The 57,671-nt window shown below is 33.4% G+C and carries 55 protein-coding genes (1 of these 55 running past the window's edge); 24 read left to right on the top strand and 31 right to left on the bottom strand.

Features of this window, described 5'->3' with window-relative positions:
* From sppA to LNP81_RS09435, 3 genes are all read left to right on the top strand, one after another.
* Positions 1-135, top strand: the 3' end of a protein-coding gene (gene sppA / locus LNP81_RS09445) for a signal peptide peptidase SppA (RefSeq protein ID WP_230035307.1). It extends 1,623 nt beyond the left edge of the window; 135 of the gene's 1,758 nt are visible here — the last part of the coding sequence; its start codon lies beyond the left edge, outside the window; the stop codon is at positions 133-135.
* A gap of 14 nt (positions 136-149) precedes the next feature.
* Positions 150-1,097 carry an alpha/beta hydrolase gene (locus LNP81_RS09440; protein WP_230035305.1) on the top strand — a complete coding sequence of 316 codons (948 nt, stop codon included), beginning with the start codon at positions 150-152 and terminating at the stop codon, positions 1,095-1,097.
* Between the two features lie 175 nt (positions 1,098-1,272).
* On the top strand, positions 1,273-3,897 hold the full coding sequence (locus LNP81_RS09435) for an AsmA family protein (protein WP_230035302.1): 2,625 nt from the start codon (positions 1,273-1,275) through the stop codon (positions 3,895-3,897).
* A 68-nt stretch (positions 3,898-3,965) separates the two neighbouring features.
* Here LNP81_RS09435 and LNP81_RS09430 read toward each other — a convergent pair whose 3' ends face one another.
* Positions 3,966-5,045 (bottom strand): glycosyltransferase family 9 protein, encoded by a 1,080-nt coding sequence (locus LNP81_RS09430; RefSeq protein WP_230035300.1) that lies wholly within the window; start codon positions 5,043-5,045, stop codon positions 3,966-3,968.
* A 258-nt stretch (positions 5,046-5,303) separates the two neighbouring features.
* On the bottom strand, positions 5,304-6,098 hold the full coding sequence (locus tag LNP81_RS09425; RefSeq protein ID WP_230035298.1) for a DUF2797 domain-containing protein: 795 nt from the start codon (positions 6,096-6,098) through the stop codon (positions 5,304-5,306).
* A 241-nt stretch (positions 6,099-6,339) separates the two neighbouring features.
* On the opposite strand from LNP81_RS09425, the gene LNP81_RS09420 reads away from it, so the two are divergent.
* Positions 6,340-7,863 (top strand): GH3 auxin-responsive promoter family protein, encoded by a 1,524-nt coding sequence (locus LNP81_RS09420; protein WP_230035296.1) that lies wholly within the window; start codon positions 6,340-6,342, stop codon positions 7,861-7,863.
* Between the two features lie 905 nt (positions 7,864-8,768).
* Here the strand turns inward: LNP81_RS09420 and serB are convergent.
* The 5 genes from serB to LNP81_RS09395 all read right to left on the bottom strand — a co-directional run bounded on the left by serB (position 8,769) and on the right by LNP81_RS09395 (position 12,139).
* On the bottom strand, positions 8,769-9,998 hold the full coding sequence (gene serB, locus LNP81_RS09415) for a phosphoserine phosphatase SerB (protein ID WP_194618086.1): 1,230 nt from the start codon (positions 9,996-9,998) through the stop codon (positions 8,769-8,771).
* Between the two features lie 217 nt (positions 9,999-10,215).
* Complete coding sequence (locus LNP81_RS09410; RefSeq protein ID WP_230035294.1) at positions 10,216-10,656, bottom strand: VOC family protein; 441 nt, start codon at positions 10,654-10,656, stop codon at positions 10,216-10,218.
* Between the two features lie 91 nt (positions 10,657-10,747).
* Positions 10,748-11,191: an SRPBCC family protein gene (locus LNP81_RS09405; protein WP_230035292.1), complete on the bottom strand. Its 444-nt coding sequence runs from the start codon at positions 11,189-11,191 to the stop codon at positions 10,748-10,750.
* A gap of 2 nt (positions 11,192-11,193) precedes the next feature.
* Positions 11,194-11,601 (bottom strand): VOC family protein, encoded by a 408-nt coding sequence (locus tag LNP81_RS09400; protein WP_230035290.1) that lies wholly within the window; start codon positions 11,599-11,601, stop codon positions 11,194-11,196.
* Positions 11,602-11,734: 133 nt separating this feature from the next.
* Complete coding sequence (locus tag LNP81_RS09395; RefSeq protein WP_230035288.1) at positions 11,735-12,139, bottom strand: SRPBCC family protein; 405 nt, start codon at positions 12,137-12,139, stop codon at positions 11,735-11,737.
* A gap of 168 nt (positions 12,140-12,307) precedes the next feature.
* Between LNP81_RS09395 and LNP81_RS09390 the strand changes: the two genes are divergently transcribed.
* Positions 12,308-13,270 carry a GlxA family transcriptional regulator gene (locus tag LNP81_RS09390; RefSeq protein ID WP_230035286.1) on the top strand — a complete coding sequence of 321 codons (963 nt, stop codon included), beginning with the start codon at positions 12,308-12,310 and terminating at the stop codon, positions 13,268-13,270.
* Positions 13,271-13,430: 160 nt separating this feature from the next.
* On the opposite strand, the gene LNP81_RS09385 is transcribed toward LNP81_RS09390, so the two are convergent.
* The 6 genes from LNP81_RS09385 to LNP81_RS09360 form a co-directional block, all read right to left on the bottom strand.
* Complete coding sequence (locus tag LNP81_RS09385; RefSeq protein WP_230035284.1) at positions 13,431-14,096, bottom strand: murein L,D-transpeptidase catalytic domain-containing protein; 666 nt, start codon at positions 14,094-14,096, stop codon at positions 13,431-13,433.
* A gap of 526 nt (positions 14,097-14,622) precedes the next feature.
* Positions 14,623-15,855 (bottom strand): ATP-dependent Clp protease ATP-binding subunit ClpX, encoded by a 1,233-nt coding sequence (clpX, locus tag LNP81_RS09380; RefSeq protein WP_056245443.1) that lies wholly within the window; start codon positions 15,853-15,855, stop codon positions 14,623-14,625.
* A 207-nt stretch (positions 15,856-16,062) separates the two neighbouring features.
* The gene (gene clpP, locus LNP81_RS09375; protein ID WP_055095106.1) at positions 16,063-16,737 is read right to left on the bottom strand and encodes an ATP-dependent Clp endopeptidase proteolytic subunit ClpP; all 675 of its coding nucleotides are present in this window, start codon (positions 16,735-16,737) and stop codon (positions 16,063-16,065) included.
* Between the two features lie 376 nt (positions 16,738-17,113).
* On the bottom strand, positions 17,114-18,436 hold the full coding sequence (locus LNP81_RS09370) for a trigger factor (protein WP_230035282.1): 1,323 nt from the start codon (positions 18,434-18,436) through the stop codon (positions 17,114-17,116).
* Positions 18,437-18,554: 118 nt separating this feature from the next.
* Positions 18,555-18,899: a phage holin family protein gene (locus LNP81_RS09365; RefSeq protein WP_230035280.1), complete on the bottom strand. Its 345-nt coding sequence runs from the start codon at positions 18,897-18,899 to the stop codon at positions 18,555-18,557.
* Between the two features lie 160 nt (positions 18,900-19,059).
* Positions 19,060-19,824 carry an alpha/beta fold hydrolase gene (locus LNP81_RS09360; RefSeq protein ID WP_230035278.1) on the bottom strand — a complete coding sequence of 255 codons (765 nt, stop codon included), beginning with the start codon at positions 19,822-19,824 and terminating at the stop codon, positions 19,060-19,062.
* A gap of 219 nt (positions 19,825-20,043) precedes the next feature.
* On the opposite strand from LNP81_RS09360, the gene LNP81_RS09355 reads away from it, so the two are divergent.
* Positions 20,044-21,438 carry a hypothetical protein gene (locus LNP81_RS09355; RefSeq protein WP_230035276.1) on the top strand — a complete coding sequence of 465 codons (1,395 nt, stop codon included), beginning with the start codon at positions 20,044-20,046 and terminating at the stop codon, positions 21,436-21,438.
* Between the two features lie 51 nt (positions 21,439-21,489).
* On the opposite strand, the gene LNP81_RS09350 is transcribed toward LNP81_RS09355, so the two are convergent.
* The 3 genes from LNP81_RS09350 to LNP81_RS09340 form a co-directional block, all read right to left on the bottom strand.
* Complete coding sequence (locus LNP81_RS09350) at positions 21,490-22,341, bottom strand: DUF4249 domain-containing protein (RefSeq protein ID WP_230035274.1); 852 nt, start codon at positions 22,339-22,341, stop codon at positions 21,490-21,492.
* A 5-nt stretch (positions 22,342-22,346) separates the two neighbouring features.
* The gene (locus tag LNP81_RS09345; RefSeq protein WP_230035272.1) at positions 22,347-24,623 is read right to left on the bottom strand and encodes a TonB-dependent receptor; all 2,277 of its coding nucleotides are present in this window, start codon (positions 24,621-24,623) and stop codon (positions 22,347-22,349) included.
* 229 nt (positions 24,624-24,852) lie between these two features.
* Positions 24,853-25,566, bottom strand: a complete 714-nt coding sequence (locus LNP81_RS09340) for a pyridoxine 5'-phosphate synthase (protein ID WP_230035270.1) — start codon at positions 25,564-25,566, stop codon at positions 24,853-24,855.
* Positions 25,567-25,682: 116 nt separating this feature from the next.
* Here LNP81_RS09340 and LNP81_RS09335 point away from each other — a divergent pair, with 116 nt between their 5' ends.
* From LNP81_RS09335 to murI, 8 genes are all read left to right on the top strand, one after another.
* Complete coding sequence (locus LNP81_RS09335) at positions 25,683-26,342, top strand: CBS domain-containing protein (RefSeq protein ID WP_230035268.1); 660 nt, start codon at positions 25,683-25,685, stop codon at positions 26,340-26,342.
* A gap of 89 nt (positions 26,343-26,431) precedes the next feature.
* The gene (locus LNP81_RS09330; RefSeq protein ID WP_230035266.1) at positions 26,432-27,319 is read left to right on the top strand and encodes an NAD kinase; all 888 of its coding nucleotides are present in this window, start codon (positions 26,432-26,434) and stop codon (positions 27,317-27,319) included.
* 173 nt (positions 27,320-27,492) lie between these two features.
* Complete coding sequence (gene porG / locus LNP81_RS09325; protein WP_230035265.1) at positions 27,493-28,182, top strand: type IX secretion system protein PorG; 690 nt, start codon at positions 27,493-27,495, stop codon at positions 28,180-28,182.
* 4 nt (positions 28,183-28,186) lie between these two features.
* Positions 28,187-28,927 (top strand): undecaprenyl pyrophosphate synthase, encoded by a 741-nt coding sequence (uppS, locus tag LNP81_RS09320; protein ID WP_230035263.1) that lies wholly within the window; start codon positions 28,187-28,189, stop codon positions 28,925-28,927.
* Complete coding sequence (locus LNP81_RS09315; protein WP_230035261.1) at positions 28,860-31,607, top strand: BamA/OMP85 family outer membrane protein; 2,748 nt, start codon at positions 28,860-28,862, stop codon at positions 31,605-31,607. Before uppS ends, LNP81_RS09315 begins: the two co-directional genes overlap by 68 nt.
* Before the next feature lie 47 nt (positions 31,608-31,654).
* The gene (locus LNP81_RS09310; RefSeq protein WP_230035259.1) at positions 31,655-32,665 is read left to right on the top strand and encodes an OmpH/Skp family outer membrane protein; all 1,011 of its coding nucleotides are present in this window, start codon (positions 31,655-31,657) and stop codon (positions 32,663-32,665) included.
* A 15-nt stretch (positions 32,666-32,680) separates the two neighbouring features.
* Positions 32,681-33,184, top strand: a complete 504-nt coding sequence (locus LNP81_RS09305; RefSeq protein WP_230035257.1) for an OmpH/Skp family outer membrane protein — start codon at positions 32,681-32,683, stop codon at positions 33,182-33,184.
* 155 nt (positions 33,185-33,339) lie between these two features.
* Entirely contained in the window at positions 33,340-34,116 is a 777-nt protein-coding gene (gene murI, locus LNP81_RS09300; protein WP_230035254.1) for a glutamate racemase, read from the top strand.
* Here murI and bamG read toward each other — a convergent pair.
* A complete protein-coding gene (gene bamG / locus LNP81_RS09295; RefSeq protein ID WP_230035252.1) occupies positions 34,113-35,348 on the bottom strand; it encodes a BamG family beta-barrel-assembly machinery protein in 1,236 nt (411 codons plus the stop codon). The genes murI and bamG overlap by 4 nt on opposite strands.
* Complete coding sequence (locus LNP81_RS09290) at positions 35,348-36,676, bottom strand: DUF4270 family protein (protein WP_230035251.1); 1,329 nt, start codon at positions 36,674-36,676, stop codon at positions 35,348-35,350. Before LNP81_RS09290 ends, bamG begins: the two co-directional genes overlap by 1 nt.
* Before the next feature lie 230 nt (positions 36,677-36,906).
* Between LNP81_RS09290 and LNP81_RS09285 the strand changes: the two genes are divergently transcribed.
* The 6 genes from LNP81_RS09285 (at position 36,907) to LNP81_RS09260 (ending at position 41,746) form a co-directional block, all read left to right on the top strand.
* Positions 36,907-37,749 (top strand): DUF6268 family outer membrane beta-barrel protein, encoded by an 843-nt coding sequence (locus LNP81_RS09285; protein WP_230035250.1) that lies wholly within the window; start codon positions 36,907-36,909, stop codon positions 37,747-37,749.
* 16 nt (positions 37,750-37,765) lie between these two features.
* The gene (locus tag LNP81_RS09280) at positions 37,766-38,773 is read left to right on the top strand and encodes a Kelch repeat-containing protein (RefSeq protein WP_230035249.1); all 1,008 of its coding nucleotides are present in this window, start codon (positions 37,766-37,768) and stop codon (positions 38,771-38,773) included.
* The gene (locus LNP81_RS09275) at positions 38,757-39,095 is read left to right on the top strand and encodes a DUF4907 domain-containing protein (protein WP_230035248.1); all 339 of its coding nucleotides are present in this window, start codon (positions 38,757-38,759) and stop codon (positions 39,093-39,095) included. The genes LNP81_RS09280 and LNP81_RS09275 overlap by 17 nt, the downstream gene beginning before the upstream one ends.
* The gene (locus LNP81_RS09270) at positions 39,096-40,220 is read left to right on the top strand and encodes a sensor histidine kinase (protein ID WP_230035231.1); all 1,125 of its coding nucleotides are present in this window, start codon (positions 39,096-39,098) and stop codon (positions 40,218-40,220) included.
* Between the two features lie 12 nt (positions 40,221-40,232).
* Positions 40,233-40,928, top strand: coding sequence for a dioxygenase family protein (locus tag LNP81_RS09265; protein WP_230035229.1), 696 nt, complete (start codon positions 40,233-40,235; stop codon positions 40,926-40,928).
* Positions 40,929-41,029: 101 nt separating this feature from the next.
* Complete coding sequence (locus tag LNP81_RS09260; protein WP_230035227.1) at positions 41,030-41,746, top strand: LytR/AlgR family response regulator transcription factor; 717 nt, start codon at positions 41,030-41,032, stop codon at positions 41,744-41,746.
* 133 nt (positions 41,747-41,879) lie between these two features.
* Here LNP81_RS09260 and LNP81_RS09255 read toward each other — a convergent pair whose 3' ends face one another.
* A complete protein-coding gene (locus LNP81_RS09255; protein WP_230035225.1) occupies positions 41,880-42,398 on the bottom strand; it encodes a gamma carbonic anhydrase family protein in 519 nt (172 codons plus the stop codon).
* Between the two features lie 11 nt (positions 42,399-42,409).
* Positions 42,410-43,399, bottom strand: a complete 990-nt coding sequence (locus LNP81_RS09250; RefSeq protein ID WP_230035223.1) for a PorP/SprF family type IX secretion system membrane protein — start codon at positions 43,397-43,399, stop codon at positions 42,410-42,412.
* 143 nt (positions 43,400-43,542) lie between these two features.
* On the opposite strand from LNP81_RS09250, the gene LNP81_RS09245 reads away from it, so the two are divergent.
* The 3 genes from LNP81_RS09245 to LNP81_RS09235 all read left to right on the top strand — a co-directional run bounded on the left by LNP81_RS09245 (position 43,543) and on the right by LNP81_RS09235 (position 45,898).
* Positions 43,543-44,442 (top strand): NifU family protein, encoded by a 900-nt coding sequence (locus tag LNP81_RS09245; protein ID WP_230035221.1) that lies wholly within the window; start codon positions 43,543-43,545, stop codon positions 44,440-44,442.
* A gap of 144 nt (positions 44,443-44,586) precedes the next feature.
* Entirely contained in the window at positions 44,587-44,994 is a 408-nt protein-coding gene (locus LNP81_RS09240) for a YtxH domain-containing protein (RefSeq protein WP_230035219.1), read from the top strand.
* A gap of 91 nt (positions 44,995-45,085) precedes the next feature.
* Positions 45,086-45,898, top strand: coding sequence for a mechanosensitive ion channel family protein (locus LNP81_RS09235; RefSeq protein WP_230035217.1), 813 nt, complete (start codon positions 45,086-45,088; stop codon positions 45,896-45,898).
* A gap of 6 nt (positions 45,899-45,904) precedes the next feature.
* On the opposite strand, the gene tsaB is transcribed toward LNP81_RS09235, so the two are convergent.
* The 7 genes from tsaB to LNP81_RS09200 all read right to left on the bottom strand — a co-directional run bounded on the left by tsaB (position 45,905) and on the right by LNP81_RS09200 (position 53,827).
* Positions 45,905-46,579: a tRNA (adenosine(37)-N6)-threonylcarbamoyltransferase complex dimerization subunit type 1 TsaB gene (tsaB, locus tag LNP81_RS09230; RefSeq protein WP_230035215.1), complete on the bottom strand. Its 675-nt coding sequence runs from the start codon at positions 46,577-46,579 to the stop codon at positions 45,905-45,907.
* A gap of 116 nt (positions 46,580-46,695) precedes the next feature.
* Positions 46,696-47,988, bottom strand: a complete 1,293-nt coding sequence (locus LNP81_RS09225) for an efflux RND transporter periplasmic adaptor subunit (RefSeq protein WP_230035213.1) — start codon at positions 47,986-47,988, stop codon at positions 46,696-46,698.
* Between the two features lie 6 nt (positions 47,989-47,994).
* On the bottom strand, positions 47,995-49,380 hold the full coding sequence (locus LNP81_RS09220; protein WP_230035205.1) for a TolC family protein: 1,386 nt from the start codon (positions 49,378-49,380) through the stop codon (positions 47,995-47,997).
* An 82-nt stretch (positions 49,381-49,462) separates the two neighbouring features.
* Positions 49,463-50,578, bottom strand: a complete 1,116-nt coding sequence (locus LNP81_RS09215; RefSeq protein WP_230035204.1) for an efflux RND transporter periplasmic adaptor subunit — start codon at positions 50,576-50,578, stop codon at positions 49,463-49,465.
* A gap of 39 nt (positions 50,579-50,617) precedes the next feature.
* Complete coding sequence (locus tag LNP81_RS09210) at positions 50,618-51,886, bottom strand: ABC transporter permease (protein ID WP_230035203.1); 1,269 nt, start codon at positions 51,884-51,886, stop codon at positions 50,618-50,620.
* A gap of 2 nt (positions 51,887-51,888) precedes the next feature.
* Positions 51,889-53,133: an ABC transporter permease gene (locus tag LNP81_RS09205; protein WP_230035202.1), complete on the bottom strand. Its 1,245-nt coding sequence runs from the start codon at positions 53,131-53,133 to the stop codon at positions 51,889-51,891.
* Positions 53,126-53,827 (bottom strand): ABC transporter ATP-binding protein, encoded by a 702-nt coding sequence (locus tag LNP81_RS09200; protein WP_194618052.1) that lies wholly within the window; start codon positions 53,825-53,827, stop codon positions 53,126-53,128. The genes LNP81_RS09205 and LNP81_RS09200 overlap by 8 nt, the downstream gene beginning before the upstream one ends.
* Before the next feature lie 176 nt (positions 53,828-54,003).
* On the opposite strand from LNP81_RS09200, the gene LNP81_RS09195 reads away from it, so the two are divergent.
* The gene (locus LNP81_RS09195; RefSeq protein WP_230035201.1) at positions 54,004-55,410 is read left to right on the top strand and encodes a DUF4403 family protein; all 1,407 of its coding nucleotides are present in this window, start codon (positions 54,004-54,006) and stop codon (positions 55,408-55,410) included.
* A gap of 30 nt (positions 55,411-55,440) precedes the next feature.
* Here LNP81_RS09195 and LNP81_RS09190 read toward each other — a convergent pair whose 3' ends face one another.
* From LNP81_RS09190 to LNP81_RS09175, 4 genes are read right to left on the bottom strand one after another with little or no spacing between them, the layout of a single operon-like run.
* A complete protein-coding gene (locus LNP81_RS09190; RefSeq protein WP_230035200.1) occupies positions 55,441-55,734 on the bottom strand; it encodes a hypothetical protein in 294 nt (97 codons plus the stop codon).
* The gene (locus LNP81_RS09185; RefSeq protein ID WP_230035199.1) at positions 55,727-56,266 is read right to left on the bottom strand and encodes a DUF420 domain-containing protein; all 540 of its coding nucleotides are present in this window, start codon (positions 56,264-56,266) and stop codon (positions 55,727-55,729) included. Before LNP81_RS09185 ends, LNP81_RS09190 begins: the two co-directional genes overlap by 8 nt.
* A gap of 2 nt (positions 56,267-56,268) precedes the next feature.
* Complete coding sequence (locus LNP81_RS09180) at positions 56,269-56,958, bottom strand: SCO family protein (protein ID WP_230035198.1); 690 nt, start codon at positions 56,956-56,958, stop codon at positions 56,269-56,271.
* Positions 56,959-56,968: 10 nt separating this feature from the next.
* The gene (locus LNP81_RS09175; protein WP_230035197.1) at positions 56,969-57,610 is read right to left on the bottom strand and encodes a hypothetical protein; all 642 of its coding nucleotides are present in this window, start codon (positions 57,608-57,610) and stop codon (positions 56,969-56,971) included.
* Positions 57,611-57,671 lie beyond the last annotated feature (61 nt).

The following is a 57,671-nucleotide window of genomic DNA, read 5'->3' as shown; positions in this document are numbered from 1 at the left end:
TTTGCACAATCGAAAGAAGCATTTATAAAAGAAGAAATTGGCGAAGAGAATTACATGCTTATCGAGCAGGTAAAAAGACTTCAGAAACAAAAAGGAGTTCAGGCAATGCTTCCTTTTGGATTAAATATTAAATAATTACATTTTATAAAATGAAAAAATTATTTGCTCTTGCTGCTTTTTTATTCCTGGGTTTTGTAAATGCTCAGGATAAAAAAGAACTTACGTTTAAAGAATCTCCTTTAATATTAAAAATTAATATCGATCAGATTTTTGGTACGCTGACTACTCCGGATCTCACAACGAAATATCCGGTAGCGTTAATCATTTCGGGTTCAGGACCTACAGATCGAAACGGAAATAATCCGATGATGAAAAACAATTCGCTAAAAATGTTGGCAGAAGCTTTGGCAAAAAAAGGGATTGCATCAGTACGATACGATAAAAGAGGAATTGGAGAAAGCAAAGCTTCAGCTGTTACAGAACAGACTTTGGTATTCGAAAATTATACTGAGGATGCCAAAAGCTGGATAAATCTATTAAAACAAGACAGACGTTTTTCTGAAATAATTGTTATTGGACACAGCGAAGGTTCTTTGATAGGAATGATTGCCGGAGCCAAAGCCAATAAATTTATTTCTATTGCCGGTCCGGGAGAATCTGCTGATAAATTGATTAAAGCACAAATTGCTTCTAAAGCAAACAAACAATTAGAGGAAATGACTTTTCCTATTATTGATAGTCTGAAAAGCGGACACTATGCACAGAAAATTGACCCAATGCTGAATTCACTTTTTAGACCAAGTATTCAGCCTTATTTAATTTCCTGGTTTAAATATAATCCACAGGCAGAGATTAAAGCTTTAAAAATTCCTGTTTTAATTCTGCAAGGAAACAAGGATTTACAAGTTACAGTAAAAGACGCTGAACTTTTATCGCAAGCCAATACAAATGCCGAACTTTTGATTGTAGACAAAATGAATCATATCATGAAAACTATCGAAGGTGACACTCAGGCGAATATGGAAAGTTATAATAATGAAAGCTTACCAATCTCAGAAATCATGACCGCCAAGATTATTTCTTTCATTAAAAAATAATCGAAATCATAAAATCATTAAAAATCCGTTTGAACTTATATTCAAACGGATTTTTTATTTTTCAATAAAATAAATATATTCCTACTTTTTATAAAAACTTTATCTTTGATCTCAATCAAAAAAAACTATTTTTGTACGAGCTCATTTATGAATTTAAACTCTCAAATCTATTAATATGTTAAAGAAAATTTTAAAAATTACAGCCATAGTTCTCGTGGTGATTGTAGCCGCATTATTTGCCATTCCGTATTTCTTTAAAGATCAGATAAAAGCTAAAATTGCCGATGCGATTAACGAAAGTGTTGATGCGAAAGTAAGTTTTGCAAATGCAGATTTAAGTTTGTTTAAAAACTTCCCAAATGCAACTGTTGGGATCGAGAAACTAGTCATCATCAACAAAGCTCCTTTTGAAGGTGATACATTGGTTTCACTAGGCGAACTGAACTTAAAAATGAGTATCAAAGAACTTTTTAAAGGAAAAGATGAACCTTTGAGCATTCAGGGAATAAGCTCTACAAATGGTTTAATCAATATTATTTTTAATAAAGATGGTGTTGGTAACTTTGATATCGCCTTAAAAGATAAAAAGGAAACAAAAACAGGTGAAGCAAGCAAACCGCTTTCTTTAAAAATCCAGAATTACAAGATCGAGAATTTCACTTTTAGATATATCGATCAGGGTTCTAAAATAAAAATGGTCATTGATAGTCTGAACCATGAAGGAACAGGAGATTTTACTAATTCTAAATTAGATTTGACAACAAAATCTACTGCCAAAGTTTCTTTGGATATGGACAAAATGAATTACATGAAAAATGTAAAATTGACTCTTGATGCTGTTCTAGGAATTGATTTAGAACAAAGTAAATATACTTTTAAAGAAAATAAAGCTTTAATCAACCAACTCCCATTAGAATTTGACGGATTTATCCAAATGGTAGAGAAAGGTCAGGTTTATGATATAAAGTTTAAAACGCCAACCTCATCGTTTACCAATTTCTTAGGATTAATTCCTTCTGCGTATGCTTCAAGCCTTGATGGCGTAAAAACTACCGGAGATTTTACTGTTGTTGGTTTTGCAAAAGGAGAACTTACGGATACAACTGTTCCTAAATTCAACATTGCAATTGCATCTAATAATTCTTCTTTTCAATATCCTAACTTACCAAAATCTGTTCAGAATATTGTAATCGACACAAAAATCATCAATGAAACCGGAATTCTAAATGACACTTATGTGAATTTAGATAAACTATCTTTTAGAATCGATCAGGATGTTTTTAATGCTAAAGCAAATATCAAAAACATAACCGTAAATCCTTTTGTAGATGCGGCATTAAAAGGAACTATCAATTTGGCCAATCTTTCGAAAGCGTATCCAATTAAAATGGATAAACCTCTTGCTGGTATTCTAAAAGCCGATGTAACGACACAATTTGATATGGCATCTGTAGAAAAAAGCCAATATCAAAACATAAAAAACGCAGGAACGATGAGTTTATCAGGATTTAAATATACTGACGAAAACAACAAATCGATGAACATTAGTACAGCTTTGGTTGAGTTTAACCCAAGTACAATTAACCTGAAAAAATTTGATGCTACAACCGGAAAAAGTGATTTGAGCATTAATGGAGTTCTGGAAAATTTCTATGGTTTTATGTTTAAGAAACAAGAACTTAGAGGAAACTTCAATATGAGTTCGAACCAGTTAGCTGTTGACGATTTTATGACTGCCGGCGAACCTGCTAAAACGGGAACTGCAACTGGAAAAGAAGGAGAAACAAAAGCAACACCGGCAAAACCTGCTGATGCAATGAAGATCCCTGCTTTCCTGAATTGTACTATAAATGCAAAAGCAAACACGGTTTTGTATGACAATTTAAAACTAACTGCTGTTTCAGGAAAATTGATTGTGAAGGATGAAAAAGCAACTTTAGAAAACTTTAAAACTTCTATTTTTGGAGGAACAATTGGTCTTACAGGAACGGTTTCTACAAAAGCAAAAGTACCTACTTTTGATATGAATTTAGGTTTTAATCAGGTTGATATTGCGCAGACTTTTACACAGTTGGACATGATGAAAAAGATTGCTCCAATTGCAGGAATCATTAACGGAAAACTGAATTCTACTATTAAACTGAACGGAAATCTTGATGCTAATGAACTTACTCCGGATTTAAAATCGATTTCAGGAGATTTAATAGGACAATTGCTTTCGACAACTGTAAATGCTAAAAATTCAACGGTATTAAATGCCTTAACTTCAAATATCAAATTTCTTGATATGAGCAAGGTGAATTTAAATGATATTAAAGCGGCGCTAACTTTCGATAACGGAAAAGTAAACGTAAAACCATTTGATATTAAATATCAGGATATTAAAGTAACTGTTGGCGGAACTCATGGTTTCGATCAAACGATGAATTACAATTTGAAGTTAGATGTACCGGCTAAATATTTAGGTACCGAGGCTAATGCTTTTATTGCTAAAATGTCTCCGGCGGATGCTGCAAAACTGCAAAACATTCCGATAAATGCCTTGATTACAGGTAATTTTTCTAACCCGAAGATTTCTACGGATATGAAAACTGCTGTTACAAGCTTAACCACTCAACTGGTAAATCAGCAAAAAGAAAAACTGACTCAAAAAGGTACTTCGGCTCTTACTGATTTAATCAATAAGAATACAAAAGCAAAAGATACTACACAGGCTGCAAAAACAGAAAAAGAGCAGAAAACACAAGAAGCTACGAAAAAAGCGAGCGACTTAATTAATGGTTTATTCAAGAAAAAATAAATCAAAAATTCACATAAAAAAAGAGGCATCTGTTGTAATAGATGCCTCTTTTTTTATGCTATATTTTATTAAATCGCTTTTGAATAACTGTTTACTTTTCCGTTGTTCAAAATTGAATTGATTACTTTTAGATAATCCTTTTTAGTATATAATTTGACATCTATTCCGATACTTGAATTGTCGTAAGGCTCGTATTTTTCCATTTTCGAAATAGAAAACAACCCTATTGTTGGAGTTTGTACAGCACTGGCCAAATGCATAATACCGCTATCGGCACCAATAAATAAATCAGCATTAGCAATTACAGCTCCTATCTCACGGATATCCTTACTATAAAATGTAGGCGCCTTAAAAGCAATTTGCGAAACATTTTCTACCGGCAGGATTTCTATAATATTAAAATTTTTGTATTCTTCTTTAAGCTGCGTATAAAATCTTCCCCACCATTCTTCAGACAAACATTTTTCGCCTGTTGCGTAAGTAAATATGCAGATTGTTCTTTTATCGTTATGAAATAAATTATTTAAAATTCTCTTGCCTTCGGTAATTTCAGAAGATGATAATTTAAGATCTAAAGGAGCTATTATTTTATTGGTTTTGGGAAATCTGAGTTTGGTTAGATAATTTCGAAAATTATAAACAGGATATTTGGCAATATGGTGGTAATCATTTTTTACCAATTCGGTTTCTTCATTTGCATCTCCAAAAAATTTATACTTGGCATTTGAAAACTGAACTGCTAAACGACCTGAAGAAGAGTTTTTATCGACATTGATTGCAATATCATAATTTTGTTTTTTGATTGAAATCCAGACATTCAGGTATTTCAATAAACTTTTGAAGGGTTTTCTGGGTAAGTCGATTATTTTATCAATGTTATCGTAATTTTCGAAAATGATTGGAGCTAACGTTCCCTTAACAAACAAATCGACTTTACAATTTGGAAATATTTCTGTGACTTCCTGAACGAGAGGCGTAATCAATAATAAGTTTCCTAATCTTCCGTTTGGTCTGCAGATCAGGATTCTTTTTATATCATTTTTATCTACTAAAATAATATCTTCTTGTGATCTTGCTTTTCCAATATTCTTAGTCAGATTGCGCATTAAGCCGCGTCTAAAAACATTTATTTTATTGAGAATGGCCATCTTGTAAATAATTTAAGCATTATTAAATCTTCATTTAAATTTTAAAAAAAACAAAGCAGTTGAACTAGTTTAAAACTAGTCTCTTTTATTTTTTAAAATTAAATTCTTTCAATAAGCTATTATTACAAAATTGTAAGTAAATGTATCAACATTCACATATTCAGCTACTTGAAAGCGATTTAAAATTAGGTAAATTATTTTGTAAGCAAATAAATACTAGACGGTTAACCAATAAAACCCGATGAGTAACCTATTACGCTAGACGTTTATAGTAACAACATAACCTTCTGAACTGCGAACATTAAAAACAGTTCCATTTTCAAAAATTAAATACTGGCCTTTAATTCCTATTAATTTTCCCTGAAAAGATGGGGTTTTATCCAGATTTAAACTTGCTACTTTTGCAGGATAATTTAGAACCGGATAATGCAGTTCATATAAATCATTTTTTTGAGAATAGAAATACTCTTTGGCTTCATCAGGAATTAGGCTTTCTACCTTAACTTTTTCAGCCAGAAGATCAAAAGTTCCGCTGGTATTTTGAAGCATCTTTCTCCAGTTGGTTTTATCCGTATAATGATCTTTTAAAGCTACCTCTGTAATTCCGGCTAAATAACGATTAGGCACCTCAACAATTGCAATTGCCTGTGTTGCCCCCTGATCGATCCAACGGGTTGGAACCTGAGTTTTACGGGTTACACCCACTTTTACTTCACTTGCCAAAGCAAGGTAAACAACATGAGGCTGCAATTGTACTTTTTGTTCGTACTCAAGATCACGATCTGCAATACCTAAATGTGCCGTACTTAATTCCGGTCTCATGATCCAGTCACCAACTGCAGGACTGGAGTAAAAGCAATCGTAGCAAAATCTCTGGCGGAATATTTTTTTCTTCTTATGACAATTCAAGCATTCGTAACCTGAAAAATTTATCTCAATCTCTTTATCTAAAAGCTGATTCATATTAAGAAAACTATCTTCGAAAACCAAATAATATTGAATTGGGTTACCTAGTTCAGTTTGCATTTTTGTAAGTACACCTTGATATGTCATAAGAATTTTAGATTGTAGATTTCAGATATTAGCTTTGCTCTGTATTGTGAACTTTTATTTGTTAAAATTCCAATCATCAATTGGAATCTTTACTTTTATAGAACTGTTTTTTACAAAAAAACACTATTTTTGATACAACGGCAAAGTTAGTATTTGTCGATCGATATTCAAATTTTATATTTTTTGATTTTCGTATCAAAAGAATCTGAAAATCTAAAATCAGTAATCTAAAAATTAACTCATGCCCTTATCAATAATCAATTCGTTTGCCTCTTGGGTCCTGAAACAAAGGATACATCAAATAGAACTTTTTCTAAAATATCCCAACGAAGTTCAGGAAGAACTCTTGCACAATTTATTGACGGCCTCTGAGAATACCATTATAGGAAAGCAATATGATTTTGGATCGATTACCTCGTATGCTACTTTTGCTGAAAGGGTTCCTATTGCCACTTATGAAGAATTACAACCTTTAATAGAACGTACCCGTCAGGGTGAACAAGGTGTTTTTTGGGAAACTCCCATAAAATGGTTTGCCAAATCAAGCGGAACTACAAATGCGAAAAGTAAATTTATTCCGGTAAGTAATGAAGCTCTTGAAGATTGTCATTATAAAGGAAGTAAAGATTTGCTTTGTTTGTATTTGAACAACAACGAAGACTCGGAATTGTTTTTGGGAAAAAGTCTTCGCTTGGGCGGAAGTTCTCAGATCTACGAAAACAACAATACTTTCTTTGGAGATTTATCTGCTATTTTGATTGAGAATATGCCAATTTGGGCTGAATTCAGCAGCACGCCAAGCAACAAAACTTCGTTGATGAGCGAATGGGAAGCTAAAATTGCTGCCATCATAAATGAAACCAAAAACGAAAATGTAACCAGCTTTGCAGGAGTTCCTTCCTGGATGTTGGTTTTAATGAATAAGGTTTTAGAAAATACTGGTAAAGAAAGTTTACTTGAAATATGGCCAAATCTGGAAGTTTACTTTCACGGAGGCGTGAGTTTTTCTCCTTATAAAGAACAATACAAGAAAATATTACCAAGTAAAGATTTCAAATATTACGAAATATACAATGCTTCTGAAGGTTTCTTTGCCATTCAGGATTTGAATAATTCCAGCGACTTATTATTGATGCTGGATTACGGCATTTTCTACGAATTTATATCAATGGATACTTTTGGAACTCCGGATCAAAAAGTAGTTCGTCTGGCTGATGTTGAACTGAATAAAAACTACGCTATTGTTATTACAACCAATTCGGGCTTATGGCGTTATTTGATTGGTGATACGGTTCGTTTTACTTCTTTAAACCCATACAGAATTCGTGTTACGGGAAGAACCAAACATCATATTAATGTTTTTGGTGAAGAGTTAATGGTCGAAAATACCGATCAGGCAATTGCCAAAGCCTGCCAAATTACCCAAACCGAAGTCATCGATTATACGGTTGCTCCTATTTTTATGCAGGACAAAGAAAAAGGCGCTCACGAATGGATGATCGAATTCAAGAAAAAACCTGCTGATGTTGGTCTTTTCCAGAAAGTTCTGGATGAAACGTTACAGACTTTAAACTCTGATTACGAAGCCAAACGCCACAATAATATGACGCTGAATCCTCTAGTGATTAATGTAGCTCGCGAAAACTTATTTTATGATTGGTTGAAAGAACGTGATAAATTGGGTGGTCAACATAAAATTCCGAGACTTTCGAATCAAAGAGATTATCTGGAACAGTTGAAGGAGATGTGTGTTCTTAAACACTAATTTCACGAATTATCACGAATTATATGTTGATGAAGCAGCAGGCTTGCGAATGTACATCTTATAATATAAATTCTGCTTTGAATAGCCACTAGCTTCAGCTAGTGGTACAAAATACAATTACAATTGGCTTTAGCCAAATTCTACAGTCGTGATTAATTTGGCTAAAGCCTTGATTCTTTTCTATTAATTTCCTCCAGCTAAAGCAGGAGGCTATTCAGAATAAAACTTCTCGCTGTCGCAAATGTCTCGTTCGTGAGCAGAATCAATTTTAAAATTTTTACTTGGTTGTGTGTGTGTGTACGATCGACACGCTATAAGTGTCCGAAACCTATTGCGCTGAAAGAGCTCTAGCAATAGCATGGTGCGAAGCACTATGAATGAAAAATGATTATAATTTTAAGCCCTGTAAGGGCGGAAGCCTAATTTCAAAAAGCATTTTTATACTATTTTACATTATGTTCTCCTTGAAAAAACACCTTTTTCTTTGAATCTGTAGTCTCCATTTTCTTTTGCCCTTTCAGGGCAATTCCCCTTTTGATTTAATTCGTAGTGCGCTGCACTACGCTATTGCTTTTTAGGGCTTTCAGCCCATTTTTAAAAGTTTCATACACTCATGCGGAGGCGATCACAATAACATCATATCTAGTCTTACTAGAACCAGAAATGACACAAAATGAACTTATAAATACTAAATCGCATGAGGGATAGAAGTGGAAATCCTTTTGTGTCCGCCGCGGCGGACACAAAAGATTGGAACGGATAGCCCGGCCCGGAGGGACATGCTCATAAAAAAACCTTAGCTTTTATAAAAAAACTAAGGTCTAATTTATTTTGATTGTCGAGTTACTTGTGAAGATTCTTCGTTCCTCAGAATGACAAACTGTATGTTTATTCGATACGTTACATTACATCATATCAATATATCGGTCGTGATAACCTAATAAGTATAAAACGCCATCAAGTCCAAGACTTGAAATTGAAGTTGATGCACTTTCTTTTACTTTTGGTTTTGCGTGAAAAGCGATTCCTAAACCGGCTAAATTTAGCATTGGTAAATCGTTGGCTCCGTCTCCCACTGCTATGGTTTGATTGATGTGGATTCCTTCTTTTTCAGCAATGGCTTTTAGGTATTCGGCTTTCTTTTGTCCGTCTACGATTTCACCTAAATATTTACCGGTTAATTTACCGTCTTTTATTTCTAACTGATTGGCGTGAACGTAATCGATACCCAATTCTTTTTGAAGGTATTCTCCAAAATAGGTGAATCCTCCGGATAGAATTGCAGTTTTATAGCCGTAATATTTCAGGGCTTTCATCAAACGATGTGCTCCTTTTGTAATAGGCAAATTGATCGCAACATTTTGTAAAACATCTTCGCTTAAACCTTCCAGCAACGCCATACGCTGTTTGAAGCTTTCGTTGAAATCTATTTCGCCATTCATTGCCGACTCTGTAATCGCACGAACCTGATCTCCTACTCCGTTTAGTTCTGCTAGTTCATCGATAACTTCGGTCTGGATTAAAGTAGAATCCATATCGAAACATACCAAACGACGGTTTCGTCTGTAAATATTATCTTCCTGAAACGAAATATCGACATTTAAAGTTCTTGAAATCTCCATGAAACTTGCTGTCATGATGATCTTATTTACAATTTCGCCTGTAACGGATAATTGTATACAAGAACGCGGATATTCTTCTTTTTCAACAATAGAAGTTCTGCCTGTTAATCTGATAATAGAATCGATATTCAGGTTTTGATCTGACATTATTTTAGTTACTGCTGCCAATTGTGAAGCTGCCAGTTTCTCTCCTAAAATATTGATGATATAACGTTGTTTTGATTGTGATTTTACCCAGGTTTCGTAATCTTCTACAGAAATTGGAATAAATTTTACCTTAACTCCCAATTCATACGCTTTAAACAATAAGTCTTTTAAAACGGGACCTGAAGTTGAACCGGCTTCGATTTCGAACAAAATCCCTAAAGAAAGTGTGTCATGAATATCAGCCTGACCAATATCTAAAATATTGGCATCGTAAGTAGCCAATACGGCTGTTAAACCTGCTGTTACTCCTATTTTATCATGTCCTGAGACTTTTAATAAAATAATCTCTTTACCTTCTATTGCCATTTTATCTATTGATTTTAAGAAGCGACAAAAATCGGTAATCTATTGTTGATAAAAAAGAATATTGTTTGTTTTTTTGAAAAGAAAAAGCACATAAGAATGCGCTTTATTGAGTAATTTAACAATAATACTTTACTATCGAAATAACGTAACAAGTCAGGTTATTTTTTCCGCCACGAATTCACGAATTAAGCAATTAAAATTCGTGGCGACAAAAAAATTATTTTTGATTTTCATCGAAATTCACCATCCAGCTTATGCCGAATTTATCTTTGAACATTCCGAAATAAGCTCCCCAGAAAGTCTTATTCATGGGCATGTAAATCGTTCCGTTTGCCGAAAGTCCGTTGAAGATTCTATCTGCTTCTTCTGTAGTTTCAACATTTATAGATACTGAAAAATTTCCGCCAAAAGCTACGTCTCCGGATTGCTCGTTACTATCACTTCCCATCAAAATAGTATCTCCAATGGGTAACGAAACATGCATTACTCTATTAGCATCTTTCTCTGATATTTCGGCACAGCCGCCGTCTTCATTTGCAGGCATGTCTTTGAATTTTCCGATATACGGAAATTCGCCTCCAAAAACTGATTTATAAAACAGAAATGCTTCTTCGCAATTCCCATTAAATATTAAATAAGGGTTTACTGATGTTGCCATGATTACTTATTGTTTGTTGTTTGTTGCAATCTTCTCTTTTTTCTATCCTCTTTCCTCTTTCTTCTATTCTCTTTCCTCTATTCTCTCTCCTCTATTCTCTCTCCTCCGATAATTCTTTCACAACCTCTAATCCTTTTGGGAAAACTCCTTTAAAATAATCGATATACTTTTCGACTGTATCAACATGAGCGACTAAATCTATAAATTCGTCATCCGGAGTTAATCGATAGGTTTCCATTGCCCCGCTCCACTTTTTTGTTTCTTCGGTAATCGGTAACTCTTTAAAGTCTTTTATTTCGCCTAAATGTTTAAAAGCCATATATTCATTTGGAATTTTAGTTTCGATAATACTATACATTCCTTCTCCATTTGGCGACATGAAATGCACTTTATCACCTTGATTCCAATCCGTTATGGTATATGATCCTTCACAAAAAACTCTTGTCCATTTTTTATAAGTTTCATCGTTCCATAAAACCGACCACACTTTTTCGGCCGGAGCTTTGATTCTGATTTTAAATTCTAACGTTTCCATAATTATGATAATTTACTAAAATCCATAAATAAAACATTCCAGCGATGACCGTCTAAATCTGCAAAACCAAAGCCATACATCCAGCCTTGACTTTCTGCCGGAGGAGAAAAAATCGTTCCACCTGCTTCTTCGACTTTTTTTGCTAATTCATCAACCTCTGAAACACTTTCTGCATCAATCGAAATTAAAACTTCTGAACTTGATTGCGTATCTGTCAGTTTGTTTTGAGAGAAACCGGTAAATAATGATTCTTCAAAAAGCATAACAACAAAATGTGATTCACCTACCACCATGCATGTTGAGCTGGGTGTATCATGTTGCTCATTAAAAGAAAAACCTATTTTCCAGAAAAAATCTTTTGATTTTGCCACATCCTTAACAGGCAAATTCAACCATATTTGTTTTGTCATAATTTCTGTTTTTTTATTTTAAACCATATAAGTTATATAAAGAGGAATGTCTTTTGCCACAAAGACACTAAGTCACAAAGTTTTTTTCAATCTTTGATCCTCTGAACCTTTGTCACTTTGAACCTCAAAAAAACTAATTTTGCTCTACATAACTTTTAAAATTATCCAGGATTGCGTTCCAGCCTCCTTGTTGCATTTCGTCTGAATTTTGAGTTTCAGGGTCAAAGCTTTCTATAATTTCTACTCCGTCCGGGGTTTCTGTAAAAGTAATTTCAACTTTTCTGCCATCTTCCATTACATATTCAATCGCTTTATTTTTTTCAACCAAAGTATATTCACCTCCAAAATCAAAACTCATGCTGCCATCTTTTGCTGCCATGGTCGATTTGAATTTTCCTCCTACCCTTAAATCATTTTCTGCATAAGGCGTATGCCATTCTGCCGAAGCAAAACTCCAATTTTTAATATGTTCAGGTTGTGTCCAGAATTCCCAAACTTTGTCTATCGATGCATTAATCGTATTTTGTACTGTTATCATTGTGTTTTTCTTAAATTTATACTAGTTAATATATAAACTTACAAAATTTATCAAACAAATTTAAAACATTACACAAAGCTTTAACATACATTAAAAGTCAACTTTAGGGTCATTTAAGACAAATTAGCTATTTTTGCATGTTATCATTTTTCTAAAATATAAATCATTATGAGTAAGAAAATAGGCTTAATTGTACCCCATGACTATAAATTATTAAGTATAGCTGCGATTTTAGAAGTTTTTGAAACGGCTAATAAACTTTCTAAAGGAGATAAATATTTTGAAATTATGATATTTCAATCTTCAGAGCAAATCAACGAAGAACGTTTGTTTGGGTACGAAGTGAACGCCATTGAAGATTCGGCTGAAGTTTTAGACCTGATTTTAATCCCTGCTTTTACTACAGATAATATGAGCGAAATGATCGCCAAGAACAAGAATTTTATTCCCTGGCTCAAAAAACAACATCAGTCCGGAGCCGAATTGGCGAGTTTTTGCACTGGTGCATTTTTGTTTGCCGCTTCAGGATTATTAAACGAAAAACTGGCTACAACTCATGTCGATGCTTGTAGTGCGTTTACAAAAGCTTTTCCGTTGGTAAAACTAAAAGCCGAAGAAACTCTAACGGCAGATGGCAGTTTATATACCAGCGGCGGATCTACCTCAACCTTTCATTTATTGATTTTACTGGTTCAGAAATATTGCGGAAATGAAATCGCAGTACAGATTGCCAAGATTTTTTCGATCGACTTAAACCGATACAAACAGAGTTATTTTAGTACTTTCAGACCCAATCATTTGCACAACGATGCTTTGGTTGCGATGTTGCAGCAAAAAATCGAAAGTCAGTATCACACTATCGAAAAACTGGAAGAAATCACCAAAGATATCCCAACGAGCGCCCGAAACATGACACGACGATTCAAACAAGTTACAGGAATTCCGCCCATTGAATATCTGCAAAATATACGGGTAGAAAGTTCGAAGAAATATCTGGAGCAAACCCAGCTTTCGATTTCAGAGATTATCGAAAAAACGGGGTACAATGATCCAAAAGCATTTCGTAAAGTATTCTTTAAAATGGTGGGAATGAAACCCATAGAATATCGGGAAAAATTTAGAGTGCAGTAATTTTTTTCAGGAGCAGAAGTTTCGTCCCGAAAGACATTTTGTCCTGCTCTCCACTATATCTTTTGCTGTGAACCCCACAGCAAAAGGATGCCGTTTCGATCAGGGCTATACGAGACCTTTTTATTTTCATAAGACAATCAGGTTGGGATTGAAACCAGCTTTATGATTTAACAATCCACATCAGGACTTTTTTATTTTCTTTCAGGAGTTTGTCAATTTCTTTCATATCTATATTAGAAACTGCGGGACATCCCCAACCTTCCGGAGTTCCTTTGGGATATACTTCGTCGCTTGAAATGGCTTCCCAGGAATGCAACACTATAGCGCGGCTTCTGGCATGCGAGTTTGTTTTTTCTTTTCCCTGCAAAACATAATTCACTTTTATTCCCCACTGACTTACTCCCCGGTCCAGAATAATAAATTTACCTATTGAGGAACAATGCGAATCGAACTCATTGCTTATTGGTGCATTTTCTTTAGACATTGTTGCGCCCCAGCTATTATCGCCACAACCGTGACTTACCATATATGATTTTGTTATTTTATTCTTTTTAAAATCATACACAAAAAATCTCTTTAAACCAGAATGTATGCCTAAGTCGATCAGAAAAAATGTATTCTGATTGAGGTTATTACGTTTGCAATATTGTTGAGCTTCTTTATAATAAGTACTGTAATCAATGTTTTTGATTTCGCTGCGGGGTTTTTCTTCAGGAATAATTTCTACTGCTTTTTCAGCATTAGAGATTCTTGCTGCCCAAACTTCTTTCTTGTCTTTACAGGATAACATCAACAACAAACTTATGATGAGGAATATTTTTTTCATAATGGCAATTTACATAAAAACAGAGAATCAATTCTAAAACCTGCGGAGAGATAAAAAAATTTTAACGCAGAGAACGCTAAGTTTTTCTTCTTTTAGCTTTATAAAAAAAGAAAAGTTTTTGCGTTTAAAGTATAAGATCATCTTCTTTTCGAGATTTCTGACTTTTGAAATCAAAAATAGTTAACAAAAACAATTTGTTCCATCGGAACAACTCATGGGTAGAAAAAAATGCATCATGAGAAATATCGTCCCTCAGGGACGTTTGACAAATTGTGTTTGCAATTTATATACGTTTTTACCATTATAATTTATAAAATCAAACGTTCTTACCGAACGTAAAAAAACGTCATACTTATTTGACTACCGATGAGATGTTCCTATGGAACAAAAAGCAAATATGCAAATCTCTGTTGTAAAAATAATTATATCGAGAAACGAAAAAGCATAAAAAAACCTGCTCAAATAAAGGAGCAGGTTTTAGGTAAACGTTGTCAAGTTTTGAACTTTTACAACATAATATCAAGATTTATGAAGCAATTTCCATTCGCTTCAATAAATTTTTATTCAAAGTATGTTTTGCGTAATCTTTATCGATTGTCAAAACTTTATCATCTGAACTTGGCAATTCATACATCGCATCTGTTAAGATAGCTTCACATAACGAACGTAATCCACGAGCTCCTAATTTGTATTCTAATGCTTTATCAACAATAAAATCTAATGCTTCATCTGAAATATTAAATTCAACATCATCCATTAAGAATAATTTTTGATATTGTTTGATTAATGCATTTTTAGGTTGTGTCAAAATCGCACGTAAAGTTTCTCTATCAAGAGGATCCATGTGTGTTAAAACCGGCAAACGACCAATAATTTCAGGAATCAAACCAAAGTCTTTAATATCTTTTGGAATAATATATTGCAACAAATTGTCTTTGTCGATATTGTCTACATTTTTAGATGTTGAATATCCAACTGCCTGACGGTTTAAACGTTTAGAAATAATACGTTCTACTCCATCAAAAGCTCCACCTGCAATGAACAGAATGTTTTGCGTATTTACCTCAACAAATTTTTGGTCCGGGTGCTTACGTCCTCCTTTTGGTGGTACGTTTACAACTGTTCCCTCTAATAATTTTAGTAAAGCTTGTTGTACTCCTTCACCAGAAACGTCACGTGTTATCGAAGGATTATCGCTCTTACGGGCAATTTTATCAATTTCATCAATAAATACGATTCCTCTTTCTGCTTTGGTTACATCATAATCTGCAGCTTGTAGTAAACGTGTCAAAATACTTTCGACATCTTCACCCACATAACCTGCTTCTGTAAGTACGGTTGCATCAACGATAGCCAAAGGAACGTCTAACATTTTTGCGATAGTTTTTGCTACCAATGTTTTTCCGGTTCCGGTTTGACCTACCATAATGATGTTACTTTTTTCAATTTCTACTTCGTCGTCTAATTGCTGTTGCATTAAACGTTTGTAGTGATTGTAAACCGCAACCGACATTACTTTTTTTGTCTGATCCTGACCAATAACATATTGATCCAGGAAAGCTCTGATTTCTTTTGGTTTCTTTAAAATTAAATCACCAACAAGTTTTGCGCTTCCGCTTGATTTTAATTCTTCTATTACAATTCCGTGTGCTTGTTCAATACACTTATCACAGATATGTGCATTAATACCTGCAATCAATAAATTGGTTTCTGGCTTTTTTCTTCCACAAAACGAACATTCTAATACTACTTTAGCCATTCTTTTTTAGTTACATAAGTCGCAAAGTTACTAAGTTTCTGAGATTTACCAATAAAACCTCAAAAACTTAGCAAGCTATTAACTTTTTATTTTTTGTTTCAAGTCTTAAAAAAAGTTTCAAGTTTCAGGTTTGCTTCACCAGTTCGGCTTGCAGCCTCGGGTCAAGTTGCTATTGTTAACTTGAAACCTGAAACTTTAAACTAATTTTTAGCTTCTTCTCAACACTTCATCAATCATTCCGTATTCTTTTGCTTCGTCAGCTTTCATCCAGTAATCACGCTCACTGTCTTTGTGTACTTTGTCAAAAGTTTGTCCTGAATGCTGAGAGATGATATGATACAATTCATCTTTTAGTTTCAACATTTCGCGTAAGTTGATTTCCATATCTGTTGCAACACCTTGTGCTCCTCCTGATGGCTGGTGAATCATTACTCTTGAATGTGGCAAAGCCGAACGTTTTCCTGCTGCTCCTGCACATAATAATACAGCACCCATTGAGGCTGCCATACCAGTACAAATTGTCGCTACATCTGGTTTGATGTATTGCATTGTGTCATAAATTCCTAATCCTGCGTAAACGCTTCCTCCTGGAGAGTTTAGATAAATTTGAATGTCTTTTGATGCATCAGCACTTTCTAAAAATAATAACTGAGCCTGAACGATATTTGCGATTTGATCGTCGATACCTGTTCCTAAAAAGATAATTCTGTCCATCATTAATCTTGAAAACACGTCTAATTGAGAAATATTCAACTGACGCTCTTCGATAATATATGGAGTCATGTTTGTTGGGTTCATTGCTGCTACGATTTTGTCGTAGTACATTGCATTTACTCCCTGGTGCTTTGTAGCAAATTTTTTGAATTCTTTACCGTAGTTCATATTTTAAGTGTTCTAAGTTTTACGTAATATCTGTGTATATATTCTTCATCAAAGGTTGTACCTCTTTCTAAAGGATGTCAATTTGTCTTAGTTTTTTATTTCAGGTTTAATTTTGTTGCAGGTTTCAAGTTTTTGAACTCGCTTCTTAAATAGCCCAGATAGCAGTGAAAAGCTTTTTGAATTCCGTTTTTTAGTTTTTTTATTCTTGGAAAGCGACTGAAAGAAGCTCTTGCAAGAATTTGAAAAACTTAAACGGAAGAAAAAACTTGTAACGAATAGCTGGATTAGCTTCTGAAAAGTAATCAAAAATAAATTAAAACAAAAGAGCGTCAGGAAAAAACTTCCCGACGCTCAAATATACTTATTGTTTTAGAAATTATTCTCCGTAAGACGCAGCAATAAATTCTTCGTAAGTTACTTCTTTAGTTGTTGGATTTGCTTTTTCTTTGAACACTTCTAACAATTTTTCAGCTACAACTTGCTCAGAAAGTCTTTTTACTTCGTCCTGGTTAGATAATACTCTAGCCACGATTCCTTGTACTTCTTCATCAGTTGGATTTGTTTGTCCAAATTGAGCCATTTGTTGTCTGATCGCGTTTGTTGTAAAAGCTTTCAAATCTTCGAATGTAATTTGGATATTACTTTGTGCCATCGCTTTTCCTTCGATTAATTGAAAACGTAATCCTTTTTCAGATCTTGCGTATTCAACTTCAGCTTCTTCTGCAGAAAGTTTTTTCTCTCCTACAGTTTGTAACCATTTTTTAAGGAATTCAGCCGGTAAATCAAATTTTGTGCTTTCGATAAGGAAATCCTGAACGTCTAACAATAATTTTTGATCTGCTTGCTGTGCGAATTGAGTTTCAGCATCTTCTTTGATTTTAGCTTTCAAATCTTCAAGTGAAGCTACTTTTCCTTCTCCAAAAAGTTTGTCGAAAAGCTCTTGGTTTAATTCTGCCAATTCTGCTCCGTTGATTGCTTCGATAGTAAAGTTTACTTCGATATCTAAACCGTGAACATCATCATGAGCTACTTTTAAGTAATCCATTAATTGGTGATCATCTGCAAATAAACCTTTTGTGCTTACTGTAACAACATCTCCAACTTTTTTACCGATGAATTTATCAGCAGCAGCTTTGTTGAAAGTAGATACAGCAATTGTGGTTGTATTGTTGATTCCTTTTTCTTCGTTTGAGAAAGTTCCGGTTAAATCTGAATCAGCTTCTACTTTATCTTGTGGAATTGCTTTTCCGAATTGTTTTTGGATACGCTCTACTTGTCCGTCGATTAATTTATCATCAGCAGTAACGATATATTTTACGATATTGTTTTTAGCTTCTAAGTCAATTTCAAAGTTTGGTACTAAACCAATTTCGTATTCGAAAGTTAGTTCTTCAGCATCCCAATCAAAGTTTTCGTTTTCTTTAGCAAGAGGAGTTCCTAAAAGATTTAATCTTTCAGATTGAACAAAACGCTCTAAAGCCAAATCAACTACTTTTTTAACTTCTTCTTGCTTAATAGCTTTTCCGTATTGTTTTTCAACAAGATCTTTAGGAACTTGTCCTTTTCTAAAACCTTTTACGGTAGCCAATGGCATTTTTTCGTTTATTCTTTTTGCTACTTGACCTTTATAATCCATGTGAACAACTGTCATTACGATCGTTTCATTCACAGCGTCTATTGCTACTCTTTTAATATCCATCTTCTTCTTTAATTTACATAATAAAATTGGGTTGCAAAATTATAAAATTTTTGCAACCCAACCAAGTTTTTAATCTATTGTATTTGAAGACGTTTTAAACACGCTTTCAATATTTATTTTATTTGTCGTCTCCAAGTATCTTATAAGTAATAGACTGAAGAATAGACAGTATGACACTAAACAATAATGCGGTCCAGAATGAGTCGACTGCAAAACCTCTGACAATATTGGTACACAATATAATAATGACAGCATTAATTACTAATAAAAATAAACCTAAAGTTATAAAGGTAACCGGCAATGTCAGGATAACCAATATTGGTTTTATAAAAAGATTTAGCAATCCTAAAACAATCGCAACGATTACTGCCGTGCCAAAACTTGCAACATGTACTCCGGTTAAAAAATTAGCGATTAACAACACCAAGGCCGCAGTAACAAGGAGTCTAAGTAATATTTTCATATTTTTTGAATTTAAAATTTTTAATAAAAGTAAGGAATTTTATTATTATTTTTTTGTCACAGATTAAAAGGTTTTTTTTTGCCACAAATTTCACAAATTTTCACAAATTAAAATTGAGACAAAATTGAATTAACATTCGCGTGAATTCGTGAAAACTTTTTTATTCTTTTAAAAACTGAGTAGTTAATTCAAAAAATAATTGAGGGTTTTCGGCGTGAAGCCAATGTCCTGCGTTTGGAATTGTTTCGAACTTAACATTTGGAAATTGTCTCCGAATCGCATCAAAATCTGAATCCTGGATATATCCTGAACTTCCTCCGCGAATAAATAAGGCTGGTTTATCGAAAACCAAATTCTCATCTAAAGCTTTCCCAATCGCATCCAGATTATTATTGAAAGCGGCAAGATTGAATCTAAAAGCCAATTGTCCGGGTTCCTGCCAATATAAGTTTTTTAATAAAAACTGACGAGTTCCAAAATCAGGAACGTATTCTGACAAAGTTGCTTCGACATCATTACGGCTTGGTTTTACCGAAAAATCTATTGCATTTAAACCAGCCAAAATATCCTGATGGTGTTGTTTGTAAAATTTTGGGCCAATATCGGCTACAATTAGTTTGTCTACAATTTCAGGATGTGTGGTTGCAAAAAGCATGGCTACTTTTCCGCCCATCGAATGTCCAAGAATATCAATTCTCGTTAATTGATTTGCCTGACAATATTCGAAAACATCCTGCACCATGGCTTCATAACTCCATTCGTCTGAATGAAAACTACGTCCGTGATTTCGTAAATCTAAGATGTGAACCTGAAATCCGGCTTCTACATATTGTCCTGCCAAAGTTTTCCAGTTATCAGACATTCCTAAAAATCCGTGCATGATGATGAATGGTTTTCCTTCCCCTTCTATTTTTGAGTATAACATTTATAATTTGGTTTTAGAAACATAAAAACAAAGGTAAAACTTATCCCGTAATCTGTAACCTAATAAGTTTATCGAATGTTTTTTTTTAATTAAATTTTATTAGAAAAACATTTACAACATTACGGTTTCCCGTAAAACAAAAACGAATATAAACATTATCTTGCGCCATTAAAAATCAAAGCTAAGTTTTGATTTAATTATTCAATTTAAACCATGACCATGATTAAAAAATTTCTTTTATGCGCGGTAGTTCTTTCGCAATTTGCCATCTCTTGTTCTAGCGATGATAATACAGATCCTACGACAGATCCAACAACAGAAGAACCTACAAAAGACAAAACTCTTGCGGAACAAATTGCAGAACTTGTTAAAAAACCTTATTCAGCTTTAACTCCTGCACAACAAAAACAAAAGCTTGAGATTGAAGCTAACGATATGCTGGTTCAACTTAACAAAACAAAAAGCTCAAGTGCTATTGAAGCAATTCAAAACCTTGGACATTTATTTACAATCGACCAAGTTGACATTTTTGATGGAAAAAGCAATAACGGAATTGAAGAAATTTTAACTGTTTCTGGTGTTTATGGTATTTATACCTGGGATAATACTAAAAAAATCTGGGTTAAAACAGCTTCGAAAACTGAATTGAAATTTATTTTCCCTGCTAAAAAAAGCCAAACTACAAACAATGCTATTTTATCAGCCAATAGTATTTCATCAGATATAAAAATAAAAAATATTGACACTTACGGAGAATGGAACTATAATAGTGAGACGCAACAAATGGTACACACACCAAGTGTATACGATTATTTCTTTTTACCTACTTCGACTGATGCAACATTAACAATTGACAATGTTCAAACTGCTTCTCTAACTCAAACTGCTAAGTATTCTAACAATAAACAAGCACCAGATGAGTTTGCTTACAAAATGAGCTTAAACGATGGTTATGTTTGGGAAATGAGCGGTAAAAAAGGTACAGAAACTACTTCGAAAGCTGTACTTACTTATAACGGAAAAATATTACTTGACTTTAACGGAGGAAGCTCAGCAAATATTGATGCTTTACTAAATAAAGAGGAACTTGCTCAATACAGAGGAAAAGCAAATGGTCTATTTACATTATTAGATAATTTTGTTATTATAGCCGATATGGATTTAGCTACTGAAGCAGCCGACAGAGAAGCTTTATACAAAAGTTTAGTTCGACCTACTTATCCGGATTATGACAAAGCTAACAGTAATTACAAAGCATATTACACAGCTATAAATGAATACGAGAAAAAACAATCTGAAGGTATTGCAGCCGGCTTTAATAAAAACTATAAGTTAATTTTAGTTTCTAAAAAAGACGGAACTAAAATTGCTGAACTTGTTCAACATTCAGATAAATCAGGTGAATACACTTTCGAATTACCTGTTTGGGTTGCAAAATATGGTTACTGGACAAACGATGGTACTGGAGAATCATTTTCACGACCTTATCTTGACGAAGTATTGTACTTAAAATTCAATGATAATACTGAAGTAGCAGCAAGCGTTTATTTCTCTACTGGATTTAATGATTTGCAAACTAAGTTTAAAGATTTTGCAGCATCTTTTAAAAAATAAATAGTTTTTAAAAATTTACTTAAAGCCGATTTGAAACCATTCAAATCGGCTTTATTTTTTTGGTGGAGTTCTAACAATTATAGTACTTTGCCCATATCCTGCCCAAATACCAATTCCTCCTTTTATATTCGACTTAAGGCTTGTATTCGAAGGATAAATTGGATTCTTATTATTTACAATTTCGTTTTGCCAGCCATTCCAGAAATCTAAGGCGTCTTTGTTTTGAGTTCTTAATTTTACATGAATCAAATTACCATCTGTAAAATACGGCGTGAATTTAGCTTTAGAAAAAAGCAAAAGCCCTCTGTTTATTTGCATTGAAATTGACGGAACTGTAAAGTTTGCATCATCTAAATTTCCATAAAATGCAGGTGTAAAAATTGGTTCTTCTTTATCGATTTTTGTAGCAATCTGATAATAATTTTTCTCATTTACGGGATCATCAAATTTTACAAAAATATAACCTATAGTATCTGTAGCAGCCTTTTTTATATATTCGGCACTTTTTAACTCAACAGATGGCGGAATTGATGTGACTGCCTCAACAACTCTGTCTAAATATTCTATTCTTAATGAATATTGCTTTCCTGTTTCTCCTTTTAGAGTTGAACCATAATAAACAAATGGCGGTATGTGGTTTTTATCATTTTTTACTCTCAAAACCTCTGAAGTCAGACCGTCAGAAATGGTGATTTTTGCCGATCTTATCACGTGATTTAAAACATTCGTAGAATCAATTGCGTCGGCAACCGGAATACTGCTAGACAATAAAACCTGAGCATAATCGCCTTCTTCAATCCATCCTTCTACTACAATTTTAGACTCATTACTTTGTTCGCTAAAATCGTCTTTAGAACAACCTACGACAATTAAAACAAAGAGAAATAGAATATATTTTTTCATGATTTTTAAAATTTAAATCTCCAGCTTATCGAAGGCAATATTCTGTACAAAGTTTTTTTCTCCTGTTTTACAATCACATTATTTCGATCTTCATTGACCTGAATATTCAAAAACACATAAATTGGATTATCAATATTAAGTGTATTGTAGATCGAAAAATTCAAGGCACTTTCTTTTTTATTTGTTTTCAGGAAAAAATAATTAACTGATAAATCTGTCCTGATATAATTTGGCATTTGTGCGTTATTATATTCTGAATATTCTTTGACAGGATTGTTATTGATAAAATACCACGAAGTTGGCATCGTAAAACGATTTCCCGAACTGAATACCTGAGTTACGCCAAAGTTCCACTTTGAATTCAAATCATACATTCCAACTATTGAAAGATTATGTCTTCTGTCGTATTTGGCAAAATAAGTTTTTCCGTTATTAAGTTCATCAAAATCACGATCAGACCAACTTAATGTATAACTCAACCAGCCTGTAAACTTTCCGTTGTTTTTGCGCAGCATCAATTCTAATCCGTATGCTTTTCCTTTGCCAACTAATAAATCATTCTTTAATGTTGTGATTTCATTAAACTGAGTTATTCCATAAGGATATTCGAGTAAATCTGTCATCAATCGATAAAATCCTCCGAATGAAGAAGTAATATTTTTTGAAATATTTTGATTTGAACCTATCGAAAATTCATCAGAAAATTGCGGTTTTATGCCGTCTGAACTTGCGATCCAAAAATCAGTAGGAATTCCAACGCTTGAAGTAGTTATTAAGCTTAAGTATTGGTATTGCCTGTTATAAGATCCGTAAAAAGAATATTTTTCGTTCGCGATATAATTTAATAAAACGCGAGGCTGAAAATGCAAATAAGAATCATTAGAACCTGAAGTATAATAATTAATTCGAAGTCCTAATTCAGCGTTTAACCTTTCGGTAAATTTTGGTTTAATCGTTGTAAAAACAGCAACTTCATCGGCATTAATTATATTGTTTTGAGACGTATTAGTATCTGTTAGATTTTCTACATTCACTTTTTGAGGTTGCAAATTATGATGTACGTATTGCACTCCAGATTCAACAGGAACATTTTTGATCGAATATCGAAAAGCATTATTAAACCCAAAATCTTTTACGTAGGAAGAAACACCAAACTTTATTGTAGCCTGTTCCATGTTTAATTCATTAGAATATTTACTGAAATAAACAGCATTTGACATGCTTAATTTAGGTGAAAACGTAGTTACCAAAGTTGGTGCAACTGTAAGGTTACTCCATTTTAAATTTGTTTGTAATGCAAGTTCAGCATCTTCTATTTTTAATCTATCTCCACTAATAAAAGCATCAACAGAAAGGAAATTGTTTTTTGAAAGTTGCGAAACCAAAGTAACATTTCCGTCAGAGAAACCATATTTCATATCCTGAACATCATCGCTTTCTGAATCTGAACGTAAAAGTGGGGCAACAACTTCATCGATATAAGTTTTTCTTCCTGAAATATAAAAACCAACTTTATTGTTTACAGGAACTGTTAAAGTAAGTTGCGAAGCCAGGATTCCAACATTTCCCTGAATACCCAACTCAGATGGTATTTTTTTATTCGGGATTAAAAGCGTTGTAGAGCTTAAACGTCCGCCATATTTTGAATTCGAACTTGATTTATCAAACTCAACTTCTTTAATATGATCTGTATTATAAAAAGGAAAAACACCTAATAAATGCGACATTCCATAAATAGGAGTTCCGTCGTATAATATGGCATTATGTCCCGGATCTCCTCCTCTCACATATAAATATCCGTTTGCATCTCCTGAATTTTGCACACCAGGCATTAGTTGCAAAAGCTTTATAATATCAGTAGTACCTAAAACTGTTGGTACAGAGGATAATTCTTTTAGATTAAAAGATAACTTGCCTCCTGACAAATTTGTAACACCCTTTTTTTTATCATTGGCTATTATGACTTCTTTTAATAGAGCAATATCTTTTTCTAAAACAATTGAAATTACAGTGTCTTTTACAAAATCAAAATGAATAGTTTTTTTAAGATAACCCAATTGGGTAACTGTTATTTTTAACTGCCCTAAAGAAACATTTTGATGAAAATTACCCAGAGTATCGGATATAGCGTAGTAGTGCTGATTTTTTATATCTAAAGAAATACTGGCACCAGGAAGGTTTTCGTTTTCAAGAGATTTTATATTTCCTGTTATAGTGGCTTTTGATTGCGCAAATACAGTAGAAAAACAGAATAAAAAAAAGAGAATTATAGCTTTCAACACTTGATTTTAATAAGAAAAGTGCGAAAGTAATCATTTATTAGTTGAAGTAAATATTTATTTGTAGTTTAAACAGTATAATCTAAAAAGTTCATTGTGACCTAAATGCCGCATGAGGGATAGCAGTGGAAATCCTTTCGTTTTTTTCTTTAAAAAACGAAAGATTGTAACGAATAGCCCGACCCGCTCCCGAAGCTTCGGGACTGCGGGTCATGCCCTACTCCTTTTTATTTTACTTCAATTTATTTAAATACATATTCACCACATTATCCAAACCAAGATAAAGTGCCTCAGCAATTAAAGCGTGCCCAATAGAAACTTCTAATAATCCTGGAATATTTTGATTAAAGAACTGTATATTATCTAAACTTAAATCGTGACCGGCATTGATTCCTAAACCTAATTCGTTGGCCAATTCTGCAGCTTTTACATAAGGATCGATTCCGTTTTTGTTTCCTAAATCATATTGGTGTGCAAAAGCTTCGGTATACAATTCGATACGATCTGTTCCTGTTTTTTTTGCTCCTTCGATAATTTCCAAAACAGGATCAACAAAAATCGACGTTCTGATTCCGTTACGCTGAAATTCCTGAATCACTTCAGTTAAATAGTCCTGATTTTTTATCGTGTCCCAACCCGCAGATGATGTGATTGCTCCAATGGCATCAGGAACTAATGTTACTTGCGTTGGTTTACACTCTAAAACCAAATCGATAAAATTATGTTGTGGATTTCCTTCGATATTATATTCGGTGTGAACAACTGCTTTTAAATCGCGTGCATCCTGATAACGAATATGGCGCTCATCCGGACGTGGATGAATTGTAATTCCCTGCGCTCCGAATTTCTGAATATCAGCCGCCACTTTTAATAAATCAGGAACATTTCCTCCTCGCGCATTTCGAAGGGTTGCAATTTTATTGATATTTACACTTAACTTTGTCATATAAATAGATAATTAATTCTAGTAACACTATATTTGTTACGACAAAAATACAAAGTAAAACGTAGCAGTTTTTGCTATTTTTTGATTATTTTGCATGAAATATCCTTAACAGATTTATGACAGAAATTATAAACTATATCACCAATGATTTCAGAGCGATAGATAGTCAGGAAACGATAGCCTCGGTTCAGGACTTTTTTGCTGATTTGAATTTTTCGCATTTTCCGGTTTTGGAAAACGGAATTTTCATTGGAAGTATCGCTGCTGATGATGTTGAAACTTTTGACACAGATAAAAAAGTTATTGATTACAAATATACTCTGGAACGCTTTTTTGCCCGAAAATCGATGATGTGGCTTGATGTTTTAGAAGTTTTTGCAAAGAATCATACTAATGTAGTATCGGTTCTTGACGAAAACAACACCTACATTGGCTATTATGAAATGGAAGATATCATGAAATTTTTTCAGGAAACTCCATTTTTAAAAGAGCAAGGCGGTATCATTATCGTTCAAAAAGGGCTTTTAGACTATTCTATGGGTCAGGTAACTCAAATTGTAGAAAGCAATAATGGTAAAATCCTGGGCTGTTTTGTATCTGAAGCTGATCTTGAAAATGTTCAGATTACCATAAAAATTGGCGTTGGGCCTATGAATGAAATTATTCAGACGTATAGAAGATATGGTTATGAAATTATTTCAGAACATCAGGAAGATGCTTATATAAATAGCCTGAAAGAACGCTCAGATTATTTAGACAAATACCTTAATATATAATATGATTGTTGAATCGGTTAATTGTTTAATCGTTTTGACGAAAAAATTAACGATTAAACAATTAAACAAAAAAATCGATTAAACATCAGATGAAAATAGCCATTTACGGACAATATTATCAAAACAGTACCGAACCTATAATTAAAGACATTTTCTTGTTTTTTAAGTCGAATAATGTCGAGATGGTAATTGAAGAAAACTTTCTGGAAATGCTTTATGAAAAAGAACTCGTTAAAAAAGAGTACAAAACTTTTTCGTCAAGCACTTCTTTAGATGATAGTTTTGAAATGCTAATTAGTATTGGCGGTGACGGAACTATTTTAAGAGCCGCAACTTTAGCACGTAATTCAGGTGTACCTATATTAGGAATTAATGCGGGAAGATTAGGATTTCTGGCCACTGTTCCTAAAGAAAGTATTGATAATTTTTTACAGTTTGTAATTGATAAAAACTATACAATTTCTGAAAGAACTTTACTCAGTATAACTTGTGATCCAAAAAACGACGCAATCGAAGAGAATCTAAACTTTGCCATGAATGAAGTGACTGTGAGCCGAAAAGATACTACATCGATGATTACAGTTGATACTTACTTAAATGACGAATATTTAAACTCTTATTGGGCAGATGGCTTAATCATCTCTACACCTACCGGCTCTACAGGATATTCATTAAGCTGCGGAGGACCCATTTTAACTCCAAATGTCGAAAGCTTAGTAATTACACCAATTGCCCCGCATAATTTAAACGCCAGACCTCTTGTAATCCCTGATAACACAGAAATTAAACTTCGTGTTTCAGGAAGAGAAGACCAATATTTAGTTTCATTAGATTCCAGAATTGCTTCGGTAAAAAACGAATCTGTTTTAACAATCAGAAAAACTGATTTTAAAATCAAGATGATAGAAATCCCGGGGGAAACCTTCCTAAAAACCTTACGAAATAAATTGCTTTGGGGAGAAGATAAGAGAAATTAAGTCCTTTTACGACTCGCCACTATACGATAATACCACATTTTGCCGTTCTGCATGTATCGAATCATCATTAAATGTCTCAAAATCATATTGTAAATTTAAAAAAAAGCACATTTAACTAAAGGAACGTTGATTCGTATCGATAATTATTATATTTGCACGCAATTTTGAATTAAATGAAGAAAATTTTTAATTTATTGTTATGTTTTTTCCCCTTTATCACACTAAATGCTCAAATCAATGAGATTGGTGTTTTTCTTGGCGGAAGTAACTTTGTTGGTGACGTAGGAAATACAACTTACATTGCCCCGGAAAAACTGGCTTTTGGTATTTTGTACAAATGGAATAAAAGCCCAAGACATGCATACCGTTTCTCTTATACGCAATCATCCGTAATTGGTAATGATTTGGATTCAAAAGAAACTGGACGAAACATGAGAGGGTATAGTTTCAAAAACGACATAAAAGAACTGTCTGCCGGTTTAGAATTTAATTTTTTTGATTTTAATCTGCATGATTACCATACAAAAGTTACTCCTTATATATATTCGGGAGTAAATTTCTTTCTTTATGATCAATTGTATCGCAACATAACGAATCCAAACGTGATGCAAAAACAAAACGGAAGTTCATTTGCTATACCTATTATATTAGGTATAAAATCGAACATAGCACCACACTGGGTTTTAGGTGCCGAAGTTGGAGCCCGTTACACTTTTACAGATAATATTGATGGAAGTAACCCTAATACAAACAGTGCAAACGTACTAAAATTTGGAAATTTAAATAATAATGACTGGTATGTGTTTTCAGGTATCACTTTAACTTATACCTTTGGACAAAAACCTTGCTATTGCGCATATTAATAAAATGAATTTACTAGACTCTATAGATCAGACAAACTTACCCAAGCATTTGGCCATAATTATGGACGGAAATGGCCGTTGGGCAAAACAACAAGGTTTTTTAAGAGCATTTGGTCATGAAAACGGAACAAAATCTGTAAAAAAAACAATTACCACTTGTGCCAAACTTGGCATCGAGTATTTGACTTTATACGCTTTTTCTACAGAAAACTGGAATCGTCCTAAATTAGAAGTCGAAGCATTAATGAAAATACTAATCAATTCATTAAAAAAAGAGCTTGTTACTTTACAGGAAAACAACATCAAACTTAATGCAATTGGAAATCTTGATAAGTTACCAAAATCGGCTCAAAAGGAGCTATTGGATGTCATAGATAAAACAAAAAATAATACACGTCTTACTCTAACCCTGGCTTTAAGTTACGGATCAAGAGAAGAATTGGTAAATGCCGTGAGAATCATCAGTGATAAAGTTAAAAATAATATAATTTCAATAGACGCTATTGACGATTCAATTATAAATGAGCATCTTTACACGCAAAATTTACCCGACGTAGATTTATTAATACGAACAAGTGGAGAACATAGAATAAGTAATTTTTTGCTGTGGCAAATTGCCTATGCAGAATTATATTTTACTAACGTCTTGTGGCCAGACTTTAAAGATCAAGATTTATATGAGGCTATTATTAGTTATCAAAAAAGAGAACGTAGATTTGGAAAAACCAGTGAACAAATTAAATAATATTTTAGTGTTACAAAAAAGAGTACAAATAGTCCTTACCCTACTTCTTTTGGGTAGTTTTTCACAAATAAAAGCACAAGAAAGAGTTCCTTTTGATCAGGGAAAAAAATATATTCTTGCTAAAGTTTCTGTTGTTGGTAAAATAAGCTTCAATGAACAAACTGTTGTTACCTTTTCAGGCCTTCAAAAAGGGCAGGAAATAGCCGTACCCGGTGAAGAAATCAGTGGTGCTATTAAAAAATTAGGCAAACTTGGCCTATTTGATGAAATAGCATTTTATGTAAATAAAATCGACAATGACAGTATCTACTTAGATCTTAACATTGTTGAACTTCCTAAACTAAATGAAGTAAAATTCGTTGGTATTAAGAAAAGTAAAGTAGAAGGACTAATTAAGGACAACAATTTGACCAAAAATAAAATTGTCAACGAAAACTTAATTACGACAACCAAAAATTATATAGAAAACAAGTATAAAAAAGACGGATTCTATAATACCAAAGTTACCATTACAAATACTCTTGATACCGTTAATGGTCATCACGTAAATATGCTCGTTCGGGTAGACAAAGGTGATAAAGTAAAAATTAGCAGTATTGATTTCATTGGAAATAAACAACTTACCAGCTCTCAATTAAGAGCTGCTATGAAAGATACAAAGCAAAAAAATTTCCTTCGTATTTTAAAATCTTCAAAGTTTATTCCTGAAAAATACAAAACCGACTTAGAAAAAGTTGTTGCTACGTATAAAGAAAAAGGATATCGTGATGCCCGTATTATTTATGATTCTGTTACTTATAACAAGAAGAAAAACATGCTTGCGATCAAGATTAAGATGGAAGAAGGAAACAAATATTACTTTGGTAATATTAAATTCCTTGGAAACACAGTGTATCCGGATCAATTGTTAAGCCGCTATTTAGGAATTAAAAAAGGAGAAACTTATAATGGAGTTTTACTTGAAAAACGTATTGCAGATAAAACAAAACCTGACGCTGAAGATATTACAAACTTATACCAAAACAATGGTTATTTGTTTTCTAATATTAATGCTGTGGAGGTAAGAACGGTAAACGATACCATCGATTTTGAAATTAGAGTTACAGAAGGACCTATTGCTTATTTTAATAAAATATCTGTAGTAGGAAATGATAAAACAAATGACCACGTTATTTACCGTGAACTTAGAACCAAGCCGGGAGAGAAATACAGTAAAGAACAATTGGTTAGAACTATTCGTGAAATTGGACAATTAGGATTCTTTGATCCTGAGGCGATCGATCCAAAATTCAAGAATGTCGATGCAAGTGCAGGAACTGTTGATATCGAATATCATGTTGTAGAAAAAGGATCTAGCCAGGTCGAACTTCAGGGAGGTTATGGTGGTGGAGGTTTCATTGGAACTTTAGGATTGTCTTTTAACAACTTCTCTGCCAGAAATATATTCAACAAAGAATCATACAAGCCGTTACCAATGGGAGATGGTCAAAAAGTATCTCTTCGTTTACAAGGAAGTACTTACTTTCAGACGTATAGTATTTCATTCTCAGAGCCATGGTTTGGAGGAAAAAAACCAGTACAATTTAGTTCATCTATATCTTATAGTAAACAATTCTTAAACAATTATGCGACAAGAAGTGTAGATAAGAGCAAAAGTTTTAACATCTTAACGTTACAAGTAGGTTTAGCAAAACGTCTTACTGTGCCGGATGATTATTTTGTATTATCACAATCTGTGAGTTACCAACATTATGATTTGAATAATTACAACACAGGATTATTTACTTTTGGTAACGGAGCATCAAGAAACTTAGCGTATACAATTGGACTTTCAAGAAGTAATAAAGGGGTTAACCCGATATTCCCAACTTATGGTTCAGACTTTAGTATCTCTGCAAAAATAACACCTCCTTATTCCTTATTTAACGGAATCAATTATGGAGATTTAAAAAATGAAAAAGAATACAAGACACAATATACAGGATCTCCAACTTCAGGTGTAGACAAACAACCTCTTAACCCTGGCGACTATGTAAAAACAGAAACTGTAGACGGACAGACTGGTTATGCGAGTGTTGGATCTGATTACGCAAACGCTGATACTGATCAGGGTAAAGTCGATCAGAAAAAATACAACTGGTTAGAGTATTATAAAATTAAATTTAAGGCAGACTGGTATACTAAACTATATGGTAAATTAGTTCTTAGAACATTAACAGAGTTTGGTTTCTTAGGTGCTTATGATCAATCAAGAGGTGTTGTACCATTTGAGCGTTTCTATTTAGGTGGAGACGGAATGCAGAGTTACTCAATGGATGGTAGAGAAACTATTGGATTAAGAGGTTATGAAAATAACTCTTTGACTCCTGTAAATGCAAACAATGAGCAAATTGGAGCAACTATTTACAATAAATTCTCTATGGAATTACGTTATCCAATTACATTAAAATCATCTGCATCGATCTATGCGTTGGCCTTTTTAGAAGCTGGTTCATCATACCCTACTTTTAAAGATTATAATCCATTTGATCTTTACCGTTCTGCGGGTGTTGGATTACGTGTATTTATGCCAGCATTTGGATTATTGGGTATTGACTGGGGTTACGGTTTTGATCCTCAACCGGGAGAAACTAAAGCACACGGTAAAGAAATTCACTTTATTATTGGACAACAGTTTTAGTAGAAATTTTAGTACATTTGTTTGAAAATTTCAAATAGACTAATATTATGAGAAAACAATTTTTATTTATATTTTCGGCCTTGGTGGTAGCATATACAAGTCAGGCTCAAACTAGGACGACTAGGATTGGCTACATCGACATGGAATATATTCTAGAAAATGTCTCTGATTATAAAGAAGCTAAAGCTCAATTAGAGTTAAAAGCCCAAAAGTGGAAACAAGAAATAGAAGCCAAGAAACTGGACATTAATAAACTTAAAGACGGCCTTAAAGCGGAAAGAGCTTTATTGACCAAAGAGCTTATTGACGAAAGAGAAACTGAAATTAAATTTCAGGAAGATGAAATGCTGAGCTACCAGGATAAACAATTTGGAGCCAACGGAAACTTGATTCATCAAAAAGCTTCATTGGCAAAACCAATACAAGATCAGGTTTTTACTGCTGTTCAGGATATTGCAGAAGCTAAAAACTATGACTTTATTTTTGACAAATCATCAGATTTAACAATGCTTTTTAGCAATAAACGATTTGACATCAGTGATCAGGTTATACGTGTTTTGAACAGGACTGATAAACGCGAACAATTGACCAAAAAACAATTGAAAGATCAGGAAGCCAAAGAAAAAATCGAAAATGCTATTGATGAAAATCCGGCAATGCAGGACAGACAAAAAGTATTAGACGAAAAAAGGGCTGCCAGAGAAAAATTAATTGAAGACAGGCGATTAGAGCAAGAAGCTAAGAAAAAAGAATACGACGATCGAAGAAAAGCAATTGCAGCTGAAAGAGAAGCGAAAAAAAATGGCACGGTTTCTGAACCAGCTAAAACAGAAGCAACCAAAACTGCTACTGACGCAACAGCAAAACCTGCCACAACAACAGGGACTGAACCAACAACTACAGTACCCGCAGTTGATAAAGCAGCAGAAAGACAAAAACTTTACGAAGAGCGTAAAAAAGAATTAGAAGAAAGAAGGAAGAAAATTTTAGAAGAAAGAGAAGCGGCCAAAAAAGCAAAAGAGGCCGAAACACAAAAATCAAATACGACCAATAATTAATTAATATTTTTAAAAATGATGAAACAAATCAAAACTTTACTAATTGCTGCCATTTTAGTTTTAGGAGCAAGTAACACAATGAACGCACAAGCTAAGGTAGCTCATGTTGATGTTAGCGAGATTATGTCGAAAATGCCTGCAATGCTGGATGCACAAAACCAATTACAAAAATTAAGTGGTACATACGATGCTGAATACAAAAAAATGGTTGACGAATATCAAGTAAAAATCAAAAAGTATGAAAGTGAAGCTACAACTGTAACTGATGCTGTAAACACAGAACGTTCTAAAGAAGTTCAGGACATGCAAAAAAGAATCGTTGATTACAGAGACAACGCTCAAAAAGAATTACAACAAAAAGAAACTGACATCGTAAAACCATTAATGGAAAAAGTTAGAGCTTCTATCCAAAAAGTTGGAAAAGCTAAAGGTTTCCAATATGTATTAGATGGTTCTACTCTTTTATTAGCTGATGGTCCAAACTTGACTGCTGATGTAAAAAAAGATTTAGGATTCTAAAAAACAGATTTCTTAAAATAAAAAAAACTGCTTAGACTTGTAAAAGTTTTAAGCAGTTTTTTTTTACATTTAATTAAAACTAAAAAACGATAATATTCGCACATTTCACGTAAATTGGAATACTAATTTATTTCAAAAAACACTAAATTTGTATCATGACGAATAACAATCCTATAGGCATTTTTGATTCTGGTATTGGAGGAACTTCCATCTGGACCGCCATTCACGACTTACTTCCAAACGAACAAACAATTTACTTAGCCGATAGTAAAAATGCTCCTTACGGTCAAAGAACAAAAGAAGAGATTGTTGCCCTGAGCAAAAAAAATGTTGATTTTTTACTTGATATGAATTGCAAACTTATTGTCGTAGCATGTAATACCGCGACAACAAACGCTATATTAGAACTTCGTGCAGATTATGATATCCCGTTTATAGGAATTGAACCTGCAATAAAACCAGCTGCTAATAACTCAAAAACTCAGGTCATTGGTATCTTGGCAACCAAAGGAACCCTGAATAGTGAGTTATTCAACAAAACGGCAGAGATGTTCCAGAATACCAAAATAATTGAACAGGTTGGTTATGGACTTGTTCAGCTTATTGAAGACGGGAATCTAAATTCTCCAGAAATGACCCAATTATTAGAGTCTTATTTACAACCCATGATCGATGCCAATATTGATTACCTTGTTTTAGGCTGTAGTCATTACCCTTATTTAATTCCTCAGATTAAAAAAATCCTTCCGGAACACATTCAGATTATTGATTCAGGAGAAGCTGTAGCGAGACAAACCCAAAATATTTTGCGTGAGAAAGTAGGCTTTACCAACAATCAAAAAAGCGATCCTGTATTTTATGTCAATTCAAATCCTGATGTTTTAAAATCCATTTTAGAGTATAAATATCCTGTTATCGAAAGAGACTTTTAATCTATTTTTCGCTTCACAAACCAAATTCCGTCTAAAGATAAATTAAGAGAAAGTTTATGATAATTTTCTTTTATTAAATTATTCGAAATAGATCCTTTTTGGCCGTACGAATATGAAATATGCAAAGCCGAATAAGTGTTTTCAAGCGGCAAAGAAAGTCCAAAAGAAACAGAAGCATTATTTACTCTTTTGCCATCGACCTCTAGATAGCCGGTATCAAAATTTACTCCTGTTGCATATTGAATTCTGTCCCAATATTTTCGGACATTCTTTTTGGTACTGTAAGTAAAACCAAGTGCAAATCGATCCTGGTTGACAAAATCACCATATAACTCAGATTGATTAGTATTGTTCCATAAACTCTTTTCATAATCTAATGTCATATTCACATTATTTTTAAAACGTTTACTAATCCCTATTCCCATTTCTAAAGGCATATAATAATCATCTGTATCTGATGCTACATTAGACTCTACGACAGTTACAACATCATCAGCAATAGTCTGAACCGTTTGAACCTTTGATGCTTTAATTTGAGTTGGCATTTTAAAAGTTGTAGCAACTGTAAGAGTAGAATCTATTTTATATTGCGCCCCTAAAGTAGCACGCAAACCATTATAATTCGTTTTTTTCTGAATATTGGTAACCGAATTCATAATCAGGAAACTTCTGCTATCATTTGTGCTTCCAAACAATAATGCTGCTGATGCCCCAACAGACAACTTTTTACCAAATCTATACCCGTAAGAAAAATCAAAGTTATTCAATCCGCCAGAACCGGTGGCCGTTAAATAATAATAGTCCTGACTATTTTCTATTGGCAATTTTAGATTAGAAATTTTAAAAGCTGAACTTGAATACGGTTTTAAAGCCACACTAAATCCAGAGTTTTTAGTAACCGGAAAAGCGAAAGCAATATGCGAAAATTGAAAATTATTTCGGGTTTCGCTTTTCGAACTGTTTTGATAAGTGGTTCCAATAGCCTTTCCTCCAATATCAAACATAAAATGATTTTGAGGCAAATATCCTAATGATGCCGGATTGAGATTATTTATAAAAGTATCTGATGGTAAAGCCATCCCTGACGAACCAATTGAAGGGATTACACCAAAATCAGCATCATACAAACTACCAACTCCATATAATGAATAAGGTGAACTTGAAATACTTTGAGAAAACGAAGTTAGCGACAGTAATATGAAGCCACTTAAATAGACTAATTTACTTTTCATTAATAAGAGATGTAATAAATTTTAAGCTGAATTTTATTGTTCAAATGTTTTTGATCTCCTAAAACAATTCTATTTACTGATTTAGAAATTGCCGGCAATGTTAGAATAAGAGAAGATCTGGAATCTGATGCTTTTAGCATTTCTTTTTGTAAAAAAGCACCAATTGGAATTGTATACCCAATGTTTTCATTAAATTCATCGCTTTTTTTGTTCAGAATACCAAAAACCGCAGTACCGGCAGAATTCAGTAATGAACCACTCAGCCTATTTAAATTATCCCCCACATAAACTTTTAAGGAATCAGCAAGAGGATATTTTTCAGAAAAAGTATTACTTACTGGTTTTAGAAGTATTTGGGCATCTACAATTGCTCCATTGGCCGAAATGTGCTTGAGCTGTTTAACGTTCGGGAAATCGATTCTACAGGCAACCCCAGAACCGGATTGGATAAAGCCTTGCCTATTCGTTAATGTACTTGATAGTTTACTATTAGATACAGGCAAATTTTCAAGCATTGTTCCGCTTTTATCAGATGAAATAGCATTGAATTGTTTTGTGGCATCTGCAATGGTAAAATCTAATATAAAAGGAACTTCTTCAGTATCTGCCTGATATTTTGAATAATACAACCGGACCTTGCTTGTTGCCACATGAAAACCAATTACACTGGCAGAATTTGAAGTTGATGGCACCAGAACGAGGCCTTTTAGATATTCACTAAAACTATCAAAATCTGTAATTTCTCTTTTCTTTAATTTCTGAAACAGAGCAGATCCAAAAGCATCACTCATTTTTATATTAATTGAGTCTTTTTCGAGCGGCCTTGGTTTGTATGAAATGGTTCCTAAACTTTCATCGCTATAACTTAATGACGAATTATTATAAAAACTTTTATCATCAGTATTGGGTTTTACTTTTTGAGTTAACCGATGAATATTAAAAGTCTGCACTTTTGTGGTATCACCATAATAATAGTTATCGTATTTTAAAATCATCGAAATAGAATCAAAAACATAATTGGTCGTTTCTGTATCAGAACCGCTAGTATTTAATGCATAGGAATTTGAAGCCAATTGAAAATAACTGTTCGATTTTACCTTTCCAAAAATTGGATCTTCATAATTACCAATCAAAATGCGGTTTTGACTGGAGGTAACAAGGGAATCGAAATTTATCGTAGACATTTCTACCGTTACAGTATCAATTAAAATGACTTTATTACCAACAGCCAAATAATCTGATCCCACAACAAATTCGCCAGCATCAGAATCAGTTCCGCATGAAATTACGGTTACTGCCAAAAACAACATCAATATAAACTTGTGCATAATCAATTTTTTGAACAAATATAAATTGCACTCTCCTGCACTACACTATAACATATACAGCCAAGCGTTTTTAGACTATAAAAGGCAAAAAAGCATCTACCATACGTAAATACCATCAAATACTTCACTCAGCCTTAAAAAATGGCATTTAGTCTATCAAAAAGAGCCGTACATATATCTTCTTTTTTTTAAAACCACTAGCCACCTACTTTTGAACCAATAAATAAGTAATGAAAACAAGGTTTTTAATTTGTTCGGTTTTTTTGATTTCAATTTTCAACATGAAAGCTCAGGAGAACTTTTCAGTAAATGCGAATATAAAAACAGAACCTACGGATAAAATTGAATTTAACGAAACCAATATTGGTGTATCGTTTACTAAAGAAATAAATGCGAAAAACAAAATAACAAACACATTAGAATACTCGAATTTGAAAGTAAACTATGAATTAGACAGCAATATCAAGTACGGGAATTTAGATCAATTCAATCAGATTAAGAATAAGTTTGAATTTTCTCATGAGCTTTCAAATGCAACAAATCTTAATTTTTCGATTACGCCAACGGTAAATTTTCAAAGCAATTTAGATAGCAATGATTTCACGCTTTTAGGAAGTTTTGTCATGAGCCAAAAACTAAATTCAAAGACGTCTGTTAATCTTGGAATATCCAGAACAACTGCTTTTGGTTCTCCGAAATTCTTGCCTGTTTTATCCTTAAATTACAATATAAATAACAAAGCTTCTTTACTTATTGGTTTTCCGGATTCAAAAATTTCATACTCTAATAATATTCGAAACAAGTTTAGTTTAAGCAATAGTTTTAATGGTAATTATTATCATTTAGACCCACAAAAAAATCTAAATGACAATGCATCAAAAGTCAGTTTATCGCAAATGACTTCGGCACTTGAATACGAAAGAAATGTAGACAAAAACTGGTTTCTAAATTTTAAAGCCGGATATGATTTTGATAAAAAATACAATCTAATCGATAATGATAATCATAAAGTATATGACTTTAATACCGGTAATGGTTACGTTTTAGGAGTTGGCATCAAATACAAACAATAAATAAATTTAATACACTATGAATAATTTAAAAAAAGGAATATTATTCGCGGCATTGTTTTCGAGTCTCTTTTTTATAGGCTGCAGCAACGATAATGACGACGATGATTTGATAGGAAACTGGATTAAAAAATCAGCATTTGATGGCCCTGCAAGATCTAGTGCAACCAGTTTTGTTATTGGAGATTATGCTTATGTAGCAACCGGTTATACTGGTGATGTTTATTTAAAAGATTTATGGGCTTATAATTCGACTGGAGATTATTGGGAACAAAAAGCCGATTTTACAGGAATTGGAAGAAGTTCTGCTTCTAGTTTTACCCTTAACAATAAAGGATATGTAGGTCTTGGCTACGACGGAACCAATAAACTAAAAGACTTTTATCAATATGATCCAACAAGTAACACCTGGACACAAAAAACTGATTTTGCAGGAACTGGCCGTTATGCGGCTGTAGGTTTTCAGGCTGGCGGAAAAGCTTATTTTGGGACTGGTTATGATGGAAATTACCTTAAAGATTTTTATCAGTACAATGACCAAGCCAATACATGGACACTGGTAAACGGATTTAGCGGAAACAAACGACGTAATGCTACTGCTTTTGTTATTGCTGATAAAGTTTATTTTGGAACCGGAATTAATAATGGTGTTTATCAGGAAGATTTCTGGGAGTTTGATCCCGCTACAGAGGTTTGGACAAGAAAACGTGATATCGATAAGGATACAGACGATGATTATACTTATAATGATGAATATGCAATTGTTCGTTCGAATGCCTCAAGTTTTACTATGGATGGTTTAGGATATGTTGTAGGTGGAGAAAATATAAAAACAATCTGGGAGTACAATCCGTCAACAGATTTATGGGTAGAAAGAACCCCGATGGAAGGAGCCAGCAGAACAGATGCGGTTGGTTTTGCTATTAACAATCGTGGTTTTTATATGCTTGGAAGAGTAGGTTCAACCTATTTTGATGATGCGTGGGAATTTAAACCTTTAGAGGAACAAAATGACAACGATAATTAATACAAAAAGACAATTCTTCTGGAGTAAAATCCAGAAGAATTTATTGTTTCTTTTACTGGTTTTACAATTTACAGCCTGCACTAAAAATGAACCTTTTAAAACAGAATCATTTAAAACAGCCTCAGGTTGGGGATATACAATCGCTTTTAAAAATAAAATTATTATTAAGCAATCTGTCATTCCGGTAATAAACGACACCAAAAGTTTTGCAACAGAAAATGATGCATTAAAAGTGGCTCATTTAGTAGTAGACAAACTCCATCAGAACATATCACCAACCGTAACCAAAAATGATTTAATTTTATTAAAAATTAAATTATAAATGACAATAGATACTATCAGAAATACGAGTTCAAATAAAATCTTATTCCATTGCATCATATGGGTTTTCTTCATTCTGACTTCATTAATTCAGTTTTATGAAAGTCCGTTCAGGATCAACAATGATTTTTATGTACAATGGGCTACAGGAATTATCCTGTTCTACCTTAATTATTTTTATTTGGTTCCCGTATTACTTTTAGAAAAAAAATACTGGCTCTATTTTGTATTTGTATTTGCCCTCATCTTATTGTTTATGATCATAAGGATTAATTATTTTATTCCTGACTTTTCGCAAGTAAGACAATTAAAACCAACCGGTACCATACACACAATACCGCCCGAAGATTTTAAATTAATGTACAAAGGCCGAAGAGTGAGAGCTGCGGTACTAGCAACAAGACAGCCTTTATTTTTTAAAATTGGCCCTTCGTTTTTTTATATTTTAATTATCACTATAAGCGCCATTATAAGAACACTAACAGAATTTTATAACAACCAGCAAAACAAATTAATCGCCGAAACACACCGAACAAATACTGAATTGATTTATCTGCGCAAGCAAACCAATCCGCATTTTTTATTCAATTCCTTAAATAGTATTTATTCTCTGGCACACAAGAAATCTGATTTGGTCCCTGATGCCATCGTGACATTGTCAGAATTAATGCGCTATATGCTCTACGAAACAGACAATAAAACGGTGGCTTTAGAAAAAGAAGTCAATTATATTCAGAATTATATTGAATTGCAAAAACTGAGGCTAAACAACATCGAAGACATTGTTATAAATGTTCATGGTGATACGAAAAACAAATTTATAGAACCTTTGTTACTTATTTCATTTGTTGAAAATGCTTTTAAATACGGAACCGATTATAAAGGTGCAGCACATGTAAAAATTAAGATTTTTATTCTGGAAAACAGTCTTGATTTCTGGATAGAAAATACAATTGAAAACTATGTAAAAGATCCAGAAAACTCAGGAATTGGGTTGGTAAACATTCAAAACCGCCTGGATTTGCTTTATCCAAATGCACATGAACTCAGCATCACACAAGACAATGAATATTATCGTGTGCATCTGAATTTAAAATTAGATAAAATTCAAACCGCAATAAATTAAAAATAACGGATTATGGACAGAAAAAAATTTATCCGAAATGGTATCTTAGGAATTGCTTCACTAGCTACAGCTTCTAAATTATTAGAATCATGTTCTAAAAGTGACAATGATGATTCCGGAGATGGAAGCTGCTCCGTTTCTCCATCAGAAACCAAAGGTCCGTTCCCCATTAAAACACCTAGTCAGTTAGTTTTAGAAAACATAAAATCTGACAGAGTTGGAGTTGCTTTACTAATTAATTTGGTCATCGAAAATAAAAATAATAATTGCTCGCCATTGGCCGGTGTTCTGGTTGATGTCTGGCATTGCGACAAAGACGGTAATTATTCAGAATATGGCGGAACTTCAATGCAACAGACAGATTATACTTCCGTACATTTTTTAAGAGGCAGACAAACTACAGATTCAAAAGGAGAAGTTTCGTTTATTTCGATTTTTCCTGGTTGGTATCAAGGCAGAGCACCACATATACATGTTGAAGTTTTAAGCACTAGCGGCTCATCATTACTGGTTACACAAATTGCTTTTCCCGAAACTGTTTCGAGCACCGTATATTCTAGTACAAACTATGCCGCTCATGGTCAGGCTGATACTTCTAACACTAAAGACAATGTATTCTCTGATAGTTTATCAGATGAACTTGCAACCCTAACCGGCAACCTTACAGACGGTTATACTTTAAGTAAAACAATTATTGTAAAAGGATAATTTAGCTTAACCTGTATTTTATGATAATTTTAAAACTTAATTTACTGGTTTAAAACTACTTTTGACCGCCAAAGTGAATTTTTAAATTTAAACTTCAACAAATGAAATGTGTAATTATAGACGATGAACCCTTAGCGGTTGAATTATTAGAAGATTTTGTTCGAAAGGTAGATTCACTGGAACTTATCCATACTTTTAATAATGCTATTGATGCTGTTTCATTTATCAATCAGAATAATATTGATTTGATTTTTCTGGACATTCAAATGCCGCATTTTTCCGGAATAGATTTCCTGAATACCATCGAAAAAAAACCTTTGGTAATTTTTACAACAGCTTATTCTGATTATGCCGTTGAAGGTTTTAATCTTGGTGCTGTAGATTATTTGGTAAAACCTATTCCGTTTCACCGTTTTCTAAAATCGGTTGTACGCGCTCAACAGGTATTAAATCCAACAACTATCGTTCAGGCTATTTCTGAAAACACAACAGCTCCTGAATTACAACAGGATTTTATGTTTGTACGAGCTGAATATGAAAACGTAAAAATGAATTTTGCAGATATTTTATTTATCGAAGGATTAAAAGATTACGTCAAAATTTATACTACAGATAATAAATTCACGCTGACTTTAATTAGTTTAATAAAACTTGAAAACTTACTTTCAAGCAAAGGTTTTTCACGAATTCACAGATCGTATATCATCAATATAAAACATGTAAAATCGATACAAAAAAATAAAGTTCTGATTAGTGATAAACGAATCCCAATAAGCGAAAGTTACAAAAATGCTTTTTTCGAAAGAATCAACCTTTAGTTCCTTTAAATTCCAAAAAATAAAAAATTCCAAATTCCAAAGATGTTTGACACCCTATTGGAATTTGGATTTTTTATTTTATACGCACCTGTATTGGAATTTGGAGCTTGAATTTTTTGGAATTTAAGAATTCTTATTTTTCATTTTTAAACCAACCCGAATACATTACATAATTGTTCGAAATTCGCTCTATTTCGCCCGCAAAGTCTGACTGATCAATGTCTTTCACTTTTTTTGCAGGAACACCTGCGTAAATAGTTCCTGATGCAACAATTGTGTTTTGTGTTACAACAGCACCGGCAGCAATAATGGAGTTACTTTCTACAACGCAATTATCCATTACGATAGCGCCCATTCCTATCAAAACATTGTCATGAATCGTACATCCGTGCACAATCGCGTTATGTCCTATCGAAACATTGTTTCCTATAATAGTAGGATGTTTTTGATATGTACAATGAATAACTGCTCCGTCCTGAATATTAACCTTATTCCCTATCGAAATAAAATTTACATCGCCGCGAATTACAGCATTAAACCAAACGCTGCAGGAATCTCCAAAAATAACATCTCCAACAATTGTAGCATTTTCAGCAACATAACAATCCTCCGGGATAGAAGGTGTTTTTCCGTTTACAGATTTAATAAGCATGATAAAAAAATTTAATTAATTGCCGGACAATTACAATCGTAACGTTCTTTTTTACAGAATAAATTGATTCCTAAAGTAATTTGATGGTATCCTCCTGTATCAAACTTTACGTCGCCGGTAACCTGTGAGTAGGTATACGCAAACATAAAGTTTTTATAATTTACACCAACTATAGGCGTAATATATTGCAATTTTTGCCCCGCTACTCCACTTGTAGTACTGTATTGTGCTCCATCAAAACTTCTTCTGTAAGATAATGCAGCCCATAAACTACCAAAATCCATATTTTTATAAGCTTTCATGTTCAAATCAATCGCCTTTTCATTGGTTTTATCAAACAATTGAAACAAAACCGATGGTTCCCAGGTAATGCTATTTCTTTTACCAAAAACATATCCTGCGCTCAATAAAAACTTTCTAACATTATCACTTTCGTAATCCGTATATAATTGCCTTCTGGTTTCCAGTAATCCTTGTACTGTCGCATGAGCATAAAAATCAAGATAATTATAAGAGGCTCCAACATCAACATTAAAATAAGAATCCTTCTGGATCTGACCAAAAACAATTGGATCAAAAGTTCCTCCAAATTTAGTTTCATCCAGCTGACTCTGAATCAATCCTCCGCTAATACCAAACGAAAGCTGATTTAAATCGAGTTCATCTCTTGAAAACATGATATGATGCGCGTAAGTAAGCTTTACTCCTTTTTGTGAATGATAACCGTTTTTATCATTAAAAATAATAATCCCGGCTCCTGAACGTTCTCCCACTCTACCATTAAATGTTAAGGTTTGAAGTTGCGGTGCATCTTCCTGACCAAACCATTGTTTTCTGGCCGTCAATCTTATTTTGGCACAATTGGCAGCGCCTGCCATTGAGGGGTGAATCAAGTAATAATTATCTGATAAATAATCGGAATAAACAGGTATTCCCTCTTGTGAATAGGAATAAAATGTTACGATTAAAAAAATAAATAAAACCCTGATTCTAAATTTCATAAAGGTAATTTTGTTGGTATAAATTTCAGACTCTCATAATTTAATACGATTAATTTGAAAAGAGTCTTAATTATTTTATTAAAAAATCAAATATAGCTATTAGTAGAAAATAACTTTACTAAATTTGTAGAAAATTACAAATCATGACAAAAATCACCATAAAAGAAACTCAAAATCCAACTATTCTAAAGTTCGAATTTGAAGATTTCATTACAAAAAATCAAAATTTTGAATTTAAAAATATCGATGAAGCACAAGCATCGCCTTTAGCACAACAATTATTCTATCTTCCGTTTGTAAAAACGGTATATATTTCAGGAAACTTTATTGCAATTGAAAGATACAGTATTGTAGAATGGGATGATGTAAAAGATGCTGTTGCAGAACAAATTGAATCATTTGTAAACAAAGGTGGCGTTATAATAAAAATTGACGAAAATCAGCCTAAAAAACAACCTATTACGGTTTACGGAGAAACAACTCCAAATCCTGCTGCTTTAAAATTTGTAGTAAGCAGAATGTTGACCAAAAATGCGATTGAATACAAAAATATCGATCAGACTGCTTCTTCTCCATTAGCAAAAGAATTGTTTAAATTTCCTTATGTAAAAGAGGTTTTTATCGACGAAAATTATATTTCAGTAACTAAATATGACATCAATGATTGGGATGAAATTACGTTGGAAGTAAGAACTTTTATCAAACAATATATCGAAAACGGAGGAACTGTTTTAGATGAAAGTTTAATTGAAGTTGCTACTAAAAATGATGTTACAAAAGATGAAGCATTTGACAAATTAGATGTTACCTCTCAACAAATCATCAATATATTAGAAGAATACGTAAAACCAGCGGTTGCAGCTGACGGAGGAAATATTGCTTTTGACTCTTATAATGAAGAAGACAAAACAGTAAAAGTAATTTTGCAAGGTGCCTGCAGCGGTTGTCCATCATCGACTTTTACTTTGAAAAGCGGAATCGAAAATATGCTAAAAAGTATGTTGAATGATGAAGCAATTAAAGTGGAAGCTGTGAATGCTTAATTATTTATTCGAATAAATATAGAAAGCGCCTCAAATGAGGCGCTTTTTTATTAAATACATATCTACTTAATTTTCAACAAATTATTCCATTGTTATGTAATAAAAAAGTTTAATATTGTATTCTAAACCAATCAATATAAAACTATGGGATTATCTTCATTTTTCAAGAATTTATTTGGCTCAGCCAAAGATTCAACTACAGATTTGGCCAATCAGGCCGAGGTTAAGTTTGAACAAGCAAAAGAAGCTGCGGCTCCTTATATTGAGAAGGCTGAAACTTTTGCAGAGGAGACGATTGCAAAAGCAAAAGAAGCTTCAGAACCCATTCTTGAAAGTGCGGCTGAATATGCGAACAAGGCAAAAGATATCGTAAGCGAATATGTAGAAAAAGCTTCAGATTCATTGAGTGATGTAATCGATTCTGTAAAAGAAAAAACAAGTGAAACTGCCGACACAACCAAAACTATAGTGGTAGAAACTGCAGCAGATGCCACTGAAAAAACTGAAACCGCAACAGACGAAATTATTGATACTATTCCTCCTAAGGAATAAGAACTCATTTTTTCTTATAAAAAGAAATATAGCTATATTTGCAGCATTAATTCGCCTTCTCTTTTGAGAAGGTTTTTTTATTCGAAAAAATATGAACCTCAATCCAGATCAAGTTAGCAAGTACGTTACTAAATATGCTGACGTATTAGTTGATTATTCTCTTAAATTAGTTTCGGCTTTTATTATTTTATTTGTTGGTATCTATGCCATCAGATTGATAAACAGAATCATTACAAAAATAATGGTGCAAAGAAATTTAGACCCTACATTAACAAAATTTCTTTCAGACATTTTGATATGGGCGCTCCGAATTTTATTGTTTGTTACATTTATTTCAAAACTAGGAATCGAGACATCATCCTTTGTTGCCATTTTAGGAGCAATGGGACTTGCAGTAGGTTTATCATTGCAGGGTTCTCTTTCTAATTTTGCGGGAGGAATGCTAATTATCGTGTTTAAGCCTTTTAAAGTTGGCGATACGATCGAAGCGCAAGGCGTTATTGCAACAGTTTCAGAAATTCAGATATTTGTTACCAAAATGATTACCGGAAATAATCAGGTTGTTTTTGTGCCAAATGGTTCTTTATCAAACGGTACTATTATCAATTACTCTATGCAGGGAGAACGAAAAGCCGATTTGACTTTTTCAATTTCTTATGATTCTGATATTAAAAAAGCTAAAGACGTTCTTTTGGAGGTTTTGACCAAAAATCCTAAAGTGCTTAAAAAACCAGCTCCGGAGGTTTTCGTGAAAAATTTAACAGCTGCTTCTGTAGATTTTGCAGTACGTCCGTGGGCAACAAATGCCAATTACGGATCGGTGGTTTCAGATACTTTAGAGAATTGCAAAGTGGCTTTAGACGAAGCCGGCATTTCAGTTCAGCCTTATACAATTCAAAAATAAAATGGTTTATTGTTTTTTTGATGGAGGTGCCATCATAAAATCTTTTAAATAATACGGTTCAAAATAAGCGACATCTACAGTGTCGCTTTTTTGATATTTATCGTAACTGATTTTGCTCATTGCAGCAGCCGAAGGAAATTTGATTTCTTCTAAAAACACGAAGTTCTCTTTCGTTAAAACCGGTTTGCATTTTTCGGCACAATCACCTACAAAATAAACCGTTTCTGTATATGCTGCAAAAGAATCTTCTGTAATAACTTCTGCTTCTATTGCTCTTTCAACTTCTAAACCAGCATTAAAAACTTCACTATAAACTTCCATTCTTCTCGCATCAAGCATCGGAATAATTTTTCCATCAGTAACATTGGCTTGCGATGCTAAAGTCAGTAGCGTATCAACTGCAATAAGGGGAATATTTAAAGCGAAACACAATCCTTTTGCTGCCGAAACTCCGATTCGTAAACCCGTGTATGAACCAGGGCCCTGACTTACGGCAACAGCTGCTAAATCCTGAACCGAAATTCCAGCTTCGGCAATTACTTCTTCTATAAAAACATGCAGCTTTTCGGCATGAGAATAGCCTTCTTCAGCAATTTCTTTACAAACTATTGTTGCTCCATTTTTAGCAATGGACACTGAGCAATTTTTAGTAGCCGTTTCTATATTTAGGATAAAAGACAATGTATTATTTTTTTAATGTTATTATTAATAGGTCAGACTAAGCGAAGTCGAAGTTCTTTTTACTTTCCAATTGTTCGACTTCGCTCAGGTTGACAATATCTCTAAAGAGATTTTATTTATTTCTTAGGCAAATCAGCTTTTTTAAGCTTGACTTTATCACCAGAATTCAGTTCTTTAGAAACCGTTGTATACGGTCCGGTAATCACCACATCACCAGGTTTTAATCCTGTCATTACTTCAATATTCGTATCGTCCTGAATACCTGTTTTAATGACTCTGATTTTTGCTTTATCCCCTACTTTAACAAAAACACATTCGAATTTTTTGTCGCTTTTTGGAGCTGCTTTTTTATCGTCACTTGGTTCTTCAATCTTAACCGCGGTTACAGCAGTAGTGTCTGCTTTTACAACTACAGCACTAATAGGCACTGCCAAAACATTACTTTTGGTTCTTGTAATAATATCTACGGTCGCTGTCATTCCTGGTCTAAAAGGCGAATAAGTGTCAGGCTGCCCTTCTAACAAATCCTGATAGGATTCTTTCAGGATACGAACTTTTACTTTAAAATTCGTTACCTGATCAGATGTTAGCGTTGTACTTGCAGAGTTAGAAATGCTGGTTACCGTACCTTTGAATTTCTTTTTTAGATAAGCATCCACTTCAACATTGGCTTCATCGCCAATTTTTACTTTTACAATATCATTTTCGTTGACATCTACTTCAACTTCCATATTGTTTAGGTTTGCGACTCTCAAAAGTTCTGTTCCTGCCATTTGCTGCGTTCCCAAAACACGCTCTCCTAATTCGACATTTAAAACCGAAATTGTTCCCGCAGCAGGAGCGTAAATTAAGGTACGCCCTAAATTATCTCTTGCTTCTGTAACAGATGCCGAAGCACTCTGAACATTATAATAAGCATTTTGTCTTGTTGCTTTTGCTACTTCATAAGTAGAAATAGCTTTGTCCCAATCTGATTTTGAGATTACTCCTTTATCATACAAAGTTTTATTACGTTCGTAACTTGCTTTTGCTTCTTTGTAACTTGCTTCAGACTGTGTTAAACCTGCTTTAGTTCCAGATAAATTAGCAACAGAACGATCTAATCCGGAGGTATATAAATCAGGATTTATTTTAACCAGCAAATCTCCTTTTTTTACAACTTGTCCTTCTTTCACGTTAAGTGCAATAATTTCGCCCGACACCATAGAGGAAAGCTTCACTTCGATTTCGGGCTGAATTTTACCAGTTGCAGATACCGTTTCAACAATGGTTGAAGCTATTACTTTTGAAACCTCTACTTCTTTTCCTTCATCTTTATTTCCTATTACTCCCGCTTTCGAAAGACCAATTAAAACTGCGATAATGACTACTGCACCACCTAGTAAGAAATAAATTGTTTTTTTTGACATAATAAATTATTTTGTGATAATTGGAACTATTGGAATTCCAAAGTAGAATTCAAGTATTTTTATTTTGAACATGTAATCGTATTTTGTTCTGATAACGTCTGACTGAGCATTGGTTAACAATGTCTGAGCCTGTGTAAAATCGAATGAATTCATCAAACCAACATCATACTTTTCTTTTGCATAATTGTAAGCCTGCTGTCTTGCTTCTAAAGTTACCGTTGATGATTCATAAGCATTTAAAGCTCCTTTTGCGTCTGTAAAAGCAGTGTAAACGTTACGTTGCAAATCTAAACTTTTTTGCTCTAAATCTATTTTAGATTTCTCTAAACTTACTTTATTTCGCTCAACATTATTTTTAACTGAGAAGCCATTAAAAATAGGAACACTCAATTGAAAACCAAAATTATGTCCTTTATTATCACTGAACTGATCAAAAATTGGCAGAGGACCAGCTAAAACCGGCTGATTATTAGCATCAACACCTATAACTCTGTCGCTATAACTGGCTCTGGTACTAAATTGATAGAAACCTCTAAGTGTTGGCTGATAAGCACCTCTTGCAATAGCAACATTTTTTTCTGCCACTTCAAGATTCGTTTGAGCCAATTTTAATTCTGTTCTTATTTCTTTGGCTTTGTTATAAATATCAACCGGCGTCTGCGCCAGGATATTATTTTCATCTTTTGCATTTGTATCGTCTACAACATCAAAATCTGCAAATTCTTTTAATTGTAAAAGCTGCGCTAAACTTAATTTGGAAATTAATAAACTGTTTTCAGCAACAATTATTGCTTGTTGATCTGTTGCTTCAGTAGCTTTTAAATCGTATAAATCACCACGCGGAATTGTACCTGCATTCACCATTTCCTGAGAACGCGCCAAACGTTTTTGATCAATGGACAATTGTTCTTTTTTTACTTTTAAATTTTCTTTATTAAAAAGAATTTCCAAAAATGCATTGGCTACATTCAACGAAATATCTTCCTGCATTTTTAATAATTGATATTTTGATGCTATAATAGAAAGCTTAGCTCTTCGATATGTATTTTGATTTTGCAACCCTTTATAGATATCAACTCCTGCATTAACTGCCACTGAAGAATATTGTGTAGTTTGAGTGGTAGCAATATTAGTAACAGGGTTAACGTTAAGACCTATGTTCCAGGAGTGTGAAGCATCTCCGCTTACTGATGGAAGATAATTACCAAATGCACCTTTTTTATCAATTGCTGCATTTTTAACATCCAATTCTGATAATTTTATAGTGATATTATTATCTAATGCATAACGAACGCATTCTTCTAATGTCCATTGTTTTGATTGTGCCTGAGATGATAAACCAAACCCGAAAAGCATGGCAAAAACAAGACTATTATATTTATTTATTTTCATATATTTTGAATGAAAGCGCAGTAAAACGATGCTACGCAAATTTAACATTTTTTAAAACCAAAAACTCTTTTATACTTTCAAATTATTTTTTCTCTCCTTCATTGATCAAACCCTGATTCCATATTTTAATTTTATCAGTATTTTTAAGTCCGCTTTTCACCTGAACATAAATTCCGTCGCTAACTCCTAAAACCAAATCTTGTCTTTTAAATTTTTGAGGAGCTGTTTCAATTTCAACATATGGTTTTTGTGTTTTTTTATCAAATTGAACCAATGACTCTTTAACAGCCAAAACTTTTTCTGCTTTTTCTAAAATGATAGAAGCATTTGCACTTAAACCGGCTCTGATAAAAGTGGCATCTCTATTTTCTAATTTGGCTTTTATTTCAAACTGAATCGCTCCGTTTTCTACCACTCCTTTTGGAGCAATATCTGTTAAAGCAGCTTCGAATTTTTTGTTTTCGATAGCTCCAACTGTAATTTCAATTGGCATTTTTTCTTTGATTTTACCTACTTCAGATTCGTCAATTTTTCCAATAAAAATCATTCTTCCAACATCAGCAACACTTGCAATTGTAGTTCCTTCATTAAAATTATTACTTTCGATAACCTGATTCCCTACTTTTACCGGAACTGCCAAAACCATTCCCGTTACCGTTGAGCGAATTAGGGTATTAGCATAACTTCCCAATGATGTTGTTGTTCCTGTTTTTACGATATCTAAGCTTTGTTTTGCAGCCAGATAATTTTGTTTTGCCTGCGTATAAGCCAATTGAGCCGCATCAAAATCATTTGCAGAAATCACATCTTTATCAAACAAAGTTTTTTGTCTTTTATAGATTTTTTCCTGATTGTCTAAAGCAATTTTAGCCGTTTGTACCTGATTTTGGGTATTACTAACATTAGATACATTAGCTACTACTCTAATTTTGGCGATCATATCTCCCGCTTTGATTTTCTCTCCCGCTTTGATATATACTTCTTCTATAATACCTGAAATGTTTGGTTTGATTAGAACTTCTTCATCAGGCTGAATGTTACCGGTTGCAATTGCCGTTTTTACGATTGTTTTAACCTCTGCTTTTTCAGTTTGAAAAACAATTGGAGATTGTTGGTTTTTAGCATACAAATAATATAGTGCGCCAAAGAAAACTATAGCAATAAAGATTAAAATGGTTACGGTTACTCCTTTTTTCATTTTGTTTTTGGTTTAATCGATTATATTTTGATTGATAATTTATTCTGTTCGTAAAGCGTCTACGGGCTTCACATTAATTGCGGTCTGCGCCGGAATAAATCCTGCCAGCAAACCTGATCCTACTAATATTAATAACGCAACAAATACAACTCTTAAATCTACGCTTGGGTTAGAAAACATAGTATTACTTCCCGGCGGCATCGAATCTAATGCCATATTTAGCAACGCAATCACCCCAGTTGCCACAGCAACACCAAACATACCTGATATAATAGTCAAAAATATAGATTCTGATAAAATCTGACTTCGAATTGCTCCCGGAGTCGCTCCCAAGGCTCTTCGAATCCCGATTTCTTTCGTACGTTCTTTAACTACAATCAGCATAATATTCGAGATTCCGATAACCCCTGAAATAAGCACTAAAGATCCTACAAAATAAGCAATGATTTTTAAGATATCAAACAAACTTTGCACTTTACCAAATTGTTCGTACATATCATAGTTTCCAATAGCACGATCATCCTTTGGATGTACCGAATGAAGCATCTTCATATGATCAAAAATTTTTGGCTTTAAATCCGTAATAGAAACTTCATCTATTGCTGTAATAGCCATCCATCCTACTTTGTCACCATAATTAAAAGCTTGCTGAAAAGTAGTAAAGGGTACAAATATATTCTTTTGTTCTTCCTCTGCATTTCCACCGGTCTGCTTCGAATTATAAACTCCCACTACCATAAAATTGATTCCGTTTATTTTTAAGTAAGTCCCAATAGCCTCCTCTTCTTTTCCGTAAAGTTCGCTAATAACACCTTTTCCAATCACAGCTACCTTTCTTCTTTGCTCAATATCCTGCTGATTTACAAAACGGCCTTTTATAATGTCCATTGGCTGTTGCTTGATCAATTCAGGATAATCTCCGTAAACAGAAAAAGCAGATGTTTTTGTACCACGTACCACATTGTTTGTTCCGCTACTAGAATTCCCTAACTGGTTTCTGGGCGAAACATACAACAAATCCGGAAACGCAGCTCTTAAAGAAGCCACATCACTATTTTTAAAATCATAACGACGTGTTTTAGGCAAACCTTTATATGCTTTTGAGGTAGTCTGACTCCACATAAACATAGTATTAGTCGCTATTCCGTCAAAATCTTTTTTCACACCATTTTCAAGGCCTTTTCCGGCTGCAAGTAATATTACCAAAATAAATATTCCCCAAAATACTCCAAATGCAGTTAGGACCGTTCTGAAAATGTTAGCTGTCAAAGCCTGTAAAATCTCATCCCAATTATCTTTATTAAACATAATTATTCGTCTCTAAGTGCTACAATAGGTTTTATTTTGGCTGCTCTGTATGCTGGGAAAAATCCTGCCATTGCACCTGCAAAGACAAGCAATACCAATGTGGTTAAGGCTACGCTGAAATCTACTTCAGGGTTTCTGAAATATTCACTTTGAACCATAGGCCCCACAAATTCTAACAATAATAAACTAGCCAGTAATCCAACAAAACCAGCAATAGTGGTAATAAAAATAGATTCATGAAGTATCATAGAAACAATAGAAAATGGCGATGCTCCCAAAGCTTTTCTAATTCCGATTTCTTTGGTTCTTTCCTTTACTATAATAAGCATGATATTACTTACTCCTACAACTCCGGCAATAATAGTACAAATACCAACCCACCAGAAAAACAATCGGATATAAAGGTTTAAATCATAAAATTTCTTCCCTTCTTCTACAGAATTGTAAACACCAACGCCACTATCATCAGCAGGAGCTACGGTGTTTCTGCTCTTAAGAAGATCCTTCAAATCCTGAGTAAATTTTTGAGATTGCGCCAGAGCCTGATCATAATTATCTGTCTTTTTTAAAGTAAAAAATAAATTACTTATTTTATCTCCACCTCCAAAAGCGCGTTGCACTGTTGTTTTAGGCAAATAAGCTCTCGCTTCTTCTCGTTCTCCTCCCGGATCTGTAAAAACCCCTACAACTTTAAAATTGACATTATTTATTAAAATTTCTTTACCTAAAGGATCACTGTCTTTGAATAAATCTGTTTTTACTTTCATTCCAATAGCAGCTACTTTCTCGTTGTTAGCAAGGTCACTGTTATTAATAAATCGACCCTGAACAACAGTGACATTTTCTACACCTGCAAAATCGGGATCAACTCCTCTATATTGGTAACTTCCTGATTCTTTACCGTATGAAAAAGCGCCTCCCCAAAAGTTATAACTAGCGGCCCTTAAATCTAATTTATCTTCAAATTTCTGTACCGATGCATTGTAATCACCGTTTCTAAATTGAATCTGTCTCCCCGGATTCAACCCTTTATAAGGTTTTGTGGTAGTCCCCGACCAAACAACAATGATTCCAACAGCATCTTGTTCAAATTGCTTTTGAATTCCATTTTGAAGGCCTTTACCCGCACCAAGCAAAATCACTAAAATAAAAATTCCTGATGCCACAGAAACTCCGGTAAGAAATGTTCTTAACCGGTTTTTAGAGATTGCTTCAAAGATTTCCTGCCAACGTTCAATATTAAACATAAGATGACGCTCTAACTTGTTCTACTTTTTTATCATCGATAATTAATCCGTCTTTCAGGACCACATTTCTTTTGCACATTGCAGCAATATCAGGTTCGTGTGTTACGATTAAAATCGTTTTCCCTTCATCGTTAATTCCCTGTATAAGTTCCATAACTTCATAAGAAGTCTTAGTATCCAAAGCTCCTGTTGGCTCATCTGCCAACAAAACTTTCGGGTTTGAAGCCAATGCCCTGGCTATTGCAACACGCTGTTTTTGACCTCCTGAAAGCTCATTTGGCAAATGATGCGAATGTGAGCCTAAACCTACTTTCTCTAAATATTTCATTGCAATCTCGTAACGTTCTTTTCGCTTTATACCCTGATAGTACAAAGGCATCGCAACGTTATCAAGTGCTGTTTTATAATTTATTAAATTGAATGATTGAAATACAAACCCCAAAAATTTATTTCGATATCTGGACGCTATTGTTTCGTTTAGATTTTTAATTGGAGTCTTGTCTAAAATATAACTACCAGAATCTGCTTCATCAAGAATTCCTAAAATATTTAAGAGCGTAGATTTTCCAGATCCTGACGATCCCATAATCGCTACTAATTCTCCTTCTTCGATATTAAAATTAATCCCTTTTAACACATGTAACTCTGAATTTCCCATTTTATAGGACTTGTGTAAATCTTTGATTTCGATCATGGTATTGTTAAATTTTAAAACAATAATAACATTTTTATTAAGTAATTTATGATAATGAAACGTTAATAATTCCGTTTAGCTATTACAATAAGACTCAATTCTATATCTATTGTTACACTTTTTTAAGATAATATAATTGTTTTCTTAATTTTGCATCACTTAAAAAAATCTTAAAGATGAAGTTTTTTTCAATTATTTCTCTGTTTACGGTACTTACCGCTGTTACCAGTTGTTCGACAACTCAAAAATTAGAAACGCTAAAACCAGAACCAGATGACGCAAGTCCGTTAGTTTACGATGCAAATCCTTCGTTTATTAACTTACCCATCACTGTAAAACTGAGCGACATTCAAAACCAAACCAATACTTTATTGAATGGTTTAATTTACGAAGACAACAACATCGAAGATGATGATATCGAAATGAAGATCTGGAAACAGGCTCCCATAAAAATTCAGAACGATCCTGCAAACCCGAACAAAAAAATAAAAACAATTCTGCCTCTAAAAGCCACCATCAAATACAGAATAGGCACAAAAAAACTTGGGGTAGAACTTTACGATGTTAGAGAATTTAATTTAAATGGTGTAATCACTTTATCCAGCGAAGTGGCTTTGACGAACTGGAAATTAAATACAAAAACCGAATTCAAATCTTTAGACTGGAACGAAAGTCCAACCATGATGGTATTTGGAAAAAGCATGCCTATTACTTATTTAGTAAATCCTGCGATTTCTATTTTTAAATCGAAAATTGAAAAGAAAATTGATGAAGCGATCGAACAGTCGATGGATTTTAAACCAAATGTTTTAACAGCTTTAGAAAAAATCTGTACGCCATTCCAGATGAGCGATACTTATGAGAGCTGGCTAAGAATTGTTCCTATTGAAGTTTATTCTACCAATGCTAAACTTAAGAACGATTTGTTTTTACTAGATATGGGAATGAAATGCAATATGGAAACTATTGTAGGGAAACAACCTGAATCCAGATACAGTGCCAGTAAAATTGTATTGAAACCGGTAACAAAAATCCCAAATCAAATTTCAGCGAATATTGCAGCCATTTCTACTTATATAGACGCTTCAAAGATCATGACCAAAAATTTTGCAGGTCAGGAATTTGGTTCCGGCGGAAAAAAAATTACCGTAAAAAATGTTTCGATCTGGCACAAAAACGGCAAAATGGTTATTGCACTTGATGTTTTAGGATCAATAAACGGAACACTTTACTTAAATGGAGTTCCACAATACAACCCTCAGACAAAAGAAATTTATTTTGAAAACCTTGATTATGTTTTAGATACCAAAAGCAAATTAATGAGAACTGCAAGCTGGCTGGGCCAAGGTTATATATTAAGAAAAATGGAAGAAAGCTGCCGCTACTCGATTCAGCCCAATTTAGAAGAAGGTAAAAAGACCATGGCCAATTATCTTAAAAACTATTCGCCAATGCCGGGTGTTTTTGTAAATGGAAAAATGGAAGACATTCAGTTTGATAAAATCCAGCTGACCAATCAGGCGATTATCGCTTTTATAAAAATAAACGGAACGGTAAATGTTTCTGTTGATGGATTGAAATAGAACAAAAATAAAAAAAAAGCAGAATAAAATTTATTCTGCTTTTTTTGCTTTCGATTTGTACATTCTATAAACAAGAACTCCAATTACAACGACCAATAAATAAGGAATCACCATCAAATAAACGATTCCGTTATTTACAGCTTCAGCTTTTTTAGTATTCGAATCCCCTGCAAGTGCAGCGCGACACATCGCACATTGAGCGTTAGCACTGAGAGAAAAGAAAATGGAGAATAGAACATAGAGGCATTTCGATAAAAAAGAACTCTTAAATTTGCCTTCTACTCTATTTTCTTTATTCTTTATTCTATTTTCTATTTTAAACATAATAAGGAGAAATCATTAAGTAAACCACTACACCTGTAATTGCAACATACAGCCAAAGTGGAAATGTTATTTTAGCTATTTTTCTATGTCTGTCAAAGCGTTTTGCAAGAGCTCTTACATAAGTTATTAATACCAATGGTATAATTGCAATAGACAATAGGATATGTGTTACCAAAATAAAGAAATAAACATATCGTATTGCACCTTCCCCACCAAACTTGGTAGAATCAGCAGTCATATGATAAGCCACGTACATCACTAAAAATGCAACCGATAATGCAATAGCAAAAGTCATTAAACGTTCGTGAAGCTTTTGTTTTCCGTTTTTAATAGCAATTACCGCCCAAACTAAAACAATAGCCGTAATACCATTTGTTGTGGCATAAATAGGAGGTAAAAACGAAAGCGGCTCTACATTGACACCAAAATCTTTCAATTTAACACCGAATAAAATAGCCACTACAACCGGAATAATAATTGAAACCGCAACAATAAGTTTGCTATACTTTTTTTCTAATGAATGATCTTCCATCTTTATTCTGCTAATAATATTTTAATATCTTCCTGAATATCTCTAACTCCTTTTTTATCCAGTCCGTCGTAATAGATGTTTGGGTTCCCAAATTCATCTTTTCTGCAACGAATATTTCCATCTTTATCAATCAATGCAAATAAACCTGAATGTTCAAAACCACCGCTTACTTTTTCATTCTCGCCGGCATAAAGATTAAAACCTTTATTTGATAAGTCCATAATAGTAGCTTTATCGCCCGTTAGAAAATTCCAGTTCGAAGATTTTACGCCTAATAATTTTGCATGATCTTTTAAAACCTGTGGTGTATCGTGCGTAGGATCTATAGTAATGGAAACAATCCCGAAGTTAGGATTTCCAAAAAAGGTCTTCTCAATTTCAAGCATGCTTAAATTCATCTTTGGACAAATTGAAGGACAAGTCGTAAAGAAAAACTCTAAAACATAAACTTTACCTTTATAAGTGTCGTTTGAAACTTTAATATTATCCTGATTCGTTAATGCAAATTTAGGTGCTGGTCCAATTGTGATCAACTTCGCATCAGCTTTTGATGTTTTTAACCCAACATTATCCAAACGATTACCTTTTACAACTTCGCCATTTGATATTCTGTCAACAATTTTAGGCACGGCATAAATTCCGAAAATTAAAATAATAAACGAAATTCCGATATATGATTTATTTTTAAACATGATATAAAGATTAAAGTTCTTTTGTTGCGTTGTGGTTCTTTTTTAGAGCTGCACGATATTCGTATAGAATAATTTTGAAATCGTCAAGCATTTCATTGCTTAACTCAGAAGGATGAAAAGTATTATACCCTTCTTTATATTCTTCTTTATCTTTTCGGCCTCTTAGATTTCGTTCTTTATCTACGATATAAACATTCGAAGTACCAAGGTTTTGATCTAACTTTCCTTGCAGATGCAATTGATCATAATACACTTTAATCTCCTCAGGAGAAGCAAAAACAAAATGCCAGCCTGAAACGTCTGTAAAAGCTCCTAATGATTCTACAATTTTCTTCGCATCTTTTTCTGTTCCCAAAGGACAAACCACTACAAATTGCAAATCTTTGAAGCCGTTATAACGCTGATAAATTTTTTCGTTTAGATTAAAAAAGTTACCTCTGTTTTTTAAAATCTCATTTCCTGAAAAACCAAGAATTGTAATTTTATTATCTAAGGATACTTTTTCTCCTTTAAGGGATTTCCAATTACCAAAGTCGGCAATTTTAGGAGTTATTGTTGGAAGTTTAGTAAAGCTGTTTACACCTGAAGCAAAAAACAAATACGCTACAATTGGCAAAACAAAAAGAACAAAGAGAACTATATTTTTTTTCATTTTATTACCGAAGTTATTGAGGTACAAAAATAAAAAAATCCCGATGTTATCGGGACTCTTT

Source organism: Flavobacterium piscisymbiosum (assembly GCF_020905295.1).
Lineage (GTDB): Bacteria > Bacteroidota > Bacteroidia > Flavobacteriales > Flavobacteriaceae > Flavobacterium > Flavobacterium piscisymbiosum.
The sequence above is the reverse complement of the archived record's forward strand: the minus strand, read 5'-3'. Positions and strand labels throughout refer to the sequence as shown.

Bases quoted from the DNA above. Each gene is read 5' to 3' on its own strand.
- LNP81_RS09440 (WP_230035305.1), top strand. From the start codon at position 150: ATGAAAAAATTATTTGCTCTTGCTGCTTTTTTATTCCTGGGTTTTGTA.
- LNP81_RS09435 (WP_230035302.1), top strand. From the start codon at position 1,273: ATGTTAAAGAAAATTTTAAAAATTACAGCCATAGTTCTCGTGGTGATT.
- LNP81_RS09430 (WP_230035300.1), bottom strand. From the start codon at position 5,045: ATGGCCATTCTCAATAAAATAAATGTTTTTAGACGCGGCTTAATGCGC.
- LNP81_RS09425 (WP_230035298.1), bottom strand. From the start codon at position 6,098: ATGACATATCAAGGTGTACTTACAAAAATGCAAACTGAACTAGGTAAC.
- LNP81_RS09420 (WP_230035296.1), top strand. From the start codon at position 6,340: ATGCCCTTATCAATAATCAATTCGTTTGCCTCTTGGGTCCTGAAACAA.
- serB (WP_194618086.1), bottom strand. From the start codon at position 9,998: ATGGCAATAGAAGGTAAAGAGATTATTTTATTAAAAGTCTCAGGACAT.
- LNP81_RS09410 (WP_230035294.1), bottom strand. From the start codon at position 10,656: ATGGCAACATCAGTAAACCCTTATTTAATATTTAATGGGAATTGCGAA.
- LNP81_RS09405 (WP_230035292.1), bottom strand. From the start codon at position 11,191: ATGGAAACGTTAGAATTTAAAATCAGAATCAAAGCTCCGGCCGAAAAA.
- LNP81_RS09400 (WP_230035290.1), bottom strand. From the start codon at position 11,601: ATGACAAAACAAATATGGTTGAATTTGCCTGTTAAGGATGTGGCAAAA.
- LNP81_RS09395 (WP_230035288.1), bottom strand. From the start codon at position 12,139: ATGATAACAGTACAAAATACGATTAATGCATCGATAGACAAAGTTTGG.
- LNP81_RS09390 (WP_230035286.1), top strand. From the start codon at position 12,308: ATGAGTAAGAAAATAGGCTTAATTGTACCCCATGACTATAAATTATTA.
- LNP81_RS09385 (WP_230035284.1), bottom strand. From the start codon at position 14,096: ATGAAAAAAATATTCCTCATCATAAGTTTGTTGTTGATGTTATCCTGT.
- clpX (WP_056245443.1), bottom strand. From the start codon at position 15,855: ATGGCTAAAGTAGTATTAGAATGTTCGTTTTGTGGAAGAAAAAAGCCA.
- clpP (WP_055095106.1), bottom strand. From the start codon at position 16,737: ATGAACTACGGTAAAGAATTCAAAAAATTTGCTACAAAGCACCAGGGA.
- LNP81_RS09370 (WP_230035282.1), bottom strand. From the start codon at position 18,436: ATGGATATTAAAAGAGTAGCAATAGACGCTGTGAATGAAACGATCGTA.
- LNP81_RS09365 (WP_230035280.1), bottom strand. From the start codon at position 18,899: ATGAAAATATTACTTAGACTCCTTGTTACTGCGGCCTTGGTGTTGTTA.
- LNP81_RS09360 (WP_230035278.1), bottom strand. From the start codon at position 19,824: ATGTTATACTCAAAAATAGAAGGGGAAGGAAAACCATTCATCATCATG.
- LNP81_RS09355 (WP_230035276.1), top strand. From the start codon at position 20,044: ATGATTAAAAAATTTCTTTTATGCGCGGTAGTTCTTTCGCAATTTGCC.
- LNP81_RS09350 (WP_230035274.1), bottom strand. From the start codon at position 22,341: ATGAAAAAATATATTCTATTTCTCTTTGTTTTAATTGTCGTAGGTTGT.
- LNP81_RS09340 (WP_230035270.1), bottom strand. From the start codon at position 25,566: ATGACAAAGTTAAGTGTAAATATCAATAAAATTGCAACCCTTCGAAAT.
- LNP81_RS09335 (WP_230035268.1), top strand. From the start codon at position 25,683: ATGACAGAAATTATAAACTATATCACCAATGATTTCAGAGCGATAGAT.
- LNP81_RS09330 (WP_230035266.1), top strand. From the start codon at position 26,432: ATGAAAATAGCCATTTACGGACAATATTATCAAAACAGTACCGAACCT.
- porG (WP_230035265.1), top strand. From the start codon at position 27,493: ATGAAGAAAATTTTTAATTTATTGTTATGTTTTTTCCCCTTTATCACA.
- uppS (WP_230035263.1), top strand. From the start codon at position 28,187: ATGAATTTACTAGACTCTATAGATCAGACAAACTTACCCAAGCATTTG.
- LNP81_RS09315 (WP_230035261.1), top strand. From the start codon at position 28,860: ATGAGGCTATTATTAGTTATCAAAAAAGAGAACGTAGATTTGGAAAAA.
- LNP81_RS09310 (WP_230035259.1), top strand. From the start codon at position 31,655: ATGAGAAAACAATTTTTATTTATATTTTCGGCCTTGGTGGTAGCATAT.
- LNP81_RS09305 (WP_230035257.1), top strand. From the start codon at position 32,681: ATGATGAAACAAATCAAAACTTTACTAATTGCTGCCATTTTAGTTTTA.
- murI (WP_230035254.1), top strand. From the start codon at position 33,340: ATGACGAATAACAATCCTATAGGCATTTTTGATTCTGGTATTGGAGGA.
- bamG (WP_230035252.1), bottom strand. From the start codon at position 35,348: ATGAAAAGTAAATTAGTCTATTTAAGTGGCTTCATATTACTGTCGCTA.
- LNP81_RS09290 (WP_230035251.1), bottom strand. From the start codon at position 36,676: ATGCACAAGTTTATATTGATGTTGTTTTTGGCAGTAACCGTAATTTCA.
- LNP81_RS09285 (WP_230035250.1), top strand. From the start codon at position 36,907: ATGAAAACAAGGTTTTTAATTTGTTCGGTTTTTTTGATTTCAATTTTC.
- LNP81_RS09280 (WP_230035249.1), top strand. From the start codon at position 37,766: ATGAATAATTTAAAAAAAGGAATATTATTCGCGGCATTGTTTTCGAGT.
- LNP81_RS09275 (WP_230035248.1), top strand. From the start codon at position 38,757: ATGACAACGATAATTAATACAAAAAGACAATTCTTCTGGAGTAAAATC.
- LNP81_RS09270 (WP_230035231.1), top strand. From the start codon at position 39,096: ATGACAATAGATACTATCAGAAATACGAGTTCAAATAAAATCTTATTC.
- LNP81_RS09265 (WP_230035229.1), top strand. From the start codon at position 40,233: ATGGACAGAAAAAAATTTATCCGAAATGGTATCTTAGGAATTGCTTCA.
- LNP81_RS09260 (WP_230035227.1), top strand. From the start codon at position 41,030: ATGAAATGTGTAATTATAGACGATGAACCCTTAGCGGTTGAATTATTA.
- LNP81_RS09255 (WP_230035225.1), bottom strand. From the start codon at position 42,398: ATGCTTATTAAATCTGTAAACGGAAAAACACCTTCTATCCCGGAGGAT.
- LNP81_RS09250 (WP_230035223.1), bottom strand. From the start codon at position 43,399: ATGAAATTTAGAATCAGGGTTTTATTTATTTTTTTAATCGTAACATTT.
- LNP81_RS09245 (WP_230035221.1), top strand. From the start codon at position 43,543: ATGACAAAAATCACCATAAAAGAAACTCAAAATCCAACTATTCTAAAG.
- LNP81_RS09240 (WP_230035219.1), top strand. From the start codon at position 44,587: ATGGGATTATCTTCATTTTTCAAGAATTTATTTGGCTCAGCCAAAGAT.
- LNP81_RS09235 (WP_230035217.1), top strand. From the start codon at position 45,086: ATGAACCTCAATCCAGATCAAGTTAGCAAGTACGTTACTAAATATGCT.
- LNP81_RS09225 (WP_230035213.1), bottom strand. From the start codon at position 47,988: ATGTCAAAAAAAACAATTTATTTCTTACTAGGTGGTGCAGTAGTCATT.
- LNP81_RS09220 (WP_230035205.1), bottom strand. From the start codon at position 49,380: ATGAAAATAAATAAATATAATAGTCTTGTTTTTGCCATGCTTTTCGGG.
- LNP81_RS09215 (WP_230035204.1), bottom strand. From the start codon at position 50,578: ATGAAAAAAGGAGTAACCGTAACCATTTTAATCTTTATTGCTATAGTT.
- LNP81_RS09210 (WP_230035203.1), bottom strand. From the start codon at position 51,886: ATGTTTAATAAAGATAATTGGGATGAGATTTTACAGGCTTTGACAGCT.
- LNP81_RS09205 (WP_230035202.1), bottom strand. From the start codon at position 53,133: ATGTTTAATATTGAACGTTGGCAGGAAATCTTTGAAGCAATCTCTAAA.
- LNP81_RS09200 (WP_194618052.1), bottom strand. From the start codon at position 53,827: ATGATCGAAATCAAAGATTTACACAAGTCCTATAAAATGGGAAATTCA.
- LNP81_RS09195 (WP_230035201.1), top strand. From the start codon at position 54,004: ATGAAGTTTTTTTCAATTATTTCTCTGTTTACGGTACTTACCGCTGTT.
- LNP81_RS09190 (WP_230035200.1), bottom strand. From the start codon at position 55,734: ATGTTTAAAATAGAAAATAGAATAAAGAATAAAGAAAATAGAGTAGAA.
- LNP81_RS09185 (WP_230035199.1), bottom strand. From the start codon at position 56,266: ATGGAAGATCATTCATTAGAAAAAAAGTATAGCAAACTTATTGTTGCG.
- LNP81_RS09180 (WP_230035198.1), bottom strand. From the start codon at position 56,958: ATGTTTAAAAATAAATCATATATCGGAATTTCGTTTATTATTTTAATT.
- LNP81_RS09175 (WP_230035197.1), bottom strand. From the start codon at position 57,610: ATGAAAAAAAATATAGTTCTCTTTGTTCTTTTTGTTTTGCCAATTGTA.